Genomic DNA, 56,057 nt, shown 5'->3' with positions numbered 1-56,057 from the left:
CAACTGGGGCACCGAGACCGGCGCCGGCGAGATCGCCGTCTGCTCCACCGGTCTGATCGGTGACCGGCTGCCCATGGACAAGTTGATCCCCGCCGTCACCGAGATCGTGCACGAGATGGGCGGCGGCCTGTCCGGCGGCGCCGAGGCCGCGCGCGCCATCATGACCACCGACACGGTGCCGAAGGAGACCGCCTTCCACCACCGGGACAAGTGGAACGTCGGCGGTATGGCCAAGGGCGCGGGCATGCTCGCGCCGTCGCTGGCCACCATGCTGGTGGTGCTCACCACCGACGCTGCCGCCACCCCGGACCAGCTGGACGAGGCGCTGCGCAACGCCACCCGCTACACCTTCGACCGCCTCGACGTGGACGGCTCCTGCTCCACCAACGACACCGTGCTGCTGCTGGCCAACGGCGCGTCCGGAGTCGTCCCGAGCCAGGCCGACCTGAACGCGGCCGTGCTCGGGGTCTGCGACGACCTCGCCGAGCAGCTCATGTCCGACGCCGAGGGCGTCACCAAGCGCGTGCACATCACCGTGAAGGGTGCGGTCAGCGAGGAAGAGGCGCTGATCGGCGCGCGGGCCCTGGCTCGCGACAGCCTGGTCAAGACCGCCTTCTTCGGCTCCGACCCGAACTGGGGCCGGGTGCTGGCCTCGATCGGCATCGCGCCCATCGAACTGGATCCGAACCGGGTCTCGGTGTCGTTCAACGGATCCCCGGTGTGCATCGACGGCGCGGGCGCGCCCGGCGCGCGCGAGGTGGACCTGTCCGGCCCCGACATCCAGGTGCTGGTGGAACTGAACCTCGGCGACGGTGAGGCCACCGTCCGCACCACCGACCTGTCGCACGGTTACGTCGAAGAGAACTCGGCCTACAGCTCATGAGCGATGTGGTGAAACAGCTTTCGGCCCTCGACAAGGCGCACGTCCTCGCCGACGCGCTGCCGTGGCTGCAGAAGTTCCGCGACAAGATCGTGGTCGTGAAGTACGGCGGCAACGCCATGATCGACGGCGACCTCAAGCGCGCCTTCGCCGCCGACATGGCGTTCCTGCGCACGGTCGGCGTGCACCCGGTGGTGGTGCACGGCGGCGGGCCGCAGATCAGCGCCATGCTGAAGAAGCTCGGCATGACCGGCGAATTCCGCGGAGGCTTCCGGGTCACGACGCCCGAGGTCATGGACGTGGTCCGGATGGTGCTGTTCGGGCAGGTGGGCCGGGAACTGGTGGGGCTCATCAACGCCCACGGCCCGTACGCGGTCGGTATCTCCGGTGAGGACGCGCACCTGTTCACCGCCACCCGCCGCACCGTGCAGGTCGACGGCGAGGCCACCGATATCGGGCTGGTCGGCGACGTCACCTCCGTGGAACCCTCGGCCGTGCTGGATCTGATCGCGGCGGGCCGGATTCCGGTGGTGTCCACCATCGCCCCCGACGCCGACGGCGTGGTGCACAACATCAACGCCGACACCGCCGCGGCCGCGCTCGCCGAGGGCATCGGCGCGGAGAAGCTCGTCATCCTCACCGATGTCGAGGGCCTGTACACGAATTGGCCCGACCGGTCCTCGCTGACCAGCCGCATCGACACCGACGAACTGGCCAAGTTGCTGCCGTCGCTGGACGAGGGCATGGTCCCGAAGATGGAAGCCTGCCTGCGCGCCGTCGAGGGCGGCGTCCCGACCGCGCACGTGATCGACGGGCGCGTCGCGCACTCGGTCCTGCTGGAACTGTTCACCGGGGAGGGCATCGGCACGATGGTCACCCCCGCACAGGAGATCTCATGAGTACAGCCGACATTCAGCAGCGGTGGCAGACCGCCCTGATGAACAACTACGGCACCCCGAAGGTCGCGCTGGTGCGCGGCGCGGGCGCGGTGGTGTACGACGCCGACGGCAAGCGCTACCTCGATTTCCTGGGCGGCATCGCGGTCAACAGCCTCGGGCACGCGCACCCGGCCATCCTGAACGCGGTCACCCAGCAGCTCGGCACCTTGGGCCACGTCTCCAATCTGTATGCCTCCGAACCGGTCATCGAGCTCGCCGAGCGGCTGCTCGCGCACTTCGGCGACGGCCACGGCAAGGCGTTCTTCTGCAACTCCGGCACCGAGGCCAACGAGGCCGCGTTCAAGATGGCGCGACTGACCGGACGCACCAAGATCGTCGCCTGCGAGGAGGCGTTCCACGGCCGCACCATGGGCGCGCTCGCGCTCACCGGCCAGTCGTCCAAGCGGGAGCCGTTCGAGCCCATGCCCGCCGGCGTCGTGCACGTGCCCTACGGTGACGCGCTCGCGCTGGCCGCGGCCGTCGACCAGGACACCGCCGCGGTGTTCATCGAACCCATCATGGGTGAGAGCGGCGTCGTGGTGCCCCCCGCCGACTACCTGGCCAAGGCCCGCGCCATCACCAAGGACCAAGGCGCGCTGCTGATCCTGGACGAGGTGCAGACCGGTATCGGCCGCACCGGCGCGTTCTACGCCCACCAGGCCGCGGGCATCGTGCCCGACGTCATCACCCTGGCCAAGGGGCTCGGCGGCGGCCTGCCGATCGGCGCGGTGCTGGCCCAGGGCCCGGCCGCGGATCTGCTGCAGCCGGGCATGCACGGCACCACCTTCGGCGGCAACCCGGTGTGCGCGGCGGCCGCGCTGGCCGTGTTGCGGACCATCGACGAAGAGGGTTTGCTCTCGCACGTGGAGAAGGTCGGCAAGATCCTCGTCGACGGCATCGAGCACCTCGGGCATCCGCTGGTGGATCACGTGCGCGGCGCGGGCCTGCTCATCGGCATCCAGCTGACCGACGACGTCTCCGCCGAGGTCGATCTCGCCGCCCGTGAGGCCGGCTACCTGCTGAATCCCGCCAAGCCCAATGTGATCCGGCTCGCCCCGCCCCTGGTGCTCACCGAGACCCAGGCCGAGAACTTCCTGTCCGACCTGCCCGGCATCCTCGATGCCGCCCAGGCCCAGAAGGAGTCCAAGTGACCATCCGGCATTTCCTGCGCGACGACGACGTCACCCCCGCCGAACAGACCGAGATCCTCTCCCTGGCAGCGGAATTGAAGGCCGCGCCACTGGCCCGCAAGCCCCTGGAAGGCCCGCGCGGCGTCGCGGTCATGTTCGAGAAGAACTCCACCCGGACCCGCTTCTCCTTCGAGATGGGCATCGCCCAGCTCGGCGGCCACGCCGTCGTGGTGGACGGCCGCGACACCCAGCTGGGCCGCGAGGAGACCCTCGCCGACACCGGCCGGGTGCTCTCCCGCTACGTCGACGCCATCGTGTGGCGTACTTTCGAACAGGCCCGTCTGGACGAGATGGCCGGAGCCGCAACGGTTCCCGTCGTCAACGCGCTGTCCAACGAGTTCCATCCGTGCCAGGTGCTGGCCGACCTGCAGACCCTGCGCGAGCGCAAGGGCGACGATCTGACCGGCCGCAACCTCACCTTCCTGGGCGACGGCGCGAACAATATGGCGCACTCGCTCATGCTGGGCGGCGTCACCGCGGGCATGAACGTCACCATCGCCGCCCCCGAGGGTTTCGAACCCTTCGGCTGGATCGTCGACGCCGCCCAGAAGCGGGCCGCCGAGACCGGCGCGACCATCACCATCACCCACGACCCGCTGGCCGCCGTCGACGGCGCCGACGCCCTGGTCACCGACACCTGGACCTCCATGGGCCAGGAGAACGACGGCCGCGACCGCGTCGCCCCGTTCCGTCCCTTCCAGGTCAACGCCGAGCTGCTGGCCCGCGCGGCCGCGGATGTGACGGTCCTGCACTGTCTTCCGGCCCACCGCGGCGAGGAGATCACCGACGAGGTCCTCGACGGCCCGCACAGCGCGGTCTGGGACGAGGCCGAGAACCGCCTGCACGCCCAGAAGGCCCTGCTGGTCTGGCTGCTGGAACGATTCGCGCGAGGCGACAGGTGAGCAGCGGCGAACGACGCACGGCCGCACCGGCTTCGGGTAAGTCCGGTGCGGCCGTCGCACGCACGCGCGCGGGCCGGCAGGCCCGCATCGTCGCCATCCTGGCCCAGCACGAGGTCCGCAGCCAGTCCGAACTGGCCGCCCTGCTCTCCGCCGAGGGCATCGACACCACCCAGGCCACCCTCTCCCGCGACCTCGACGAACTCGGCGCGGTGAAGCTGCGCGCCGCCGACGGCGGCGCGGGCGTCTACGTGGTCCCCGAGGACGGCAGCCCCGTTCGCGGCGTGACCGGCGGCACCGAACGCCTCTCGAAACTCCTGGGCGACCTGCTGGTCTCCACTGACGCCAGCGGCAATATCGCGGTCCTGCGCACCCCGCCCGGCGCGGCGCACTTCCTGGCCAGCGCCCTCGACCGCGCGGCGCTGCCCGAGGTGGTCGGCACCATCGCCGGCGACGACACCATTGCCGTCATCGCCCGCGAACCCATGACCGGTGCGGAACTGGCCGCCAAGATCGAACAGCTGGCCTGAGCGTTCACCCCGCCCGAGTGTTCACTCGGCCTTGTGCGCCACCGCGAAGACGCGGCGGAACGGCAGCCACGTCGTGCCGTCGGGGTTGCGGGGGTAGGCGTCGCGCAGGATCGGGGCGAGGTCGGCGCGGAACTGCTGCCACTCCCGGTCGTCGAGGGTGTCGCGGACCGGACGCAGGGCCGTGCCCGTGACCCAGTGCAGGACCGGGTCTTCGCCGGTCAGGGGCTGGAGGTAGGTGGTTTCCCAGGCGTCGACCGCGCATCCGGCGGCGGCCAGGACCGAGGCGTACCCGGCGGGGTCCGGAACCGCCTGGCGGTCGGGAATGCCTGCCGCCGACAGGCGTTCGCGCCAGCGCGGGGAGGAGGCGACCTCGCGGATCGCGACATGGGAAGGGGCGTCGAAGTTCCCGGGCACCTGGAGGGCGAGCCAGGCGCCGCCGGGCAGGACGTCGATCCATTTCGGCAGCAGGGCAAGGTGATCCGGGACCCACTGCAGGACCGCGTTGGTGACGACCACGTCGGTGTCGGGGGCGGGGTGCCAGTCGCGGACATCGGCGACCGTGGCGTCGATGCCGAGTTCGCGTGCGGCGGCAACCATGTCGGGGGAGGAGTCGAACGCTTCGAGTGCCGCGTCCGGCCAGCGCTTCGTGAGGGCGGCGGTGAGATTGCCGGGGCCGCAGCCCACGTCGGCCACGCGCCGGGGCCGGTCGGCTCGTACACGGTTGACCAGATCGAAGAACGGTCGCGCGCGCAGATCGTCGAAGGCGAGGTAGGTCTCCGGGTCCCACATGGGGTCCTCCGATCGTCGAATTTCCCAAACCGTACGTCCGTACTGTATTCCTGTTCTGGTGTCGAGGCAAGGCTCTCGGCGGCGATGGGCGCGGCGATCGGCGCAGGCGGGGACCCCGGTTATGAATGGGATTGCATCGTCATGCATAATCATTTGCAGGACGACGGAGCGCACCATGGGACCGGGTAGGGACCGCGGGCGGCGCACCGGTCGAGGGCCTAAACGGACTACTGAGGAGCACACGGACTATGACCAAGCGCGTCGTACTCGCCTACTCCGGCGGACTGGACACATCGGTCGCCATCAGCTGGATCGGTAAGGAGACCGGCGCCGAGGTCGTCGCCGTCGCCATCGATCTCGGCCAGGGCGGCGAGGACATGAACGACGTGCGCCAGCGCGCGCTGGACTGCGGCGCGGTCGAGTCCATCGTCGTGGACGCCCGCGACGAGTTCGCCAACGAGTACTGCCTGCCCACCGTGCAGGCCAACGCCCTGTACATGGGCCGCTACCCGCTGGTCTCGGCCATCTCCCGGCCGCTGATCGTCAAGCACCTCGTCGAGGCCGCCGAGTACCACGGCGCCGACACCGTCTCGCACGGCTGCACCGGCAAGGGCAACGACCAGGTCCGCTTCGAGGTCGGCATCGGCGCGCTCGCCCCCGACCTGAAGGTCATCGCCCCGGTCCGCGACTACGCCTGGACCCGTGAGAAGGCCATCGAGTTCGCCGGTGAGAACAAGCTCCCGATCAACGTGAGCAAGAAGTCGCCGTTCTCCATCGACCAGAACCTGTGGGGCCGCGCGGTCGAGACCGGCTTCCTCGAGGACCTGTGGAACGCCCCGACCAAGGACGTCTACGACTACACCGTGGACCCGACCGTCAACTTCGAGGCGCCCGACGAGCTCATCATCACCTTCGACAAGGGTGTCCCGGTCGCCATCGACGGCCGCCCGGTCACCATGCTCGAGGCCATCACCGAGCTGAACCAGCGCGCCGGCCGTCAGGGCGTGGGCCGTCTGGACATGGTCGAGGACCGTCTCGTCGGCATCAAGAGCCGTGAGATCTACGAGGCCCCCGGCGCCATCGCGCTGATCGCGGCCCACCAGGAGATGGAAGCCGTCACCATCGAGCGCGAGCTGGGCCGCTACAAGCGCCAGGTCGAGCAGCGCTGGGGCGAGCTGGTGTACGACGGCCTGTGGTACTCCCCGCTCAAGCGCGCCCTCGACGCGTTCGTGCAGGACACCCAGCAGCACGTCTCCGGCGAGATCCGCATGGTGCTGCACGGCGGCAGCGTGGTCGTCAACGGCCGTCGCTCCGACGAGTCGCTCTACGACTTCAACCTGGCCACCTACGACGAGGGCGACACCTTCGACCAGTCGCTGGCCAAGGGCTTCGTCCAGATCCACGGTCTGTCCTCCAAGGTCGCGGCCCGACGGGACCTCAACAGCAAGTAGTAGCGTCGATCCGGGCAGTGCACGCACCCGGCCGAAGGAGACGCGCCCATGCGAACCGATGACGATAGTTGGGACATCACGGAGAGCGTGGGCGCGACCGCCCTCGGCGTCGCCGCCCTGCGCGCCCACGAGAGCGGACGCGAGGACGCGCTGTTCCAGGATCCGTACGCCGCGAAACTGGTGAGCGCCGTCGGCTCCGACGGCTGGAACAACCTCATGGCCGGGATGCGGAACCTCGGCGACGGTGAGCAGGGCGGCGAGGACACCGACCTGAGCAACTGGTCGATGGGCAGTGTCCTGATCGCTCGCACGATCTACTTCGACGAGTACTTCGCCGCCGTCCAGCGCGCCGGGATCCGGCAGATCGTGATCCTGGCCGCCGGGCTCGACGCCCGCGCCTACCGGCTCGAATGGCCCGAGGGCACCCGCATCTTCGAACTGGATCAGCCGAAGGTGCTGGCGTTCAAGGCACGAGCGCTGGCCGACGACGAACCCGCCGCCGACCGCAGGGAAGTGGCTATCGACCTGCGGCATGACTGGCCGAAGGCCCTGCTGGACAAGGGTTTCGAACCCGGCGAGCCGACCGCCTGGCTGGCGGAGGGGCTGCTGCGGTACCTGCCCGGCCACGCCCAGGACAACCTGCTCGAGCAGGTGGCCGAACTCAGCGCGCCCGGCAGCCGGGTGGCGTTGAACCTCGGCACCGACAAGGACATGGCCGACCAGTTCCGGGAGCGGCGCGCCAAGGTGATGGCCGACGCCGGCGTGAAGATCGACCTGGAAAACCTGTTCTACCCGTGGGAGGACCGCAAGGACCCCCGCACCTGGTTCGCCATGCACCAGTGGCTGGTGACCGAGGGCGACCCGGTCACCGTGCTCGAGGACCGCGGCCGTACCGTCCCGGAGACGGCCAAGGCCGGTATGGGCCACCACATTCTGATGACCGCACTCCGACCCCGAGGAGACGACACGCTATGAGCCAGGGCGGCAGCACCAATGCAGGCGCGCTGTGGGGTGGACGCTTCGCGTCCGGTCCCGCCGCGGCGATGGCGGCGCTGAGCAAGTCGACCCACTTCGACTGGGCGCTCGCGCCGTACGACATCCGCGCCTCCAAGGCGCACGCGCGTGTGCTGCACAAAGCCGGGCTGCTCTCGGCGCCGGATCTGGAGGGCATGCTGGCCGGACTGGATCAGCTGGCGGCCGATGTGGCGTCGGGCGCGTTCGGGCCGCTGGAATCGGACGAGGATGTGCACGGCGCGCTCGAGCGCGGCCTGATCGACCGGGTCGGCGCCGAGCTCGGCGGGCGGCTGCGCGCGGGCCGCTCCCGCAACGACCAGGTGGCCACGCTGTTCCGCATGTGGCTGCGGGACGCGGTGCGGCACATCGCCGCCGGCGTGCTCGACGTGGTCGACGCCATCGTCGCGCAGGCCGCCGCGCACCCCGACGCCGTCATGCCCGGCAAGACCCACCTGCAGGCCGCCCAGCCGGTGCTGCTGGCCCACCACCTGCTCGCGCACGCGCATCCGCTGCTGCGCGACATCGACCGGATCCGCGATTTCGACAAGCGGGCCGCGGTGTCGCCCTACGGTTCCGGCGCGCTGGCGGGCTCCTCGCTGGGCCTGGACCCGGAAGCCATCGCCGCCGAACTGAACTTCGACTCCTCGGCCGCGAACTCCATCGACGCCACCTCCTCGCGCGACTTCGCCGCCGAGGCCGCGTTCGTGCTGTCCATGATCGCCGTCGACCTCAGCCGCATGGCCGAAGAGGTGATCATCTGGAGCACACCGGAATTCGGCTACATCACCCTCGCCGACGCCTGGTCCACGGGCTCGTCGATCATGCCGCAGAAGAAGAACCCGGACGTCTCGGAGCTGACCCGCGGCAAGGCCGGTCGCCTCATCGGCAACCTGACCGGTTTGCTGGCCACCCTGAAGGCGCAGCCGCTGGCCTACAACCGTGACCTGCAGGAAGACAAGGAACCGGTCTTCGACTCGGTCGCCCAGCTGGAGCTGCTGCTGCCCGCCATCGCGGGCCTGGTCTCCACCCTGACCTTCCACACCGACCGCATGGCCGAGCTGGCCCCGGCGGGCTTCACCCTCGCCACCGACATCGCCGAATGGCTGGTCCGCCAGGGCGTTCCATTCCGCGTCGCGCACGAGGCCGCGGGCGGCTGCGTCCGCGCCGCGGAGGCGCGCGGCGTCGGACTGGACGAGCTGACCGACGCGGAGTTCGCGGCCGTCGACCCGGCCCTGACCCCCGGTGTGCGTGAGGTGCTGACGGTGCAGGGCTCCATCGCCTCCCGCAACGCGCGCGGCGGCACCGCCGGAACCCAGGTCGCCAAGCAGCTCGAAGAGGTGCGCGGCACGGCCGCCACCCAGCGCGCCTGGCTGGGCTGACTCACCGACGACAACGGCCCGTGGGGGTTCCTGCTCCGGAACCCCCACGGGCCGTTCGTCATCCGCGACGGTAATTCATGTGTTTCGCGGCGGGCACGGACGCGCGACCGGAGTCGTGCACCTTGCCGTCGCGATTGTGTTGTTTCCGCGCGCCTTTGCCGCGCCGTTCGGCGCGCGAGAGCCGAGGCTCCTCGGGAGCGTCGACAGGGATGTCGGGCGACGCGGGGACAGCGGGCGACGCCGGAATTGCAAGCGACGCCGGGATTGCCGGCGACGCGGGAATTGCATCCGGCGCGGGAGTTGCATGCGGCGCGGGAGTTGCAGGCAGCGAGAAGTGCTCGGGCACAAGTCCTCCTAGAAATATGCGTGACCGACTAACCGGATCGGATGCCGGTCGGAATCGGGAAAGCCACGGGCGGTCGAGACGGCAGACCGCCGGGCGTCAGACGCGAATCGCGCTCAGGAGAACAGGAACAGCCACATGCCGAGCACTGTAACCACAGGCCCGCATCCGCCGCATCCCATTTAATTCCGCGTGTCCCGCAGGGCGAGGACGGCCGCGGTGATGCCCTTCCGGTCGTAGCTGCTGACCGGCATGGTCGCGCCGTGGGCGTGGCGGACGGTGCCCTCGGCGTCGACGAGCACCGTCCCCGACTGCCGCATCGAACCGAACATCCGGCGGGTCAGGCCGACCGACTCGTGCGGGTCGCCGGTCGAGCCGGTCAGGACGGCGAACGGTATGGCGTGCTTGGTCTTCCAGGCCAGAGCGGCGTCGCGATCCTCGGGGACCACGATCACGACCCGGATGTCCTCGTCGTCGAAGAAGTCGCGCCGCGCGATCAGATCACGGACGTGCCGGTTGCAGATCGGGCACGAGGTCGAGCGCATGAAATACAGCAGGGTGCCGCGCGCGTCGCGGCCGTCCGACAGCAGCCAGGGCTGTCCGGCGGTATCGATCAGGTCCAGGTTCGGCGCGGGGTGTTCGGTGGTGAGCATGGCGGGGCGTCCCTTCGCATGGGGTGGTACGACATGGCCGGATGGCGTGAGATGACCGGTGGTGCGACCGGCCCGGCGGTCAGCGACGGTCGTCGAGACCCTGGCGGACCGCGGCGCGGGCGCGGTGCAGCTGCGATTTCATTGCCGCGGTGCTCAATCCGAGCGCGTCGGCGGTCGCGCGGCCGGGATAGCCCAGTACATCGCGCATGATCAGCACCCGGCGCTGCACCTCGGGCAGAGCCGTGATCGCCTCGGCCAGCTGGTCGGCGTCCAGCCGCCGCAGCACCTCGTCCTCGGCGGAGAGGACGACATCGCCGGTCTCGGTCCGCGGCGCGTGGTCCAGGACTCGGCGCGCCCGGCGCAGGCACTCGTTGCGGACGATGCGGAACATCCACGACGCCAGCGCGGTGGTCGCGCGCAGCGTGCCGATCTTGCGGTACAGGATGATCAGCGCTTCCTGCGTGGCGTCCTCGGCATCGGTGTCGGAGGCGCACAGATGCTGCGCGAACCTGCGCACATGCGGATGCGCGCCGTACACGACGGCGGCGATCGCCTCGCGGTCACCGTTCTGGGCCGCCGTCACCAGCTGCTCACCGGCCCAGCCGCGCTCCACGTCCTGCTCTCTCACTTCGATTCGTACAGTCACCACCATAAGAGCGTCCCCGGCCGGAAAAGGATTCGAATCCGGCCGGGGAAAGTTCGCCCGTAGGTGTTTCCGAGCTCGGGGGTCTAGCTCAGTGCCTGCCGCATGAGTTCGGTGATGCGTGCCTCGGTGGCGGGCGTCATGCTCCGCAGCGCGTAGTTGACCGGCCACATCTCGCCGTCGTCCAGGTTGGCGGCATCGTTGAAGCCCAGGATGGCGTAGCGGTACTTGAACTTGGCGGCGGGCTGGAAGAAGAACACGATCTTGCCGTCGCGGGTGTAGGACGGCATGCCGTACCAGGTCTTCGCGCCGAGCTCGGGGGCGATGGACTTGACCAGGGCGTGCAGGCGTTCGGCGATCGCGCGGTCGGCGTCGTCCATCTCGGCGATCTTGGCCAGCACGTCCTGCTCGCCGTCGGCCTTGGCGGAGCGGGAGTTGCGGCGGCGGGCGGCGGTCTTCAGTTCCTCGGCATGGGCTTTCATGGCGGCGCGCTCGTCGGCGCTGAAACCGACGGTGGTCTTCTGGGCGGGGTTCTCGGTGGCCATGGCTGGATTCCTTTGCGGGAGTGGGGGAGAGGCGGGAGAGGATCGGGGGCGACGGGGAGGGTCAGCGGTCCTGGATGAGGCCCAGGACATTGCCGTCGGGGTCGGTCACGGTGGCGACCAGGCGGCCGCCGCCGACCTCGCAGGCGGCCTGCTGCACCGTCGCCCCGGCCGCGGTGAGCGCCGCGATCTTGGCCTCGATATCGGCGACATGCCAGTAGGAGACGGGGGATTCCGGGCTCTGCGGGCTGCCCGCCGGGACCAGGCCGATGTGCTGGCCCTCGGCCTCGAAGCCCACGTAGTAGGGGGAGTCGGTCTGCGGCTCGAGGCCCAGCAGAGCGGCGTACACGGTCTTGGCGGCGGCCAGGTCGGCGACGGGGTGCAGCACGGTCTTGATGCCCTGGGTGGTCATTGTTTCTCCTGGTGAGAGGGTGTTCGTTCGGTGTGCTTCCAGCTTCGCCTCCGGGACCCCTCGGTCACATCCGTGGCGACCACGGAATCCACCACGGAGAGCGACACCGAGCCCGTCCGTACCGCCGCGGCCGATCCCATGCGGCAGACTGGGTTCATGGCTGTGACGTTGGAAATCTCCACCCGCGAAGCCGAGGTGCTGGCCCTGGTGGGCGAGCACCTCAGCAATGCCGAGATCGGTGCGCGACTGTTCATCTCGGTGCGCACGGTGGAGAGCCACGTCTCCTCGCTGCTGCGCAAACTCGACGTGCCCGACCGCCGGGCCCTGGCCCAGCACGCGGCCGCCACTCGCACCGCGAGCCCGCAGACCGCGCCCGTGCTGCCGAAACCGTTGACCTCGTTCATCGGCCGCACCCGCGAACGCGCCGAACTCGCCGAACTGCTCCGGACACAACGTCAGGTGACCGCGGTCGGACCGGGTGGCGTCGGCAAGACCCGGTTGGCTCTCGCCGTCGCCGCCGAGGTGGCCGCCGATTTCGCCGACGGCGTGTGGTTCGTCGACCTGGTCCCGCTCGCCAGCCCCGACACCTGCGTGGTCGCCGGCACCGTCGCCATGGCCCTCGGCATCGGCGAACAGCCCGGCCGCCCCTTCGACCGCGCCGTGCTGGCCGCGCTCGCCGACCGCAATGCCCTACTGGTCCTGGACAATTGCGAACACGTCCGCGACGGCGTGGCCCCCTTCATCGAAGAGCTGCTGGCCACCTGCCCCGGCATGCGCGTGCTCGCCACCAGCCGCGCCCGCCTGCTGGTGCCGTTCGAACACGCCTACACGGTGCCGCCCATGTCGCTTGCCGGAGAGGGTGATTCGGACGCCGTCGCCCTGTTCATGGACCGCGCGGCAGCCGGCGGCTGGCCGCCCAACCACGCGCTGCGCGACCAGGTCGCCGCGTTCTGCGGGCGCCTCGACGGCGTGGCCCTGGCCATCGAACTGGCCGCCGCCCGCTGGACCTCCCTCGGATTGGACGGCCTCACCGCCGGTTTGGACGACCAGCTGCGCATGCTGTCGGGCGGCGCCCGCGCCGACGACCGGCACCGCTCGGTCCGCGCCGCCCTCGACTGGAGCCACGCCCTGCTCGAACCCGAGGATCGCACCCTGCTGCGCCGGATCTCGGTGTTCATGGCCGCCTTCCCCGTCGAGGCGGCCGCCGCGGCCGCGGACGTCGACAAGGGCACGGTCGCTGCCGGTTTGGCGCGGCTGGCCGAGCAGAGCCTGCTCGTCGTCACCGATACCCCGACCGGCACCCGGTTCCGCGCCCTGGAGACCATCCGCCAGTACGGCCTCGAACAGCTCGACGCCGCCGGTGAGATCGACGCCGCCCGCGCCGCCCACCTGCGCTGGTGCGCGTCGGAGGCCACCGAGCTCGATTCCGTCCGCGACGGCTGGCGGCCCCGATTCGATATCGCCGCGGACGATTTCCGCGCCGCCCTCGGCTGGGCCTTCGAACGCCCGGATCAGCGGGCCGACGCGTTCGAACTGGCCCGAGGCTTCGCCCACCTGCTGTTCGCCCGCCACCACACCGGCGAATCCCAATGGCGCCACGAACAAGCCGCCTACCTCAGCGACGATCCCGCCGTCGCCGCCGACCTGCTCCGCCAGTCGGCCGCCGCGGCGGGCTGCGGCGGCAACGGCGACGACATGTACCGCCTGCACCGCTCCGCCGCCGAATTCGCCCAGCGCGCCGGTGATCCCGCCGCCGCGGCCATCGACCTGGCCACCGCGGCCTCGGATGCCTACCGCTTCTGGGGCAAGTTCGTGCAGCTCCCCTCCCGGCAGGACGCGGCGGCGCTCATCACCGAGGCCCGGCAGCTGGCCGACACCGCTGCGGGCGGGGATGACGCCCGGGTGGCGGCGGCCCGGTCCGCCATCGCCTCGGCTGAGGCGACAGTCTTCGCCAATCCGTTCAACGCGCCGCAGGGCACCGCCGAAGCGACTGCCGCCGAAGCGATGTCGCAGGTCGAGCAGGCCGTCGAACTGGCCCACGCCACCCGCGACCTGTTCGCCGAATCCGCCGCTCTGGACGCTCTCGCCGCCGCCCAGAGCGCCGCCGGGGACGTCCGGGCCGCCGCCGCCACTGCCCGCAAGCGAATCCGGCTGCTGTCCACCACTCCCGACAACCCGGTGGGCACCCACGAGCTGATGGACGCGCTCGGCCAGGCCGCCGAATTCGGCCTCGGCGCAGGCGATCTCGCCGGTGCCCGCCGCTGGGGACGGCAACTGGCCGAGCACCCCATGCTTGCCGAGGTCGGCCACACCGCCACCAGCCGTCTCCTGGTCGCCGACGCCCTGGCCGGCAATGTCGACGATGTCCTCACCCACGGCGCCCGCTTCCTCGAGGCCTGGCACCGCGAGGATCGCCCCGCCCGCTCCGCCCTCGGCGCCGCCGTCGCCGGCGTCCGAATGATCCACGGCCTGCGCGACGACTTCGACGCCGAACGCGAATGGACCGGCGTCCTCCAGCAACTCGGCACCCCACCCGCCGACGCCGACGGCTACCAGGCCGTCTTCGACGCCCTCCTGATGCTCCACCACGGCCAGCCCGAAGACGCCCTCGAACGCACCGAACTCACTCCGGCCGAGGCGACCACCCGCGTCCCGGGCGCCTGGCTCCCCTGGTACCTCGCCCTGCACGCCGAGGCCGCGGTACTGGCCGGAAATGGCGATGCGTCAGAGGACTTCGATCAGGCGCGCCTCACCGCCGCCGGAAACCCGGTCGCCGCGGCCATCATCGACCGGGCCGAGGCGCTGCTGACCAAGGATCGGGACCGATTGCTGTCCACCGCGGCCACTTTCGACGCCACGGGCTGCCGGTATCAGGCGGCGCGAACCAGGATTCTGGCCGGTGGCGCAGAGGCGGCCGACGGGGCCGCCGTGCTCACCACACTGGGCGTGACCCCGATGACCGCGCTGGTGCACCTCTAGCGGCTCAGCAGTGCGGGGTCGCGGCCTGCCTCCGACAACGAGGTAATCCTGCACTTCGCGCGGCCCGCGCTCTGCTTCGCGGCGGTGTCGAACGCTCCGGCCAGTGCACCGGCGCGGGCCCGGCCCAGGATCGGTCGGCGGTCTGGGGGGACACGCGGTTCTGCGGTCGATCGAACAGTGCCGATGCTCAAATCTCGGGACGCGCTACTTGCCTGAATATAACATCTATGTTATGAATTGGGGAGAGGTGGAACTGGAGTCCGAAGTTTGCGACTGGTTCGACACGCTCGGCCAGGACGATCAGGAAACTGTGATCTTCTACGTCGACCTATTGACGGAGCGTGGTGCATTACTGGGAGTGCCGTACACGCGGCAGCTGTGTGGCAAGTTACGTGAACTGCGGTTCTATCTCTCGCGCGACGCGGTCCGGATCACCTACTGGATCGCGTCGGGCAGGCGCATCATCTTGCTGACGGTGTTCCGGAAGCACCGAATGCGTGAGACGGCCGAAGTGGAGCGGGCGGTGCGAGCGATGGATCGCTGTGCCGCCGAGGCTCATACCGTGGAGGAGGAGAATTCCATGGGCGAACGCAAGAATTGGGCCGAAGTTCGGGCCGAGGTCATGAATCGGCCGGGGGCGGGAAGCGCCTACGACGCTGCGAAGATTCGATTCGAGCTCGGTGCCGCGGTTCGGCAACGTCGGGAGGAGCTGGGGCTTACTCAATCCGAGCTGGCGGATCGGGCGGGATTGAAGCAGCCCGCGGTTGCGAGGTTCGAGGCCGGGGGGACCATGCCGACGATTCCGATGCTCGAGCGATTTGCCGAAGCGTTGGAGTTGCGGCTCAGTGTCGAGTTCCATCGGTTGCCGGAAGCGGGGTGAGGGCTCGCTATTGTTCGGGCCATGACCTTGTTGTTGCTGGCGTTGGCGATCGTGTGTGAGGTGACGGCGACGGTGTCGCTGAAGATCTCCGAGGGGTTCAGCAAGGTGGTGCCGTCGGTCATCGTGGTGATCGGGTACGGGGCTGCGTTCTACTTTCTGTCGCAGGCGTTGAAGCGGGGGATGGCCATCGGGGTGGCGTATGGGATCTGGTCGGCGGTGGGGGTGGTGGCGGTGGCGACCATCGGTGCGCTGTTCTTGGACGAGCGGATCACGGCGGTGCAGATCGGGGGGATCGTGTTGGTCATCGCGGGGGTGCTGGCATTGGAACTCGGTGGGGCGCACTGAGGTTCGGCGGCTACCTCAGTCCTGGACGCGGACCTCGTAGCCCGCGTCGGCGAGGGTGGTGAGGACCTCGTCGCGGTGGGCGGGGCCGCGGGTTTCCAGGGTGAGGAGGACCTCGACCTCGTCGATGCCGAGCCAGGCGCCGGTGCGAGAGTGGGCGACGTCGAGGACGCTCGCGCCGGTGCGGCTCAGCTCGGACAGGAGGCGGGACAGGCTGCCGGGGCGGTCGGAGATGGTGATGCGGGCGGCCAGGTAGCGGCCCGCGGCGCTGAGGCCGTGGCCGATGACGCGGGTCAGCAGCAGGGGGTCGATATTGCCGCCGGAGAGGATGGCGCAGACCGGGCCGTCGAGGGCGAGTTCCTCTGCGCTGCAGGCCATCAGGGCGGCGACACCGGCCGCGCCCGCGGGCTCGACGATCAGCTTCGCTCGTTCCATGCACAGCAGCAGGGCCCGGGACAGGGCGTCCTCGTCGACGGTTACGATGGTGGGCGCGGAGTCGAGGACGTGTTCGAAGGGGACCTCGCCGGGCAGGCCCACCGCGATGCCGTCGGCCATGGTGGACATCTGTTCCAGGGCAATCGGTTTCCCCGCGGCCAGGGACGCCGGCCAGGCGGCGGCCTCGGCGGCCTGAACCCCGATCACCCGGACCTGCGGGCGCAATCGTTGCAGGGCCGCCGCGACACCCGCGAGCAGGCCGCCGCCACCGGTGGGAACCAGCACGGTGCCGACATCCGGGAGCTGCTCGAGGATTTCGAGCCCCACCGTCGCCTGCCCGGCCACGATATCGAGATGATCGAACGGATGGACCAGCGTCGCCCCGGTGCGATCGGCGAATTCCTTTGCCGCGAACAGGCATTGGTCGACGGTGTCGCCCACCTGGTACACGGTCGCGCCGTACGCCCGGGTGGCCACCAGCTTCGGCAGGGCCGCGCCGACCGGCATGAACACCGTGGAGTCGAGGCCCAGCGAGGTCGCCGCCCAGGCCACCCCCTGCGCGTGATTGCCCGCGCTGGCCGCCACCACACCGCGCTCCCGCTCGGCGGGCGACAGATTCGCGATCCGGTTGTAGGCGCCGCGCGGCTTGAACGAGCCGGTGCGCTGCAGGTTCTCGCACTTCAGCCACACCGGGTGCCCGACCAGCTCCGCCAGCACCCGCGAACCGACCACGGGCGTCCGGCGGATCACCGGTTCGAGCAGGGTCGCCGCCGCCTCGATCCGCGCCATGAGCTCCATGCGCGCCATGTTGCCAGGAATTCACCTCACCCGCGGGGTGGCGCGACGCGGTGGATAATCGCGAATTCCGCACCTTGTGCCCGAGAAATGTGAAGCACGTGTGAACGGGCTGGTCGGAAAAGATATACGGATCACGCAATGACCCGGAAACCGAAAAGCAATCCATGGGGAACGGCTCGTTCCTACCTTGAGCACACTCATCGGCTTTCGGATCGGATGCAACCCCATGACCGACATCGTCACTCCCGCATCGGCGGGTGCGGAATCAGCGGCGCCGCCGCCCGCTCCAGACTACGACCTCAGGCTCACCAATGACGATCTCGCCCCCCTGAAGAAACAGACCTGGGGCTCGTACCACATCTTCGCCTTCTGGATGTCGGATGTGCACAGCGTCGGCGGATACGTCACCGCCGGCAGCCTTTTCGCGCTCGGCCTGGCGGGTTGGCAGGTGCTGGTCGCCCTGCTCATCGGCATCACGATCGTATATTTCCTGTGCAACCTGGTGGCCGCGCCCAGCCAGCGCGCGGGCGTCCCCTACCCGGTCGTGTGCCGCAGCGCCTTCGGCGTGAAGGGCGCCAATATCCCGGCCATCATCCGCGGCCTGATCGCGGTGGCCTGGTACGGGATTCAGACCTACCTGGCCTCGGCCGCGCTGATCGTGGTGGCGGTCAAGCTCTTCCCGAGCCTGGCCCCCTACGCCAAGTCCGGCGACTACGGCTTCCTCGGCCTGTCGCTGCTCGGCTGGGGCGCCTACCTGGTGCTGTGGATCGTGCAGGCCGCGGTGTTCTGGCAGGGCATGGAGTCCATCCGCAAGTTCATCGACTTCTGCGGTCCCGCCGTGTATGTCGTCATGTTCTTCCTGTGCGGCTATCTGATCTACAAGGCCGGCTGGGGCGCGATCGACCTGCAGCTGGGCGCGGTGAAGTACCACGGCTGGGACGCCCTGCCGGTGCTGCTGGGCGCGATCGCGCTGGTGGTGTCCTACTTCTGCGGGCCCATGCTGAACTTCGGCGACTTCTCCCGCTACAGCAAGTCCATGGCGGCGGTGAAACGCGGCAACCTGCTCGGGCTGCCGGTCAACTTCCTGGCCTTCTCGCTGCTCGTGGTGATCACCGCTTCGCTGACCATCCCGGTGTACGGCGAGCTCATCACCGATCCGGTCGAGACCGTCTCGCGCATCGACTCCACCTTCGCGATCGTGCTGGGCGCGCTCACCTTCACCATCGCCACGGTCGGCATCAATATCGTCGCGAACTTCATCTCCCCCGCCTTCGACTTCTCGCACGTGAGCCCGCAGAAGATCTCCTGGCGGATGGGCGGCATGATCGCGGCGGTCGGGTCGGTGCTGATCACGCCGTGGAACCTGTACAACAACCCGGACGTGATCCACTACACCCTGGAAGTGCTGGGCGCGTTCATCGGACCGCTGTTCGGCGTGCTCATCGCCGACTACTACCTGGTGCGCAAGAAGACCATCGTGGTCGACGAGCTGTTCACCATGGCCGAGACCGGCAAGTACTGGTACCGCAAGGGATTCAACCCGGTCGCGGTGATCGCCACTGTGATCGGCGCCATCGCGGCGGTGTTCCCGGTGCTGGCCAAGAACGTGTACGGCATGCACACCGCGGCCCAGTACAGCTGGTTCATCGGCTGCGGGTTGGCGCTGGTCATCTACTACGGGCTGGCCACGCGCACGAAGCTGATGGTCGCGGCCTGAGGGAAACTCTTCTCCCTCACCGAAATCCCTGGCAGCGGTGCCGGTCGCTGCCAGGGATTTGCTGTATCGGTTATAAGGGGTGCGGTTTTGGTGTGGTGCAGGTTACATAATCCGCACGGATTCGCGTATTAAAGCGCACACCAAGATAATCTGCTTTTCGGAATCGGAATTAGCTACGGTGGATCTCATGCAGCTCTCCCGGTTCACCGATCTCGGCCTACGGTCGCTCATGCGGCTGGCGGTCAGTAGTGGGGCCGAGGAACGCGTCACCGTCAAACTCATTGCGCGACAGGTGAACGCCTCCGAGAACTACGTCGCCAAGGCCGTCTCCAAACTCGCTGAACTCGGTTATGTCGAGTCGCAGCGGGGGCGCACCGGCGGGATCTTCCTGACCGAGGCTGGCCGAACCACCACTATAGGCACCATTGTCCGTCACCTCGAAGGCGACGACGAAGTCATCGACTGCGTCGGCGACAATCCGTGCCCGCTCGCGAATGCCTGCCGATTGCGGGGTGTCCTCCGGGCCGCGCAGAACGCATTCTATGCCGAGCTCGATCGGTACCTGCTGTCCGATCTGGTGGATCAGCGCACCGTGGAGTTGCTGCATATGCCGGTATTCCCGGCAGTCGCACTCATCGATACCTAGGAGACCTCATGAGGCTCGCGCCGGATTCCACACTGCACAACGCCGTCGACCTGGAACCCGAGCATGCCGAGGTGATTCGCGCGACCCTGCCGCTGGTGGCCGCGCACATCGACCGGATCACCGCGCTGTTCTACACCAAGATGTTCGCCGCCCATCCAGAACTGCTGCGCGACCGCTTCAATCGCGGCAATCAGCACGACGGAGCGCAGCAGAAGGCGCTCGCCGCCTCCATCGCCACCTTCGCCACCCACCTCGTGGACCCGAATCTGCCCCATCCGCGGGAACTGCTGGCCCGCATCGGCCACAAGCACGCTTCGCTCGGCGTCACCGAACCCGAGTACCGCATCGTGCACGAGCACCTGTTCGCCGCCATCGTCGAAGTGCTGGGCGCGGACGTGGTGACCGCGGAGATCGCCGCGGCCTGGGATCGCGTGTACTGGCTGATGGCGCGGACCCTCATCGATTTCGAACGCGAACTCTACGACGCGGCCGGGGTCGAGCCCGGCGACGTGTTCCGCGCTACCCGCGTGGTGCAGCGCATCGACGACCCCTCGGGTGTGACCACCTTCGTGGTCGAGTCCTCCGACCCGGCGGCCCCGCTGCCCGGATTCGCGCCGGGACAGTACATCTCGGTCGGCGCGCGGCTGCCCGACGGTGCGCGTCAGCTGCGCCAGTACAGCCTGGTCAACCGCGGGGGCGACGGCCGGCTCGCGTTCACGGTGCGCAAGGTGCTCGCCGAGGCGGGCACGCCCGCCGGTGAGGTCTCGACCTGGCTGCACGACACCGTCGTGGTGGGCGATGCCCTCGAGATCACGCTGCCCTTCGGCGATCTCACGATCGACACCGAGGCCACCACACCGGTCGTGCTGATCTCCGCGGGCATCGGCGTGACTCCGATGGTCGGAATCCTGGAATACCTGGCGGCCGAAGCTCGTACCCGCCGAACCGTCATCCTGCACGCCGACCGCTCCACCACCGCGCACCCGCTGCGCGAGACGATCGCCGATCTGGCCACCCAGCTGGCGGACGTCGATCTCCGCGCCTGGTACGAAGCCGACGGCCACGGCTTGCTCGATGTGACCCGGATCGATCTCCCCGAGGACGCGGACTACTACCTGTGTGGCGGCACCGGCTTCCTGCAACATGTCCGCGCCCAGCTCGAATCCATCGGAATCCCTTCCGACCGAGTGCATTTCGAGCTCTTCGCGCCCAACGACTGGCTGCTCGACGGGGAGCGCGAGCCCGCCCTGGCCTGACACCCACCGACCGGGCGCCGCTCGGGTCGCATCGCACCGTGGTGGTGCGGCCCGGCGGCGGGGATGCCGCCGGGCGGCGACGTCGGTCGGCGCCCGGCCTTCAGCCGCGTGCGGCGATGACCTTCAGTACTCCGCTCAGCCAGGGGGTGTAGCGGGCGGGCTCGTTCGCCACATCCTCGGCCAGGGTGTCCGGCCGGATCCACGCGGTATCGGCCACCTCGTCCGGATTCGGGTGCGGGACGGCCTCGTCCAGCCGCCCGATCACCACGTGGTCGTACTCGAACTCGACGCGGCCGGTGTTCGGGTCGGTGGCCTGGTAGGTGAACGCGCCCACCTCGGACAGTTCCGCGGTGACGCCGAGCTCCTCGTGCAGCCGCTTGGCCGCCGCCTCCAGCACCGGCTGCCCGGGTTCGGGATGCCCGCAGCAGGTATTGGTCCACAGCAGCGGGAAGCGGGTCTTCACCGCGGCCCGCTGCTGCAACAGCACCCGCCCACCGGCGTCGAACAGCAGCACCGAGAACGCTCGGTGCAGCTGTCCGGGCGCGGTGTGCGCCGCCGCCACCGACAGTGATCCGCGCGCGTCGCCCTGCTCGTCGACGAGTTCGACGAGCAGGGTCTCACGGTCGGCCACCGGGGTGGCGTCGGATGCCGCCACCGGGGTGGTGCCGGATGCGTCAAGGGTGCCGGTCACCTGCCCACCTTATCGGCGACGATCATCAGGTACTGGAAGCTGCCCTCCTTGTACGAGGTCAGGAAGGGTTTCTCGACTCCGGTCGCGAGCTCGGAGTGGGTGCGCAGCTCCCAGTACGGGATGGTGTCCGGGGTGAGGTCCCTGACCGCGACCGGGACCAGGTTGTTGGCCGCCAGCGCCTTGAAGTACTGGCTGCGCGGGTGGATGTTGCAGCCGTAGTGGGCGTCGATCCAGCTCACCGAGGAGGACCGGGCGCCGAACACGTCATTGGAGCAGCCGGTGATGCAGACGTAGCGCCCGCCCGGCTCGAGCAGCCGGGAGAACTCGGCGAACAACTCGAACAGGTCCACGTACATGGTGGTCTCGTTGGTCCAGATGCCGCGCTTGGAGCCGGACTCGAACCCGGTGTCGAGCATGTTCTTGAAGTGGAACCGGACCTTGTCCGAGACGCCGCGCTCGCGGGCCTGGTCGTTGGCGAAGCCCACCTGGTACTCGGAGATGGTGACGCCGTCCATCCGGCAGCCGAAACGCTGGTTGGCCATGAAGCTGGTGCCGCCGCGGCCGGATCCGCCGTCCATCAGCGCGTCGCCGGGGCGGACGTCGCCGAGCTGGTCGAGCAGTAAGTCGGCCTGGGCCGTCTCGAGCCGGTGCAGCTCCGTGACCAGGCGTTCCTGACGGGTCTCCTCCGGACCCTCGAGGACCGACAGATCGGGTTCGCCGATGCCGTAGTGGTGGTGATAGAGCCCGTCCACCTCGCCGAGTTTGGTGTTGACCCGGTCGTCGTTGGGGTTGTTGTTCCAGTACGACGCGACCGATTTCTGATACTCGGTCTTCAGCACGGCGTCGGCCTGGGGGTGGAGCGCGGTCATGGCAGGTCATCCTCTCGAATGGGTGATATGACACTGGAAGTACTGCGCGAACGGACACACCGGAGTGCGGGACGGGAACACCGGATCGCGTGGAATGCGAAGCGGCTCAGGGATTATCGTTGTAGCGGCGACTGTCCGCGTGCCAGGCGCGGTTGCCGCCCATCCAGGACCACAACCCGGTCAGGAAGCGGCGCAGTTCGGGGGACCCGGTGGCGGCGAGCGCGCCCGCCTCGGCCTCGAAGCGGTGCACCAGTTCGTCGTGGACCTCGGCGGTGCGCTGCACGGCCTCGCGGCGGGAACAGTTCTCCTCGGCGGCCAGTACGGTCGGGAGGTTGAATTCCCGTCCGCCCGAGAGATCCTCGCGAGCCATCGAGTAGAGATCGTTGACCATCTGGCTGGCCAGTGCGGCGGTGGTGACCACCCGCCGCACCCGCGGATCGGCGTACTCCGCGGCCGGTAACTCGTACCCGCCGACCGCGTCCAGCGGGGCCATACAGGGCAGGAAGCTGTGCGGTTGCCGGTTCAGCAGGTATTCCCACACCGGCGGCGTCCGCCCGGCCGCCCGCCAGCCCGCCTCGGCGCCGAGCGCGATGAACCAGCCCGCGATCTCGGTGCGCAACCGGGCCACCTGGGCCGGGGTGGCGAACCGCGACAGGTGCTCGAAGGAGGTGCGGAAAGCGCGCAGGATGGGATCGGCGCGCATCGCCTCCTCCACCTTGACCTGGTAGCGGGGTGGCAGGTGCACCGGATCCATGGCGGCGGCGGCCAATTCGAGCCGGGGACCCAGCTCGGCCTCCGCGCTGGACTTGGTGCCGTCCGGCGCGATGTCGCCGGCGTCCTCCTCGCAGTAGTAGTCGTCGACCGACCACTCCGAGACCGCGCATTTGGCGACCGCCAGCAGTCGGTCCGCATCGTCGCAGTCCGGATGCGCGAGCATGATCAACCGGCCGAAGTCGGCCTTGCGTAGATCGTCGAGCCGGCCCTCGTAGAGTCCGATCTCCTCGGCCCACGCGATGATTCCGACGTTCACCGCCTCCGCGAGCGCGGGGTTGTCCCGCACCGGCGGCGGACAGTAGAGCGTGGGAATCATCGACCCGCGCGGTCGGCCCCGATGGGTGGAGGCCGTCCCGATGCCGGTCGGTCCGTGCGAGAACTGGCGGGGGTCAACAGAACTCGGAACCGCACCGGAGACCGGGATGACCGGTGCGGCGGGCGGAGTGGCCGGGGGCGCGGGAATCCGCCCGGAACCCAGGGGCCGGGGGATGGGACCCCGCGACCGGGCCGGGGAGATCGGCGGACGCGGCGTCGGCACCGCGCCGCCGGCAGGCGACGGCGGACGCGATGCCTGTCCCGCGAGCTCCGTGATCACCCGGGGGGTGGGTAGGTTCACGCGGAGACTCGGGGCCCCGAGGCCCGAGGGGCCGAGCAGCCGTCGGGGGGAGAGCTCCTCGGGCGCGCCGAGGCCGGGATCGGCGCGGCCGAGGGATCGATCACCCTGGGCCGCCGCGGCTTCGGCGGCGGCGACCAGGGTCTCGGGTGCGGTGGTGTCGAGATTGGTCAGCAGAGCGGCGACGGCCACCGCCACCTCATGGGTGGCGGGCGGGGCCGCGGCGCGGGAGAGCACCGACATGGGTGGACACCTCGCTCAGTCGGACTGACGGGCGACCAGCACGTTGTCGAGAATGCCGAGCGCGTCGGGGACCAGGACGGCGGCCGAGTAGTAGCAGCTGACCAGGTAGGAGATGATCGACTGATCGTCGATGCCCTTGAATCGCACGTTCAGGCTGGGCTCGTACTCGTCCGGAATTCCGGTCTGGTGCAAGCCGATCACGCCCTGATCCTTCTCACCGGTCCGCATGGCGAGGATGGACGTGGTCTGGGTGTCGGAGACCGGGATCTTGCCGCACGGGAAGATCGGCACCCCGCGCCAGGCCGGCACGCGATGGCCGTCGACCTCCACCGGGTCCGGATACAGTCCGCGCTTGGAACATTCGCGGCCGAACGCGGCAATCGCCTTGGGGTGGGCCAGGAACAGCTTGGTGCTGCGGCGCATGGACAGCAGGTCGTCCATGTCGTCCGGGGTGGGCGCACCGGATTCGGTGTAGATGCGCTGCTTGAGGTCACAGTTGTTGAGCAGACCGAAGTCCGGATTGTTGACCAGGTCGTATTCGCGGCGCTCGTAGAGGGCCTCGATGGTCAGGCGCAACTGCTGTTCGATCTGATCCATCGGATCATTGAACAGGTCGGCGACGCGGGTGTGCACGCGCAGCACCGACTGGCCCAGGCTCAGCTCGTACTGGCGGGGCTGGTCGTCGTAGTCGACGTAGGTGCCCTCGAGCATCGGCTCGCCGGAATGGCCGGAGGAGATGAGGATCTCGGCCTCGCCGTACTTGTTCTGCGGCAGCGCGGGCGCGGTGGCCACGGCGGAAAGATGTTCCGCCAGTGCCGGAATGTTCTCGGTGAGCTGCTCCACGGTGGAGCGGGCCAGCACCAGCATGGTGGTCGGGGTGACCGTCTTGATGGTGACCGGCCAGATGCCGTCGCCGCTGGTGAGGGTCTCGTCGCCGAAGAAGTCGCCGCCGCCGAGCATGCCGAGCTTGGTGGTCTCGCCGTATTCGCCGGCGCCGATCTTGGACAGCTTGCCGTGCACGATGAGCAGCACCTGGTCCATGGGGTTGCCGAATTCGGCGACCACGGTGCCGGCGGGCAGATCCCGCTGCTCGAAGCGCCCGGCCACGGCGGCCAGCACCTCCTCGTCGTCGAATCCGCGCAGCTGTGGCAGCTCCTGCAGCTCGAGCGGGATGACCCGGGCGTGCGGGCCGTTGATGATGTACTCCACCTCGCCGTTGCCGACGGTGTGGGTGAGGCGGCGGTTGACCCGGTAGACGCCACCCTTCACCTGGGTCCACGGCAGGGAGCGGGTCAGCCAGCGGGAGCTGATGCCCTGCATCTGCGGTTCGGATTTGGTGGTGTGGGCCAGCTGGCTGGCCGCGGCGGTGCTGAGGGACTTGCGTTGGCCGTTAGTGAGCTCGATGGGCAATTCGATGGTCATGCTGCGGTCCTCACCTAGAAGGGCCACCGCGGTAAGAGGGCGGTGGAGTCCACGGCAGAGCAGCAGGCCCGGACGGGGCCTGCGGAAATTAGACAAGTGAGTGAATTGACAAGCGCGACACTGCGTTCCAGCGATACCGATGGTAGAGCTCTGTCCGGTGCGGCGGACCGAAAAGGCAAAACATGATGCCTGGAATGTTGCTGTATCCCGTAAACCCCGAACGCCCGGTTTGGTTAGCCACGAATAGCTCGCATGGTGCTGGTCACAGCGCCAGCGCAGTAGGCTGGGGGTATGGCAAGCTCATCGGGACGCGTCGGGGCGGGTGACGCTGGTCAAGGCCAGGAAATGTCTGGGAGAGAAGCCGTGAAATTCAATACGAGGTCCGTCGTGGGTCCGATCGAGCGACTGGTCGCGACCGCGCAGAACGGGCTGGAGGTGATCCGGTTCGGGGGGCTGGTTCACGAGATCGAATCGTCACCGTACGAAGTGGTGGAGCGGAAGCGGATGTACCGCCTGCGGCACTACTTCCCCGATGACGCCGGGGCCGAGCGCCCCGTGGTGGTGCTGGTGCCGCCCATCATGGTGACCGCCGAGATCTGGGACGTGAATGCCGCCGATGGGGCGGTCGGCATTCTGCACCAGGGCGGAATCGATTGCTGGGTGGTCGATTTCGGCTCGCCCGCCACCGAGGAGGGCGGCTGGGACCGCGACCTCGCCGACCACGTGCTGGCGGTCTCGAGCGCGATCGACACCGTCACGGAGATCACCGGGCGCGCCGTCCATCTCATGGGCTACTCGCAGGGCGGCATGTTCGCGTATCAGACCGCGGCCTACCGCTACGGCAAGGGCATCGAGTCCATCGTGACCTTCGGCAGCCCGGTCGACGCCGTGGCCGGAATGCCGTTCGGCCTGCCGCACGGCCTGGCCGCCGACGCCGCGGACTTCCTCACCGACCACGTGCTGAACCGGCTGCCCATCACCGATTCCATGGTGCGCCTGGGCTTCCAGGCCCTGGACCCGGTCAAGACGGTGCGTTCCCGGCTGGACTTCCTGCGCCAGCTGCACAACCGCGAGGCGCTGCTGCCCAAGGAGCGTCAACGCCGCTTCCTCGAAGTCGACGGCTGGCTCGGCTACCCGGGCCCGGCGCTCACCGACCTGCTGCAGCAGTTCGTCAAGCACAATCGAATGATGCTGGGCGGCTTCGTGATCCGCGACCAGCTCATCTCGCTGGCCGAGATCAAGTGCCCGATCCTGGCCTTCGTCGGCGAGGTCGACGACATCGGCCAGCCCGCCGCCGTGCGCGGCATCGTGCGCGCCGCCCCGAACGCCGAGGTGTACGAGACCAGCATTGTGGCAGGGCATTTCGGACTGGTGTCGGGATCCACCGCCACCAAACAGACCTGGCCCGTGGTCCGCGACTGGGTCAACCACGTCAGCGGGCGCGGCGACCTGCCCGAGCAGGTCGAGCGGATGAGCACCGAGGTGGTCCGCGGCGGCCCGCGCACCGGGCTGACCCGGGTGGTGCACGCCCTGGGCACCCTGGCCGAGGCCGGGACCAGCGTCGGCAAGACCATCGAGGGCGTGGCCGGGCAGACCCTGCGCGGCACCATCGAGCTCACCAGCGAGGCCGCCCGCGCGCTGCCCCGGCTGACCCGGCTGGGCATGATCCAGCCGCACACCCGGATCTCGCTGGGCCGCCTGCTCGCCGAGCAGGCCCGCCGCGCGCCCGGCCGGGACCTGTTCCTGTTCGACGACCGCGTGCACACCCAGGAGGCGGTCAACCAGCGCATCGACAATGTGGTGCGCGGACTGATCTCGGTCGGCGTGCGCCCCGCGACCCGGGTCGGCGTGGTCATGGAGACCCGGCCCAGCGCCCTGGCCGCCATTGCCGCCCTCTCGCGCCTGGGCGCGGTGGCGGTGCTGCTCGCGCCGGGCAGTGAACTGTCCAAGATCGCCGAGCTGACCGGAACCAAGCTGCTCATCGCCGACCCGGAGAACCTGGCCAGCGCCGCGGCCACCGGGCACCGGGTGCTGGTGCTGGGCGGCGGCGACACCCGCGACCTGGACGTCCCGCTCGGCGCCGACGTGGTCGACATGGAACAGATCGACCCCGACACGGTGGAGCTGCCCGCCTGGTACCGCCCGAATCCGGGCCTGGCCCGGGAGCTGGCCTTCATCCTGGTCACCGGCACCGGCGACAAGTTCGACGTCAAGTACGTGACCAACCACCGCTGGGCGCTGTCGGCCTTCGGCACCGCCTCGGCCGCCGACCTGGGCCGGCACGACACCGTGTACTGCCTTGCGCCGCTGCACCATTCGTCCGGATTGCTGGTGAGTCTGGGCGGCGCGGTCGCCGGCGGCAGCCGCATCGCGCTGGCCCGTTCGCTCGAGCCCGCCCGGTTCGCGGAGGAGGTGCACCACTACGGGGTCACCGTGGTCACCTACACCTGGACCATGCTGCGCGACATCCTCGACACCGACACCTTCGTCGCCGGGCACCCGCACCCGATCCGCCTGTTCATCGGCTCGGGCATGCCCGCGGGCCTGTGGCGGCGCACCGAGGAGCGCTTCACCCCCGCCAAGGTGGTCGAGTTCTACGCCTCCATCGAGGGCGACGTGGTGCTGGCCAACGTGGCCGGGGCGAAGATCGGTTCCAAGGGCCGGCCGGTGCCGGGCACCGCGAAGGTGGAGCTCATCGCCTACGACCCGCTGACCGACGAGATCCTGACCGAGGACAGCGGTTTCGCCCGGCGCTGCGCCGACAACGAGGTGGGCCTGCTGATCGGCACGGTGACCGACGCCGTCGACCTGTCCGCGGGCGGCCTGCGCGGGGTGTTCACCCCTGGCGACGCCTGGATGCCGACCGAGAACCTCTTCCGCCGCGACAGCGACGGCGACTACTGGCTGATGGACCGCCGCGACACGGTGATCCCCACCCCGCGCGGTCCGGTCTACACCCAGCCGATCGTGGACGTCCTCAACGACATCACCGCGGTCGACATGGAGGTGGCCTTCGCCATCCCGGCACGCGACCGGGTGCTGGCCGTGGCAGCGGTGAGCGTCCGCAAGGGCTTCACCCTGGCCCCCAAGGACGTCACCGAGGCGGTCCGGGCCCTGGCTCCCGAACAGCGCCCCGACATCGTCTACGTCGTCGACGACATCCCCCGCAGCTCCACCTTCCGCCCCTCCACCCGCGCGGTGCAGGCCGCGGGCCGGGCCGAGCCCGACGACCGGACCTGGTGGTACAACCGCACCGCCGACGCCTACGAGGTGCTCACTCCGGAACTGGCGGCGCGCCTGTTCGCCTGACCGATGTCCGGAAAGCGCCCCGGCTCCTGTACCGGGGCGCTTTTCCGTGTGTCCGGCCCTTCGTGGTCACCGTGCTGGACGTCGTCCTGAAAGTCCGCGCACCGTAACGAGATTCGACGATCCTCACGGGTGAGCGGAGTCAGCGCCCGCTCGACTAGGGCGGTGTCGCAGTGTTCGGCGATCCGGTCGCCCGCCGACCCACTGTTCTCGCCTACCGTCGTGCCACCACCACTCCGATCACCCCATGATCGAGGCCCCGCGCGACTCCGCCGCCGGCCTGGCCGCCGAGGTGCGCACCCGCCTGCGGGGGTGACCCCGAAACGGTGAACGCCCCCGGAGGGCGGAGCCTCCGGGGGCGTTCAGCCGATGGGGCGGGTTACTGCGCGCTCAGGCTGCTCTGCGAGGTGCAGGAGGCGCTGCCGGTGCCGAGCAGCTTCGACACGATGCTCTGCTCGGAGACGTTGACGTCGGTCGACTGGCTGCTGATCAGCTCCTGCTTGGCGGTGATCGTGTGCTTGCCCGCGGTCTTCGGGGTCCAGTTGATGGTGGCCTGGTTCGCGGCCAGGACGACGCTGGACTTGCCGAACTCGACGCCGTTGTCGAGGAAGGTGACGGTGAACAGGCTGCCGCCGATCGTGGTGTTCGCAGTGACCAGGTACGAGCACCCGACCACCGGGTTCTGGCTCGCGACGATCACATTGTTGATGAGCGCGTTGGCGTTGGGTGCCGCCAGCACCGCGACGGCGGCCATGGCGCCGAAAGCGCCCACACCGTAACCAGCTCGCATCTTGCCCATGTGTGTCTACCTCTCAATCCGGTCGGCCAGACGCGCCGACTGGATGTGAAAGGTATCTGCTCCACACCCCCGGTGAGTGATTTCGAGAGAAATTCTCTCAGTAAATTTTCAGCTCACAGTTGGTCATATGCCCAGGTTAGGACCGTGACTTGCGGTACCAGATATGTGTTCCGCTCGCCCCGAGGGCTAGACGGCGAAGCTCGTGACGCCCTCGACGACCCGGGTCAGCTGAGCCTCGGTCAAGCCCGGCCACAGCGGCAGCCGGACCAGGGTGGCGGAGAACTCGGCGCTGCGCACACACGGGTTCGGTGTGCGGCCCAGCTTCAAACCGGCGGGGGAGGAGTCCAGGGGCACGTAGTGGAACGGGGCCACGATGCCCAGACCCGACAGATGCGCGATGAGCGCGTCCCGGCGCTCCTCGGTCGGGACCCGCAGGTAGTACAGGTGCGCCGTGTGCTCCCGGTCCGACGGCACCGACATCAACCGAATGTCGTTGCGGGCGGCCCACTCCGGCAGCGTCGCCGCGTAGTGGTCCCACACCCGGTGCCGGTTGCGCTGGATAGCGTCGAACTCCGCCAGCTGCGCGTCCAGCACCGCCGCGTTCAATTCGCTGGGCAGATACGAGGATCCGATGTCCTGCCACGAGTACTTGTCCACCGCGCCGCGCAGGAACCGAGCCCGGTCGGTGCCCTTCTCGCGAATGATCTCCGCACGCGCCATGAGGATCTCGTCGGTGAGCAGCACCGCGCCGCCCTCACCGCAGTGCACGTTCTTGGTGTCGTGGAACGACAGCGCGCCCACCGTGCCGATGCTGCCCAGCGGACGGCCGCGGTAGGAGCCGCCCAGACCGTGCGCGTTGTCCTCGATGATGGCGAAACCGTGCGCGTCCGCCAGCCGTTGCAGCCCTTCCATATCCGCGGCCACACCGCCGTAGTGGATGACCACCACGGCCTTGGTGCGCGGGGTGACCGCCGCCGCCACCGACTCCGGGTCCAGGCTGCCGGTCGCGAGATCGATGTCGGCGAACACCACGGTGGAGCCGCGCAACGCCATCGAGGTGGCGGTCGAGGTGAATGCGAAGCTCGGGACGATCACCTCGTCCTCGGGCCCGAGTTCCAGCAGCAGCCCGGCCATTTCGAGCGCGTGCGTGCACGAGGTGGTCAGCAGCGCGTGCGGCGCGCCGGTGATGTCGCGCAGCTTCGCGGTCGCCGCGGCGGTGAACGGACCGTCGCCGTGGCTGTGATCCGACGTCAGCACGGCTTCCACATTCGGCAGCTCGCGCGCGGCGCGGAACGGGCGGCTGAAGATGATGCGGTCACTGCTCACGCGCGGGGATCCCCCTCGATACCGTCGAAACGAGTTGCGGTGTGGCGGATTCCGGCGCCCACGCCCTGCTCCGGGCGCGGTGTCGGCGAATCCACTGTCAGATACAGGGGCTTACCGACCAGCACATGCAGTGCCACCCCGAGGTATTCGGCGATCAGGCCCAGCGAGAACAGCACCGCGCCCGAGCACAGCAGCAGCACCGTCATCAGCGACGCCCAGCCTTCCGGGTCCCGGCCGCTGTTGGTGAGCGCGTGGTAGACCACCCAGCCCGCCATGCCGAGCCCGCCCAGCGCGAGCGTCACGCCCAGCATGCTGACCAGGCGCAGGCCGCGAGTGCCGCTGCACAGCACCATCTTCCAGAACAGCGAGAACAGGCGGCGGTAGTTGTATCCGGACTCGTCGCGGCCCTCGGCGCGCAGCTGCACCGGCACCTGCGCCACCTCGCCCACCACCCAGGTGAGCGCCACGTCCAGGTACACGCCGTTGGAGGCCACCCGGGCCAGCTGCCGCGCGATGTCGCCGCGGATCAGCCGGTAGCTCTCGAAGCGGGTCGAGTCGGGGAAGGCGAACAGGGTCGCCAGCACCAGCTTCGCCCCGCGCGAGGTGATGTTGCGCAGGAAGCCGTGCGGGCGGGTGTTGACCGGCTTGGAGTAGACCAGATCGGCGCGCTCGGTGAGGGCGGCGTCGAGGAAGTCGGCGATGAACGCCGGATCGTGCTGACCGTCCTCGTCCATGGTGACCGTCCAGTCGCCCTGGGCGGCGGCCATGCCCGCGATGGTGGCGGCGTCCTGACCGTAGTTACGGCTCAGCCACACCACCCGCACCTGCGGGTAGGTATCGGCGAGCTCGCGCAGCACCACATCGGAGCGGTCGGGGCCGTGATCGTGCACCAGCACGATCTCCTCGACCCGGAAGCTCGCGCCGCGCGGCGTGGTCACCGGCTCGCCGAGCTTGTCCAGTTCACTGACCAGCGAGGCGATGGTGTCCTCACCGCGGTACACGGGCACCACGACGGAGACCGCGTGCACCCGCGCCGGGCGCTCGCCGGAGGTCACGCTGGGGTCGCTCGCGTAGGTGCGGGCGGACGGAATCGGCATCAGCTGAATGTACTTTCGATGACGGAGTGCGCCGGAACTCCACACCGGAAACCGGAGCCCGAGCCGTCGTGAACTCTAACACGCTGCTCGGCGCGGCATTCGGCGCGAAGTGTCGACATCCGCCCATCATTCCCCATCCCTGCCGGACGCGACGGATCGGCGTAAGCGGCATGGACGCCCGCCCGCTCGAGGCGCTGTCGGGGCACCGGCGTAAGTGCCATCGACAGCACCGCCCTGTAGGGTCTGGAACTCGTGGTGGACAGCTCAGTTTCCCAGGCGGTCGGGGCCGCCGAATCCGGGCCGGACGACGGCGACGCGGCGCGCCGCGCGACCCGGCGTGAGGTGTATCGCTGGGGCGGGGTGACCGTCCTCGGCGTGATCCTCGGTTACCTGGCCGTGGTGCTGGCCAACCCCCGCCACTTCTTCACCGACGACACCGAATCCCAGTACACCGGACTGTGGGTGTTCTTCGGCCGCGCCTTCCGCGACGGCCACTTCCCGCTGCTGCAGCCCCAGCAGTGGATGACCGGCAACTACACCAATGAGGAAGCGGGACTGTTCAACCCGCCGCAGCTGCTGATCGACCTGATCGCGCCCTCGGTGCCGAACCTGGCCCTCTACGCCACCATCGTGAAGGCGATCTACGCGATTATCACCGGGCTCGGCGTGTACCGCGTCTGCCTGGCGTACGGCGCGCGCCCGCAGTGGGCCGCGGTCGCCGGCGTGGCCATGCCGTTCACCGGCTTCTTCCTGTTCTTCGACGAGGCCAGCTGGTTCACCGCCATGGCGGGCACCGCGTGGATGATCCACGCCTGGGCCTCCTCGGAGCGCTACCTGCGCGGCGAGGGCGGTCCGATCCCGGTCTTCGTCTACCTGTACCTGGCCATCTCGGTGCAGTACGTGTTCCCCGCGGTCGAGGCCGTGCTCATGCTCCTCGCGGTGGCCGTCGGCTTCCTGGTGTGCCGGGGACCGCGCACCTGGCCGCAGTGGCGCGCCGCGTTCGGGCCGCTGCTGCGCCTGGCCGCCGCCGCGGGCTGCGCGGGCGCGGCGGGCCTGCTGACCTTCCTGCCGTCGATGCTGTCGGCGCAGGTGAGCTGGCGCGGCAATTCGCAGATCAATAACGACCAGTTCCTGACCGTGCCGTGGTCGGAGTCGCTGAACGCGAGCCTGCCCACCACCATGCCCGCGTTCAATTCGTGGTGGGGTTATGTGCAGCCGCTGCCCATGACCTACATCGCCTGGTTCCTGATCCCGGCGCTGGCCTTCGTGGACTGGAAGGCGGCGCAGAAGCACTGGAAGCAGTTCGTCGCCATCGCCCTGTTCGCCTTGATGGCGCTGATGTGGACGGCCGGGCCCGGCACCGTCGGCCCGCTGCGCTGGCCCGCCCGCGTGCTGCCCATGCTGGCGCTCGGGCTGCTGGTGCTGGTGTGCGTGCTGCTGGGCCGCTTCGCCACGCTGAAGGACCGCAGCAACCGGATCATCGCGGCGCTGGTGCTGGTGCTGGCGCTGTGGGTGCGCACCTTCTCCGCCGACCCGCACCGGGTGCTGTGGCATCTGGGCTCGGCCGCCGTGGTGATCGCGCTCGGATTCGGCGTGGTGTGGCTGGGCCGCGCCCGCGGCGCGTCCGGGGCCACCGCGCTGGTGATCGCGGCCATGGTGCCGATCGCGTGGTTCCAGGTGTGGTGGGTGCAGCCCACCCCGATGTCGTGGAACCTGCCCGCGAATCGCACCGAGGCCATGGCCGCGTTCCCGAAGTTCTCCGGCGGCACCACCATTCAGCTCTCCGATCGCGGCAGGCTGCAGCCCGCCGACAAGAGCCTCGAGGGGGCGTACGGGTCGCTGGTGTGGGGCAACTACGCCAAGGACCTGGAACAGGACTACGTCAACGGCTACACCCCCAACGGGCACTTCTACTTCGGCGAGATGCTGTGCATGAAGTGGGATTCCAGCGTCTGCCCCGAGGCTTACCACCGCCTGTTCAGCCCCGAGCCGACCACCGGCCGAATCCTGGCCGACCTCATGCTCATCGACCGGGTGGTGCTGCAGAAGGCCATGCTCCCCGACGCCGGTGACCAGCCCGCCCCCGAGGGCTGGCATTTCGTGGACGTCCCCGGCCACGAGAAGTACATCTGGGTGCTCGAACGCGACAACGGCCCGATCTCCACGGTCAACGGCCGCGTCGGCGACGCCCACGATGTCACCGCCACCTCGATCGAGGACACCGACACCACCAGCCGGGTGCGCGTGTCCTCGGAGACCGGCGGTCGCGTCACCTTCGCCCGCCTGGGCTGGCCCGGCTACCGGGTCACCCTCGACGGCAAGACCATCCCGTTCCACACCGTGTCGAAAGTCTTCGTCGCCGTGGACATTCCGGCCGGCACCGAGAACGCCGAACTGGAACTGAGCTGGCGGCCGCCGGGCTGGAAGATCGGAATCGCCAGCGCCGGAGCCGGACTCGTCGGCCTGGGCCTGCTGCAGTGGCTCTACGTCCGTTCCCGCCGCCGTGGCGTGGAGGCGCCCGCCGCCGAACAGCTCGACGACGAGCAGGATCGCGAACTGGTGGGTTCGCCGAAGTGACCGACGCGCGGCGCCGGCCGACCGACGACACGGCGGTAACCGGCGGCCACTCGCCCGGCGCCGATGCGAGCGCGCCCGGGCACGGCGAGAACGCGCCGGCCGGTCCGCTGCTGCGCCTGGTTCGCCGCCAGGAGGTGGCCTTCGCGCTGGTCGGCGGGTTCAACACGCTGATGGGCATGGTGCTCACCATCGTCTGGCTGACCGTCCTCGGCGACGCGGTGTCCAAGGATGTGGCCGCGGCCCTGTCGGTGGCGCTGGCCTACGCGGTCGGCATGGTGATCGCCTTCGCCCTGCACCGCACCCTGGTGTTCCGGGTGCGCGGCCACGTGCTGCGCGACTTCGTGGCCTTCGTCGGCGTGAACGCGGTCGGCATGGTGCTGAACATGGTGCTGCTGCAGGCGGCCGTCTCGCTGCTGCACGCCCCGGCCGAACCGGCCGCGGTCGTGGTCATGGGCCTGGTCGCGGTGGCCAGCTTCTTCGGCCACCGCCACATCAGCTTCCGCCGCCCCGCCGATTCCGTCGCCGCGACGCCCGACCGGTAGGTTGTCGGACATGTCGGAGGAAATCCTGGACCCCACCCTGCTGACCCTGCTGGCCTGCCCGCAGGACAAGGGCCCCCTGCAGCTGGTCCACACCGCCACCGGTGACACCGTGCTCTACAACCCGCGCCTGCGCCGCGCCTACCCGGTCGACAACGGCATCCCGGTCCTGCTCGTGGACGAGGCCCGCGATGTCTCCGACGACGAGCACACCTTGTTCCTGGGCCAGGACTGATCCCGGCCGCGGGCCGAGTTCGCTCAGCCCGCGGTGAGCCCGTCGAGGTCCCCGGTGAAGTAGCGCTGCAGCGTGGGACCGATGGCGCCGGCCAGCTGCTCGATCGGCATCGAGGCGATCGGTTCCAGCCGCAGGATCTTGCGGGTCACCAGCAGCCCCGCCAGCTGCGAGGCCGCCAGGACCGCGCGTTGCGCGCCGGTACCGGGCGGCGAATCCACGCGCGGGCGAATCTCTTTCAGCACCACCTCCAGCAGGAAGGTGCGCGCCAGCGTGGGATCGTCGCTGGCGAGCATGCTGCGGAAGGCGGCGACGGCGGGCATGCCGATGGGGGAGTCCCAGATGCCGACCACCGTGCGGATCATGTGCTCGCCCAGCTGCTCCACGGGGACCAGGGCGAATCCGGCCAGGATCTCCTGCGGGTCGATCGGCAATTGCAGTGCCGCCGCGAACAATTGGTGCTTGGTGCCGAAGTAGTGGTGCACCAGCGCCGGATCCACGGCGGCGGCGGTCGCGATCGACCGGATGGAGGCCTTGTCGAAGCCGACCTCGGCGAACCGCACCCGGGCGGCGTCGAGAATCGCCTCCCGGGTGCCGGAGTTGCCGGGACGGCGGCCGCTGCGCGTGCCGGAGCTACCCGTCACGCGGTCCGCCGACGTAGGGTCGCGGCCGCCAGAACCAGTGCCACCGCGGCGAACACGGCCACGATCAGAATGTCGCGCCACATCTGGCCCGTCGCCCCGGTATGCGTCGACACCTGCTCGAGCGCGTCGACGGCGTAGCTGAGCGGCAGCACATTGCTGATCGCCTCCAGCCAGCTCGGCAGCTGACCGCGCGGCACCAGCAGCCCGCACAGGAAGAACTGCGGCAGCACGATCACCGGCATGAACTGCACGGCCTGGAACTCGGTGCGGGCGAACGCGCTCGCCAGCAGGCCCAGAGCGACGCCGAGCACCGCGTCGATGACCGCGATCAGCACCACCAGGGCGGGACTGCCCGCCGCGTTCAGACCCAGCAGCCAGAACGCCACCAGGCACGCCACCCCGGCCTGCGCGGCCGCCGCGATGGAGAACGCGGTGCCGTACCCGGCCAGCAGATCCAGCTTGGACAGCGGGGTGGTCATCAGCCGTTCGAGGGTGCCCGAGACCCGTTCGCGCTGCATGGCGATGGCGGTGATCAGGAACATGACCACGAACGGCAGGATGCCGAGCATGGTGATGCCGATCCGGTCGAACAGCCGGGGCGCGCCGGGCATCATCGGATAGTTCTTGTACACGAAGTACAGCAGCGTCATGAGCAGCGCGGGCACCAGCACGATCATGGCGACCGTGCGGTGATCGGCGCGCAACTGTCGCAGAATGCGCACCGTGGTGGCGGTGTAGCAGCCCAGCGGGCGCGGGCCCGCGGGGCGCGAAAGGGTCGCGGTCACAGCTCTTCTCCCATCCGGATCAGCTTGAGGAAGGCGTTCTCCAGACTGGATTCGCCGGTGTCGGAACGCAATTCGGCGGGGGTGAGCTGGGCCAGCAGCCGGCCCTCACGCATGAGCAGCAGCCGGTCGCAGTGCTCGGCCTCGTCCATGACGTGACTGGACACCAGCAGGGTCCGGCCCTGCTTGGCGAGCGCGTCGAACTGCTCCCACAGATCCGCGCGCAGCACCGGATCCAGGCCGACGGTCGGCTCGTCGAGCACCAGCAGCTCCGGATCGGCCACCAGCGCGCACGCCAGGGACACCCGGGTGCGCTGCCCGCCCGACAGCTCGCTGCCGCGATGGCCGGAGTGACTGCTCAAGCCGACCGCGGCCAGGGCGGTCGCGACCTCGGCCCGCGAGGCGCCGTACAGCGCGCCGAAGTACGCCACATTGTCGGCGACGGTGAGGTCGTCGTAGATGCTGGGCGCCTGGGTCACGTACCCGACCCGCCGCCGCAGCGCGCGTGATCCGGCGTCGTCGCCGAGCACCCGCACGGTGCCGGATTCGATGATCTGCGTGCCGACGATGCTGCGCATGAGTGTCGTCTTGCCGCACCCCGACGGGCCCAGGAGCCCGGTGATGCTGCCCTTCGGGACGGTCAGGGAGATGTTCTGCAGCACCTGATGCCCGCCGCGGCGCACTTCCAGGTGCTCGATGGCGATGGCGTCGGTGGTTGTCGCTGGTGCCGTCACGGTCACCCTCAATTCATCGAGTGTTGAATTCACTACGTGATGAATTGTGCGCCGGTCGGCGACGCGAGGCAAGACCCCCGCGGGCCGGCCCGCCGCGATCTGACCAAATCGTGACGAACCCGGCGACCTCGGCCGGTCCGGGCGCATTCCGGCGGCACTGCGGCCAGAATCGCCGCATGCGTGTACTCCTGACCGGCGCAGCCGGGTTCATCGGCTCGCACATCCACCGCGCGGCGCTCGCCGCCGGACATGAGGTCGTCGCGGTCGACCTCATGCTCGCCGCCGCCCACGGCCGCGACGCCGTCCCGCCGCCCGGCATCGTCCCGGCCGACGTCCGTGACCCGGATGCCCTGGCCGAGCTGCTGACCGGCGTCGACGCGGTCTGCCACCAGGCGGCCGTGGTCGGCGCGGGGGTGAGCGCGCAGGACGCGCCCGCCTTCGCCAGCCACAACGACCTCGGCACCGCGGTCCTGCTCGCCGCCATGGACCGGGCCCGCTGCCGCCATCTGGTGCTGGCCTCGTCCATGGTGGTCTACGGCGAGGGTCGCTACGTCGACTCCGCGGGCGACCCGGTCGACCCGGCCCCGCGCACCCGCGCCGACCTCGACGCCGGGCGCTTCGACCACCGCGGCCCCGACGGCCGCCCACTGTCCTGGGCGCCGATCGACGAGGACGCCCCGCTGCGGCCGCGCAGCCTCTACGCCGCCTCCAAGGTCGCGCAGGAGCATTACGCGACCGCCTGGGCCGCGGCCACCGGCGGCACCGTCACCGCGCTGCGCTACCACAATGTCTACGGCCCCGACATGCCCAGGGACACGCCGTATTCCGGTGTCGCCGCCATCTTCCGGTCGGCGCTCGAGGCGGGCGAGGCCCCGCGCGTCTTCGAGGACGGCACCCAGGCCCGCGATTTCGTGCACGTCCGCGATATCGCCGCCGCCAATGTGGCCGCCCTCGAACAGCCGCTGGCGGCGTTCGCCCCGCTCAATATCGCCTCGGGCATTCCCATCACGATCGGCGACGTGGCGGCCACCCTGGCCGCCGCGTGCGGGGGCAAACAGCCGGTGGTGACCGGCGAATACCGCTCCGGCGACGTCCGCCACATCGTGGCCGGACCCGAACGGGCCCGGCGCGCACTGGGTTTCACCGCCGCCGTCACCCCGACCGCGGGCCTGGCCGAATTCTCGTCCGCGCCGTTGCGTGCCGCCTGCGGGGAGGGAGCGCCCACCTGGCGGTGAATCCGCGTGTTGCGGTCACCAGTTCGTCAGGATCAGATGATTGACGATCAGCGCCCCCGCCGCCTGCACCACGAGCCAGAACCGTGCACTGTGGCGGGGGAGCAGTGCGGTCGCCGCCAGCGCCCACACGTCGAACGGCAGCCAGATCCGTTCGGTCTCGGCCTTGCTCAACCCGCTGATGTCGGCGATCAGGATCGCGGTGAGCCCGGCTCCCGCCATCAGCGCGGCGGGATCGACCTGAGTACGCCAGCGCGACAACCATTCCCGTAGCGGGCGTACCGCCTGGATCTCCAGCTCGACCAGGACCCGGGAGCCGGCCGCGGCGGTGGCCAGACCCACCGCGCACACCGTCGCGGCCAGATTGCCCCACACCCAGTACCCGTACGGTCGCTCGTGCGCGATGCCCTGGTAGTACCGCTGCACCACCAGGTGATAGCCGGTGAACCACCAGAACCCGGCGGCCGCGAAGGCCGCCACCACAGCTAGCGCTCCCGCGAGCGCCGGCAGCGTGGGCCGCGGCGACCGCGCCAGCAGTACCGCCGCGGCCGGAATCGCCATCAGCACAAGGCCGTAACTCAGGAAGACGGTGAACCCGAACAGCGCGCCCGACCCCAGCGCGGCCGCGATCCAGCCCCGCTCGAGCCGGGTGGCGAGCGCCAGCAGCGCCACCGCCCATGCCGCCACGCCCGCGAACAAGCCGTCGGCGGAGACCGCGATCCAGATCGCCGCGGGCATCAGGGCCAGAAACGGCGTCGCCGCGCGCGCCCGATACTCGGCGCCCAAGGCCCGCAAGGTGAACGGCACCGCGGCCGCCGTGCTCGTCCCCACCACCAGGCACACCAGGCCCGCCCACGCCCCGCCGCCCAGCCCGATCCGGTCCAGCAGCACGAACACCAGCAGCGCCCCCGGCGGATGCCCGGACACGTGCGTGGTCCACGAGTCGGGCTGGAAATCCAGGATGCGGCCGGAGAATCCGCGCACCATGGCCCCGATGTCGCGCACCCCGCCGACCTCGTGCAGGTATTCGTCGCGGGTGGTGAGCCGCCCCGCGAAGCCCCGCTGCCAGCCGTCGACCATGGCCAGCGCGAACGCCCACGCCGCCGCCGTCGCCCAGGTGACCAGCAGCAGCCGCCCGAACGACAGCCGCCGCGCCAGGTCCGGGCCGAACCGCACCACCGCCGCCGCGATGGCTACCGCCGGGACAGTGCCCCAGCCCAGATGCGGGAGCCAGCCGCCGAAGAGCGGTGCGGCCCCGGCGTACAACGTGTCCCGCCAGGGTTTGCCCTCGATTCGCGGAATCAGGAAGGCGGCCAGGACGAGAACGAAGGCCGCGAGTGCGCCGTAGCCGTCGACGCGAGTGGAGACGTAGCGCGCGACCCTCGTCGCGGAAGCGTTCGCCATGCCGGAAACCATAGGCCCCGAAACCCGCCGGAACTGTCCGGATCGCCATTCTTGCTGCTCCCGTCATACTTTCGTCATGCGTGTCCCGTGGGTCGAACGCCCCGATTGGGCTTACCGTCGAGGCCATGACCGAGTTGGACTCCGAGCCCGGGGTCACGGTGGTGATCCCCTGCCGGGACGAGGCGGAAGCCCTGCCCGGCGTACTGTCGGCAATTCCCATCGGGTACCGGGTGATCGTGGTGGACAACGGCTCCACCGATGACACCGCGGCGGTGGCCCGCGCGGCGGGCGCGACCGTGGTGACCGAATCGATGCCCGGATACGGCAGCGCCGTCCACGCCGGCGTCGATGCCGCCCGCACCGAACTGGTCGCCGTCCTCGACGGCGACGGCTCCCTCGACCCCGGCGAACTACCCCGGCTGGTGGCCGAATTCGGCCCCGACGTCGACATGGTGGTGGGTCGCCGCCGCGCCGTGCCCGGCGCGCTGCCGGTGCACGCGCGAATCGGCAACTGGGCCTTCGCTTTCCGGCTGCGCCGCCGGTACGGCCTACCGGTGCACGACATCGCCGCCATGCGCGTCACCCGCCGCGACCGATTGCAGGCGCTCGGCCACCTGCACGCCCGGTCCGGATATCCGCTGGCGTTGCTCACCGGCGCGGCCCGTGCGGGCTGGCTGGTGCTGGAGCGCGACATCACCTATCGGCCGCGGACTCACGGCGAGTCCAAGGTCTCCGGTTCCTGGCGCGGCACCCTGCGGGCCGCCCGTGACTTCTGGAGTGTGCGATGACCACCGAGATAGACCACGCCCCGCTCGACGACACCGTTCCCGCCGCCCTGCTCGTCATGGCCAAATCACCCATCCCGGGCTTCGCCAAAACCCGCCTCACCCCGCAGTTCTCGCCGGTCGACGCCGCCTACCTGGCGGCCTGCGCCCTGCTCGACACCCTGGACGCGGTGCGCGAGAGCGGCATCCGCCACCCCGTCGTCGCCTGGACCGGTGACCTGGACCGGGCCGAGCGCTCGGTCGAACTGAACGCCGCCCTGCGCGAGGTGACGGTGATCCCGCAGCGCGGCGACAGCTTCGCCGAGCGCCTCGCCCACGCCCACGTCGATGCCGCCGAGTTCGGCGTCCCGGTGCTGCAGATCGGCATGGATACCCCGCAGGCCGACCCGGTCCTGCTCGCCCGCTCGGCCGCCCGGCTGGTCGCCACCGGTGACACCGTCCTCGGACCGGCCACCGACGGCGGCTGGTGGGCGCTGGGCCTGTCCGGGCCGCGCGCCGCGCACCTGCTCGCCGACATCCCCATGTCGACCGACCGGACCGGCGAACTCACCGCGACGGCCCTGCGGCACAGCGGATTACGGGTGCACGCGCTGCCCACGCTCACCGACGTCGACACCTATGCCGACGCCGTCTCGGTGGCGGCGGTGTCCCGGGGCCGCTTCGCCCGCGCCGTCACCGAGCTGGTGACCACGAAAATGCCTGTCCCACTCTGATATTCAGTTCTCGAAAGGAGCCCGCGGTGTCGCCGAGCCAGCCCACCGAAACCGCGGACGCCGGTCCCGACCCGATCGAGCGGCCCGAACTACTACTGCCGGAAAGGCTCGCCCGCCGGTGGAGTCCGGGCCGCTCGACGGCTGTGGCCGCGCGAACCGGCCTGGCACTCGGAGCCGGAATCACCATCCTGTTCGGGACGGGGCTGATCAGCCACCTGATCCAGCATCCGCCCGACTGGTTCTGGTGGCCCGCCCACCCGGTGTGGCTGTATCGGCTCACCCAGGGCGCCCACGTCACGGTCGGGGTCATGATGATCCCGCTGCTGCTGGTGAAGCTGTGGTCGGTGTATCCGCGCTTCTTCATCAAACCGTCGCTGCGGCGCGGACTGCCGGAGGCGCTCGAGCGGTTTTCGGTGGCGGTGCTGATCGGCGCGGTGCTGTTCCAGATCGTGACGGGCCTGTTCAATACCGCGCAGTACTACCCGTGGAAGTTCTTCTTCACCACCACGCATCACGCCATGGCCTACGTCGCCTTCGGGGCCGTCGCCGTACATCTGGCGGTCAAGCTTCCTGTCGTGCGCCAGGCGCTGTCGAAACCTGTCGACGAGACCCTCGATGAGGAAGTGCGCCAAGGTATTTCGCGCCGAACAGTGTTGGCGGCGGCCGGGCTGGGCGCGGTGGCGGCGGGCATGGCGGTGGTCGGTCAGTCGATTCCGTTCCTGCGCTGGGCGTCGCTGCTGGCTCCGCGCAGCGGCGAAGGACCGCAGGGAATTCCGATCAATAGAACGGCAGCGGCGGCGGCTGTCACCGAGACGGCCCGCTCGCCGCGGTATGTCCTGACCGTCACGGTCGGTGGCCGGGAACGCGTCTTCTCCCGCGCCGAGCTCGAAGCCCTGCCGCAATACGACAGCGCGCTACCCATCGCCTGCGTCGAGGGCTGGAGCGCCCAGGGTCGCTGGTCCGGCGTACGCCTGCGCGACCTGCTGGCCCGGGCCGGCGAATACGGCGGCGGCGATGTGCGTTTCGTGTCGCTGGAGACCACCGGCATCTACGGCTCCTCCGTGCTGCCGCACACCCACGTCGTGGATGCCGCCACCCTGATCGCGCTGCGTCTCAACGGCGAGGATCTGGCCCTGGACCACGGCTACCCCTGCCGTCTCATCGCCCCGAACCGGCCGGGCGTACTGCAGACCAAATGGCTGAAGACCATCGAGGAAATCGCATGACGGCCATTCGAATCCTGCTGGGCGCGTTCGGAGTCGGCTGTGCCGCCTACGGGGTGGACCTGCTGCTGACGATGAGCGCCACCGACCTGCGATCGATCGCGCTGTGGTTCGTCGGCGCGATCCTGGCCGAGAACCTGATCTTCGGCCCGGTCGCCGCTCTCGCGGGCACCCTCGGCCACTGCGTGCTCCCCGCCCGCTGGTGGCCCGTCTTCACCGTCGGCGCGTTCGTCAGCCTCGCCCTGATCCTGCTCGCCATCCCGGTCCTCGGCCGCGAGGGCGCGGTCCCCGGCAACGACACCGTGCTGGACCGGAATTACACCGTCGGCCTGCTGATCTCGCTGACCGTGGTCTGGGCGGTGGCCGCCGCCTGCCTGCTCACCGCCGCCCGGCGGACTCCAGCAGCGGCAGCCGGATCTCGAATCGCGCCCCCTCCGGACGGTTCCGCGCCGTGATGTCCCCGTGGTGCGCGGCTACCAGCCCGGCCGCGATGGCCAGCCCCATCCCGCTGCTGCTGCCCAACTCGGCCGCGCCGGGGGAGCGGGCGGAACTGCCGCGATAGGCGACCTCGAAGATGCGCGGCAGATCGGTCTCGGAAACGCCCGGCCCGGTGTCGTCGACCCGCGCCCACGCCTGCCCGTCGGCCGCGCCCGCCGACATGTCGATGCGCCCGCCCGGCGGAGTGTGCGCGATGGCATTGGCCACCAGATTGGTCAGCACCCGGCCCAGCGCCCGCTCACTGCCCGCCACCAGTACCTTGTCAGCAGGCTGGGTGGCGGACAACGTGATTCCGGCGCGGGCTGCGGTCGGCCGATTGGTCGCCAGCACCTCGTCGATCACCTCGCGCAGATCCACGGGTTCCAGGTGCAGTTGCAGCGCCCCGGCGTTGATCTTCGACATCTCGAACAGGTCGTCCACCATGGCCGAGAGCCGATTCGTCTCGCGCACGATCTGATCCGCGTACCGGCGCACCTCTTCCGGCCGCGTCACCACCCCGTCCTCGAGCGCCTCACCCATGGCGCGGATCCCCGCCAGCGGCGTCCGCAGATCGTGGCTGACCCAGGCCACCAGCTCGCGCCGCGACCGTTCGGCGGCGCGCTCCTGCTCCAGCATCTCGCGCTCCCACACCGTGGCGCGGGCCTGCGCGCGGCCCAGCAGGATCGCCGCGGGCACCGTCACCGCGGTGACCACCGCCAGCACCACGGCCGTGCGCTCGAATTCGGCGCCGAACATCAGACCGCTCACCGCGACGATGCCGCACAGGGTGGCCAGCGTCGGAATCAGCACCAGCACGGCCATACTCGTGGTCATGGCGCGACCGCGGGTGTAGCGCAGCAGCAGCGCGCCGATCGCCACCACCGGCAGCGTGCCCGCCAGCGCGTACCCGATCAGGCCGGGCGTGTCAGTCGGCATCGCTGGCCTCCGCGCCGAGATCGGCTCGGCCCCAAGCGTATCCGCGGCCCCACACCGTCTCGATGCGATGCGCGGAACCCAGCTTGGCCCGCAACCGCTTGACGTGCACGGTGACCGTCGACAGATCCCCGAAATTCCAGCCCCACACCTCGGCCAGCAGTTCCTGACGGCTGAACACCCGCCGCTGATGCGCGAGCAGGAAAGCCAGCAGATCGAATTCGCGTGCGGTCAGCTCGACCGGCGAACCGCCCGCCGTCACCGTCCGCGCCGCCCGAACCAGCTCCACCGCGTCGCCGCGCAACACCTCCTCGGCCACCGGCTGCGGACGCGTCCGCCGCAGCACCGACGCCACCCGCAATGCCAGCTCCCGGGGACTGAACGGCTTGGTCACGTAATCATCGGCCCCCGCCTGCAATCCGATCACCCGGTCGTCCTCCTCCCCGAGCGCCGTCAACAGAATGATCGGCAGCTCCGGACGCGCCCCCGCCCGCACCGCCCGCGTCAACTCGATCCCGTCCGGCCCCGGCATCATCACATCGAGCACCGCCAGATCGACGTCGTCGCGTGCCAATGCCGCCGCGGTCGCCGTCCCGTCCGCGGTCTCCACCACCTCGAGCCCATCCCGCTCCAGATACCGCCGCACCACCTCGCGCACCACGGGATCGTCGTCCGCCACCAGAATCCGCATCGCCTCACAACTCCCGATCGACCTGCCACCCCGACTCCACCCTAGGTGGCCGCCCCGGCAAAACCACCTGGTCGCGGCCATGTCACCGCGCACGTCATGGATTCGTCACCCGTGTAGCCACGGTGCCGGACCCGCCGACCACGTCGGCCCCCGAGTCCGAAGCCGCGCCGCTCGAGGAGCAGGGACTGGGCCGGCGCCACCGCGACGAGGGCGGTCTGTCGCAATCGGGCTCGCGGCGGTCGGGTGTGGCGCGGCAAAAGCGGCGGGGGAGGCGGGGCGGCTCTACGATCTGCACGTGACCAGCGAAATGTCCGGTTCGGCGCGCGAGCTCGAGGCCGAAGGGGGACAGGTCCGGGCCTCGACCCTGGAACTGTTCTTCGACCTCGTGTTCGTCTTCACCATCACCCAGCTCACGCACGCCTTCACCCATCACCCGGGCTGGCCCGAACTCGGGCACGTGGCACTGATGTTCGCCCTGATCTGGTGGATGTACAGCGGGTACGTGTTCCTCACCAACGAGGTCGCGCCGAACAGCTCCTCCCGGCGCACCTTCCTGCTGCTGGGCATGTTCGGATTCTTCGTCATCGCCATCGCCGTCCCGAGCGCGTTCGGCGGCTCCGGCCTGGCGTTCGGGCTCGGATACCTGCTGGTGAACACCGTGCACAGCTTCATGTTCGCGACCTCGGGCGGTGCGGGAGCCAGCTCGGCGATGTGGCGGCTGGCGCCGCTGAACGGCCTGTCCGCGCTGCTGGTGCTGGCGGGCGGCATCACCCACGGTGGCCTGCGGACCGTGCTCTGGTCGGCCGCCGTCGTGATCCAGGTGGTGTCGCCGTATCTGATCCGCGCCGAGGGATTCGCGGTGCGCCCCAGCCACTTCTGCGAACGCCACGGCCTGGTCGTGATCATCGCGCTCGGCGAATCCGTCATCGCCATCGGCGCGAACCTGACCGGCATGGACCTCACCGTCGGCCTCGTCGCGACCGCCGGCCTCGGCCTCACCCTCGGCTATGTGCTGTGGTGGGCCTACTTCGGCTTCGACGACGAACGCGGCGAACACGCCCTGCGCGCGCTGCCCGGCCCCGCCCGCATCCGCCCGGCCGTCTACGCCTACGGCTATTCGCTGTTCGTGCTGATCCTCGGCATCATCCTGACCGCGGCGGGCATCTCGATGACCATCGCGCACGGCAACGAACCCGCGAGTACCGCGGCGGCCCTGGCCCTTTCGGGTGGCGTCGCGGTCTTCTTCGTCGGCCAGGCCCTGTTCCGGCTGGCGCTGCGCATTCCGCGGGCCTGGCTGCGGCTGGTCGGGGCGGTCGCGGTGCTGGCCACCACGCCACTGGGCATCGTCTGGGTGGCGTGGGGCCAGCTGGTGCTGCTGATGGTCGTCGCCTACGGCTTCGTCATCGCCGACGACGTGCTGCGCCTCCGCTCCGGCGAGCGCAGCGCCTACATTCCGACCGTGGACGCGGTCGGCTTCCGGATGCACCGCGGCAACGGGCGCTGACGCTCACCGCCGCGGCGACCGGCTCAATCCCGCTGCGGCACAGCGCAACCGTCGGGCCCGCAGGCGTCGCCGTCCGCGACCATGGCCAGCTCGGGCGCGTGATCGCTCCAGGCCTGCTCCAGCGCCTGCGCGAACACCTCCGGCGGCTGCGCGCCCGACACCCCGTACTTGCGATCCAGCACGAAGAACGGCACCCCGCGGGCCCCGAGCCGTGCCGCCTCGGCCTCGTCGGCGCGCACCGCGTCCGCGTAGGCCTCGGGATCGGTGAGCACCGCCCGCACCGCCGACTCGTCGAATCCGGCCGAGGCCGCCACCTCGACCAGCCGCTCGGTGTCACCGAACAGCGCCCGCTCCTCGGCGAAGTTGGCCGCGTACAAGGCGTCCAGCATCTGCTCCTGGCGGCCCTGTTCCAGCGCGAAATGCAGCAGCCGGTGCATGTCGAAGCTGTTGCCGAAATCGCGGCCCGAGGTGACATAGGTCAGCCCGGCCGCCTCGGCCTGCGCCCCGAGACCGCGCTCGTTGGCGGCAGCCTGCGCCTCGCTGATGCCGTACTTCTCGGCGATGTGCGGGATGACCGCGTCGCTGTGATCCTTGGGCAGTGTCGGGTCCAGCTCGAAGGATCGGTGCACCACGGTCACGGCGTCCTTGTGCGGAAAGGCGTCGAGCGCCTCCTCGAATCGCCGCTTGCCCAGGTAGCAGAACGGGCAGTTGATATCGGTCCAGATCTCGACCTGTACGGCCATCACACCTCACTCCGACGCTGTTGTCGCAGGCCGGGGGCCCGGCCATCCCCTGTCCCAACCGGTCATCCGACCCGGATGTTCCGTGGTGACCCACGTCACATCGCCTGATTGTCACGTTCCCGAGGGCTGTCCTGTCCCATAGCCGACCCAGCAGGAACGACCCCCGGAGCCGATCATGAACGCCACCACCACAACCCACGAGATCGTCATCCTCGGCGCGGGCTACACCGGCATGATGGCCGCCGCCCGCCTCGCCCGCCGCACCCGCAAGCTCGAGGTCCGCATCACCCTGGTGAACCCCTCGGACCGCTTCACCGAGCGCCTGCGCATGCACCAGATCGCCGCCGGGCAGGAACTGGCCGACCACCGCATCCCCGACGTGCTGGCCGGATCGGGCGTGGCCTTCCGCCGCGCCGCCGCCGTCGCCCTCGATCCCGCCGCCCGCGTCGTCACCCTCGACGACGGCGCGGAACTGCGCTACGACACCCTGATCTACGCGCTGGGCAGCCGCACCGACACCTCGACCGTCCCCGGCGCCGACCACCACGCCTGGACCCTCGACGACCCGCGCCGCGCCCGCCGCTTCTCGCGGCGCCTCACCGAGATCGCCGCGACCGCCGGCACCGTCACCGTGGTCGGCGGCGGCCTGACCGGCATCGAGGCCGCCACCGAGATCGCCGAGGCCCACCCCGGCCTGACCGTCACCCTGATCAGCGCCGCCGAACCCGGGAACATGATGGGCGACAAGGCCCGCGCCCACCTGAACCGCGCCCTCGACCGTCTCGGCATCGTCCGCCACACCGGCGTCCAGGTCGCCAAAGTGCTGCCCGACGCCGTCCGCCTGACCACCGGTGAACTCCTCGCCTCGGACCTGACGCTGTGGACCGCGGGTGTGCGCGTGTCGCCGCTGGCCGAGCAGGCCGGAATCGCCGTCGACGACCGCGGCCTGATCCTGACCGACACCACCCTGCGCTCGGTCTCGCACCCCGACATCCTGCCCATCGGCGACGCCGCCGCGATCCGCATGCCCTTCGGTGTCCTGCACGGCACCTGCCAGAGCGGCATCCCCACCGGCGCGTACACCGCCGACGCCGTCGCCCGCCGCCTGCGCGGAAAGACCGTGAAGCCCTTCCGTTTCGGCTACCTGCACCAGCCGGTCAGCCTGGGCCGCCGCGACGCTGTCATCCAGTTCACCAACGCCGATGACACCCCGCGCCGCTGGTACCTGAAGGGCCGCGCCGCCGTCGCGTACAAGGAGATGGTCAGCGCCAGCCCGGTGCCCAGCTACAAGCTGAGCAAGCACATGACTGTCAGCGCGCAACTCAGCAATGGCGGCAGTGCGACCCGCGGCCTGGCATGAGGTAGGCATGTGCCCATGCAGGACGATCCGATCGACCCCTTCGTCGCCCACCGACGGCTGCTGTTCGGCACCGCGTATCAGATGCTCGGCACCGTGACCGACGCCGAGGACGTCCTGCAGGACGCGTGGATCAAATGGCATGAGGTGGACCGGGATTCGGTCACCCACCCCAAGGCCTACCTGGTCCGTACCGTCACCAACCTGGCCCTCAACCGCCTCACCTCCGCCCGGGCCACCCGTGAGACCTACGTCGGCCCGTGGCTGCCCGAACCCCTGCTCACGAACACCGCTGACGCCGCCGAGGAGACCGAGATGGCCGACACGGTCTCCACCGCCATGCTCGTCGTCCTCGAAACCCTCGGTCCCGTCGAACGCGCGGTCTTCGTGCTGCGCGAGGTGTTCGGCTACTCGCACGCCGAGATCGCGGGCTTCCTGGACCGCCCCGAGGCCACCGTCCGGCAGATCTCCCACCGCGCCCGCTCCCACGTCCATGCGCGCCGGCCGCGTTTCGACACCGATCCCGCCACCCGCACCGACATCACCGACAGGTTCCTCGCCGCCGCCCACGGCGGCGATGTCAATGCCCTCATGGAACTACTCGCCCCCGACGTCACCCTCTGGAACGACGGCGGCGGCAAGGTCACCGCCGCCCGCCGTCCGCTGTACGGCCCCGACCACGTGGCCCGCTGGATCCTGGGAGTGCTGGCCAAACCGGTCCTCACCGGCGTGCGCCTCGAATCCGCCCAGCTCAATGGCGAACTCGGCGTCCTGGTCCTGCTCGGCGATTTCCGCGTCGGCGCCCTCACCTACGACATCCGCGACGGTCACATCGAAAACCTCCGATTCCAGGTCAATCCCGACAAACTCGCCGGCATCCAGCCGCCGAGCGCCACCGAATAGGCCGTCCAATCGGTCGGCGACTCGAGAACCCGGCCTCGGGGCGGCGGCGGACCCGTACTATTCGGCGCTCGTCGGGGGGAATCCGCCTCCCGTGTCGAAACTGCTCTTCTGTAAGGGATTCCGTAGTGAACGGCTGGACAACGCGCCGCGCGGCGCGCCATCTTCTGCCCTGGGCCGCCGCGGCCTTCATCGGTGCGAGCACCGCGCTCGCCGGACCGGCGGTCGCCGCGCCGGTACTCCACACCGCCTGCACCGCAAGCGAATACGAGAACTCAGACGGCGCCTGCGTGCACCGCCCGGAACAGTCGGCCACCGTCCCCGACGGGGCCACCGCCCGCTGTAAGGACGGCACCTACAGCTTCAGCCAGCACCGCCGCGGCACCTGCTCGGGTCACCGCGGCGTCGCCGAATGGCTGTAGCCACGCGGCACTGACCCGGGCAACTCGCTCGACGCTCGCTCGGTCGTCCCGGCACCGCGCCCGGGACGACCGTGCGGAAGAATGATCCGCCGTGAGTCCCGAAGAGCTTGCCGTCGAACCGCTGCGTGCGGCGCGGCGACTGCTCGGCGGGGTCCTGCGATCCGGTCCGGTGGCCCTGCGCATCGTGGAGGTCGAGGCCTACGGCGGGGATCCCGCCGGGCCCTGGCACGATCCGGCGGCGCACTCGGGGCGGGGCCGGACTCCGCGCAACGCGGTCATGTTCGGGCCGCCCGGGGTGCTGTACGTCTACTTCAGTTACGGCATGCACACCTGCGTCAATGTGGTCAGCGGGCCCGACGGCACCGCCAGCGCGGTGCTCATCCGGGCGGGCGAGATCATCGAAGGGCACGACGTCGCACGCGGTCGCCGCCCCGCCGCCAAGACCGACGCCGATCTGGCCCGCGGGCCCGGCAATGTCGGCAGCGCCCTGGGAATCGGGCTGGACGACTACGGAACTCACCTGTTCGATCCGGACGCCCCGATCCGGCTGGAACTCGGACCCGAAATCACCGATTCCGCCGCCGTTTCGGTGGGACCCCGGGTCGGTGTCAGCCTGGCCGCCGACCGCCCGTGGCGACTGTGGCTGCCGGACTCCCCGGCGGTGTCGGCCTACCGGCGCAGTCCGCGCGCCCCCAAACTGGACCGATCCGACTGGACCGCGCTCTCGGGCCGAGCCCGTATCGGTGGGACGGCCCGGAGGACTACGGTGGATTGATCGACAGCTCACCCCTAGGTGGAAGCCCCATGTTCGAACGGTTCACTGATGCGTCCCGACGCGCCATCGTGCTCGCCCAGGAAGAAGCCCAGGTACTCGGGCACGACTGGATCGGCACCGAGCACCTGCTGCTCGGCGTCATCGCCGGCGACGACCCGATCGCCGCCCGCGTACTCGGCGACCTCGGCCTCGACGTCTCCAGCGTGCGCGAACGCATCCGGCAGGCGGTCGGCGAACACGAGCAGAAACCGCCCAGCGGGCACGTGCCCTTCACCCCGCGCTCCAAGAAGGTCCTCGAAGGATCACTGCGCGAGGCGATGCGGCTGCGGCACAACTACATCGGGCCCGAGCACATCCTGCTCGCCCTGATCGAGGAGGGCGACGGCATCGCCCCGCAGATCCTGATCAGCCTCGGCGCCGAACCCGCCGACATCCGCACCCGCGTCTCCCGCGTCGCCGACGGGCCCCTCGCCGGTCCCGCCCAGGCCCCCGAATCCGATCTGCGCCGGCGCATCGCGGATCTGGAGGCCCGGGTCACCGAACTGGAGCGCTTACTGGGCGCCCAGGCCAGATGAGGACCGTGCCGCCTAGATGAGCACCGCGCTGCGCGACCCGGCCGCGGCCACCAAGGCCGCGATCGTCGCGCGCGCCGCCGTCTCACCGGAACCGAACGCCCAGGCCGGGCCGTCGGAGGTCCGGTACTCCAGGTAGGTGACGGCCGGAGCCGACCCCGCCCGGTCCACGGTCTGGTGGGTCATGGACATCACTTCGACCGAATAGCCGTGGCGGCCCAGCAGTTCCGCCGCCTCCTCGACCGTCGCGTCGGCGGGCATGCCGGGCGTCGTCGCCACGATCGCGCCCGCGTAGGCGGTCTCGAACAGCTCCCACAGCGTCCGCGCCGACACCTCCGTCCCGGTCCGATCGGTGTGGCGCTGGACGTGGCGGGCGAAATCGATCTGCAGGCGGCGCGGCAACTCCAGCCCGTACTCCGACTCCAGCAGATACGCGATCCCGCCCTTGCCGGACTGCGAATTCACCCGGATCACCGCATCGTAGGAACGGCCCACATCCGCCGGATCGATCGGCAGATACGGTACCTCCCAAGCGATTTCACGCTCCGGGGCGCCCAGTCGTGCCGCCCGCTCCCGGTGTTCGGCGAAGCCCTTCCGGATCGCGTCCTGATGGGTGCCCGAATACGCGGTGTACACCAGATCCCCGGCGTAGGGATGCCGGTCGTGGACCGGCAGCCCGGTGCAGTACTCGACGGTCCGGCGCACCTCGTCGATATCGGAGAAGTCGATCATCGGATTCACGCCCTGCGCGTGCAGATTCAACGCCAGCGTCCCCAGATCCACATTGCCGGTGCGCTCGCCATTGCCGAACACGCACCCCTCCACCCGCTGCGCCCCGGCCAGCACCGCCAACTCCGCGCACGCGATGCCGGTGCCGCGATCGTTGTGCGGATGCACCGACAGGATCACCGCCTCGCGCCGCGCCAGATTCCGGTGCATGTACTCGATCTGGTCGGCGTACACGTTCGGCGTCGCGACCTCGACGGTCGCGGGCAGGTTCAACGTCACCGGCCGCTCGGGCGTGGCGTCCCACAGCGTGGTCATGCGGTCGCAGACGTCGAGCACGAAGTCCGGCTCGGTCAGCATGAATACCTCGGGGGAGAACTGGAACCGGACATTCGGCATTTCCCCGGCCAGTTCCAGGACGTCGCGCCCACCGGTGGTGATCAGCTCGGCCAGTTCGTTACGGGTCTTGCCCAGCACCACGTTCCGCCAGGTCGGCGCGGTGGCGGTGTACAGGTGGATCACCACGTCATTGGGGATGCCGCGCACCGATTCGACGGTCCGCTCGATCAGATCGCGGCGCGCGGGGGTGAAGACGACGATGGTGACGTCGCCGGGAGCCAGTCGCTCGCTGCCGATCAGCCGCACGAAGTCGAAGTCGGTCTGCGAGGCGCTGGGATACCCGACCTCGATCTCCTTGTAGCCCATGGCCACCAGCAGTTCGAAGAACCGGCGCTTGCGGACGGGATCCATCGGCTCGGCCAGGGCCTGATTGCCGTCGCGCAGATCCACCGGCACCCACAGCGGGGCTTCGGTGATCCGGTTGGACGGCCAGTCGCGTTCGATCAGTGGTACCGAAACACGCTGGTACACATCGCGATACCGATGCGACGGCATGGCGGAGGGCTGCTGACGATTCCAGATCGGGGGAGTGCGCACGGGGCAATCGCTTTCGCGTCGGAGGAGGTGACCGGCGCAGCACCGCGAGCCCGCTGACGGGGTGCCGGTCGATCAGACCCCGTCGCGGCAGCGAAGGAGAAGCAGGGCACCGGTCAGCATGTGGACTAGACTAGAGGGAAACAACTCCTCAGACAAGTAGAGAGGACGGCGACACGTGGCGCAGGTCCAGAGGCATCCACTCGCCGCACAAGCCGCCGAGGTGCTGCTCACCCGGATCCGTGCGGGGGAGTGGCAGCTGGGCCACAAACTGCCCGGCGAGACCACCCTCGCCGCCCAGCTCGGCGTCGGCCGCTCCACCCTGCGCGAGGCCATCCGCGAACTCGCCGGGCGCGGCGTACTCGAAAGCCGCCAGGGGGCGGGCGTTTTCGTCACCGCCCTGGACACCGCCGAGGACTGGGACACCGTGCTGCGCCGCAGCGACATCGTCACCGTCATCGAGGCCCGCATCGCCATCGAGGCTGAGGGCGCCGCCCTGGCCGCTCGCCGCCGCACCCCCGCCGACCTGCGCGCCATGCTGCGCGCCCTGGCCGCCCGTGCCGAAAGCGGCGACACCGTCGAGGGATTGGTCGACGCCGACACCGCCTTTCACCGCACCGTGGTGGCCGCCGCCCACAACGACATCCTGCTCGAGCTGTTCAACGCCTTCGTCCCGCGCTCACGCCACGCCATGATCGACATGCTGCGTATCCGCCCCATGCGCACACCCGAGCGCGATCAGGACGCGCACGAACACCTCTACGACGCGATCCGCGCCCGCGACCCCGAGGCGGCCGCCACCGCCAGCCGAGTGCACCTCAGCGCCCTCGAGGCAGCCTTCGACACCTAGCCCGACCTGCGCGGAAAAGAAATTTTCGGGACCGCGATGAGTTTTCGCGACGGCCCCCGTCCTATCCAGCAAGCGGTTCGAAACCGAACCGACAAGCCCCGGAAGGACATTCGACATGACCACCATCGCCGCCACTCCGACCATCGCCGTCGCCGCCCCGACCAAGCTCCGCAACCGCGTGCTGTGGACCCTGCAGATCGTCCTCGGCCTGTTCTTCATCATCGCCTCCGGCCTGCCGAAGTTCGTGGGCCAGGCCGACGCCGTGCGCATCTACAACGAGATCGGCTGGGGCGACTGGTTCCGCTACCTCACCGGCCTGGTCGAGGTCTCCGGCGGCCTGGGCCTGATGATCCCCCGCCTGTCCGGCCCGGCCGCCGCGGGCCTGTCCATCACCATGGTGTGCGCCGCCGCCACCCAGGCCTTCCTGCTCGGCGCGCCGGGCCTGGCTATCTTCCCGCTGGTCCTGGTCGCCGTCTTCGCCTGGATCGCCTACGAGCGCCGCGCCTCCTTCGCCACCTTCACCGACCTGGTGAAGTGACCGGACTACCGCAGGCCCCCGGCCCGTCGCCTCGGCGACGGGCCTGTGGGCGTCTCCGGTAGTTCCACCCGCCGACGCGGCGGATCGGTCCGGGCTTGTACCGATCCGCCGCGACGGCTCAACCCTGTGCAACCGCCATATTCACGTGCGGAAAGATAGAGGTCGTGAGCGGCGACATCATTGATGAACTGACCTGGCGCGGACTGATCGCGCAGTCCACCGATCTGGACGCCCTGCGCGCGGCCACGGCCAACGGCCCGATCACCCTCTACGCCGGGTTCGACCCGACCGCGGCCAGCCTGCACGCCGGCCACCTGGTCCCGCTGCTGGCGCTCAAGCGCTTCCAGCGCGCGGGCCACCGCCCGGTGGTGCTGGCCGGCGGCGCGACCGGTCTGATCGGCGATCCCCGCGACGTCGGCGAGCGCACCATGAACTCCACCGACACCGTGGCCGAGTGGGCGGGCCGCATCCGCGCCCAGCTGGAACGCTTCGTCGATCTGGACGGCGGCGACAACGCGGCGATCATCGCCAACAACATGGACTGGACCGGACCGCTCAGCACGGTCTCGTTCCTGCGCGACATCGGCAAGCACTTCTCGGTGAACGTCATGCTGGCCCGTGACACGGTCAAGCGCCGCCTGGAGTCGGACGGCATGTCCTACACCGAGTTCAGCTACATGCTGTTGCAGGCCAACGACTTCCTGCAGCTGCGCCGCGAGTACGGCTGCACGCTGCAGGTCGGCGGCTCCGATCAGTGGGGCAACATCATCGCGGGCGTCGAGCTCAACCGCCGCGTCGACGGCGAGCACGTGCACGCGCTCACCGTCCCGCTGGTCACCTCGGCCGACGGCAAGAAGTTCGGCAAGTCCACCGGTGGCGGCAGCCTGTGGCTGGACCCGGAGATGACCAGCCCGTACGCCTGGTACCAGTACTTCGTGAACACCGCCGACGCCGACGTGGTCCGCTACCTGCGCTGGTTCACCTTCCTGTCCCGCGAGGAGCTCGACGAACTGGAGAAGGCCACCGCCGAGCGGCCCTTCGCCCGGGAAGCACAGAAGCGCCTGGCCGCGGAGATGACCACCCTGGTGCACGGTGAGGAGAACACCCGCGCGGTGCAGCTCGCCAGCCAGGCCCTGTTCGGCCGCGGCGACCTGCGCGAACTCGACGAGTCCACACTGTCGGCGGCGCTCGCCGAATCCGCGGTGGACGGCAAGCTCGCCGAGTCCACCCCCACCTCGACCATCGTCGATCTGCTGGTCGACTCCGGTCTGTGCGAGGGCCGCAGCGCGGCCCGGCGCGCGGTCAACGAGGGTGGCGCGTCGGTCAACAACGAGAAGATCGCCGACCCCGAGTGGATCCCCGCCGAGGCCGACTACCTGCACGAACGCTGGCTGGTGCTGCGTCGAGGCAAGAAGAACTTCGCCGGCGTGCGCCGCGCGGGTCACTGAGGCGTGAGCCGCGCGGGCCACTGATAGGGCAACAAGATCGAAATGACCTGAGTCACAAGCCGGTGGCTCAGGCCCCCGATTCGCCCGGTCCGCAGCCGTTTCACCTGCGCAAACGCCTCGGTGACCAGCGGATTTGACCTTGCGTTATCCGCCGCGTAACTTAATCCAGGTCAGAGCGACACGGACACCGACCGGGACCGAAACGCCCAGCTCAGAGGCTGGAAATCGGGAACGGAAACGAGGTTGGACGAGGAGCGCCGGACATGAACACCTTCCAGTCGGAAAACTAGTTCTTGACATCTGTCGGGTTCTGCGACTAGGCTGGAAAAGTTGCCTCGATAGGGAATCTGATCAACTTTGGATTCACCGTCGTGTGCGTGTGTTCTTTGAGAACTCAATAGTGTGTCGATGAATGTCAGTGCCAAATTTTGAAATTTGGTTCCGGCCTCACACCCCCCGTGTGTTGG

Annotated in this window: 53 protein-coding genes (1 of these 53 running past the window's edge); 32 read left to right on the top strand and 21 right to left on the bottom strand. The window is 69.7% G+C overall.

Annotation, left to right across the window (positions count from 1 at the left end):
- The 5 genes in view from argJ to ACFYTS_RS35445 are tightly spaced (each overlapping or abutting the next) and all read left to right on the top strand, a layout consistent with a single transcriptional unit that may run on beyond the window.
- Positions 1 to 883, top strand: the 3' portion of a protein-coding gene (gene argJ, locus ACFYTS_RS35465) for a bifunctional glutamate N-acetyltransferase/amino-acid acetyltransferase ArgJ (protein WP_387309606.1). The gene continues 320 nt to the left of window position 1, outside the view; the window shows 883 of its 1,203 coding nt (coding positions 321-1,203); its start codon lies off the left edge, out of view; the stop codon is at positions 881 to 883.
- Positions 880 to 1,779 carry an acetylglutamate kinase gene (argB, locus tag ACFYTS_RS35460; protein ID WP_387309601.1) on the top strand — a complete coding sequence of 300 codons (900 nt, stop codon included), beginning with the start codon at positions 880 to 882 and terminating at the stop codon, positions 1,777 to 1,779. The genes argJ and argB overlap by 4 nt, the downstream gene beginning before the upstream one ends.
- On the top strand, positions 1,776 to 2,969 hold the full coding sequence (locus ACFYTS_RS35455; RefSeq protein ID WP_387309600.1) for an acetylornithine transaminase: 1,194 nt from the start codon (positions 1,776 to 1,778) through the stop codon (positions 2,967 to 2,969). The genes argB and ACFYTS_RS35455 overlap by 4 nt, the downstream gene beginning before the upstream one ends.
- Positions 2,966 to 3,910, top strand: coding sequence for an ornithine carbamoyltransferase (argF, locus tag ACFYTS_RS35450; protein ID WP_387309599.1), 945 nt, complete (start codon positions 2,966 to 2,968; stop codon positions 3,908 to 3,910). Before ACFYTS_RS35455 ends, argF begins: the two co-directional genes overlap by 4 nt.
- Positions 3,907 to 4,437, top strand: coding sequence for an arginine repressor (locus ACFYTS_RS35445; RefSeq protein ID WP_387309598.1), 531 nt, complete (start codon positions 3,907 to 3,909; stop codon positions 4,435 to 4,437). Before argF ends, ACFYTS_RS35445 begins: the two co-directional genes overlap by 4 nt.
- A gap of 21 nt (positions 4,438 to 4,458) precedes the next feature.
- On the opposite strand, the gene ACFYTS_RS35440 is transcribed toward ACFYTS_RS35445, so the two are convergent.
- Positions 4,459 to 5,226: a trans-aconitate 2-methyltransferase gene (locus tag ACFYTS_RS35440; protein ID WP_387309597.1), complete on the bottom strand. Its 768-nt coding sequence runs from the start codon at positions 5,224 to 5,226 to the stop codon at positions 4,459 to 4,461.
- 248 nt (positions 5,227 to 5,474) lie between these two features.
- Here ACFYTS_RS35440 and ACFYTS_RS35435 point away from each other — a divergent pair, with 248 nt between their 5' ends.
- Genes ACFYTS_RS35435 through argH form a run of 3 tightly spaced genes read left to right on the top strand, consistent with a single transcriptional unit; the run spans position 5,475 to position 9,070 of the window.
- A complete protein-coding gene (locus tag ACFYTS_RS35435) occupies positions 5,475 to 6,677 on the top strand; it encodes an argininosuccinate synthase (RefSeq protein WP_357097064.1) in 1,203 nt (400 codons plus the stop codon).
- 48 nt (positions 6,678 to 6,725) lie between these two features.
- Positions 6,726 to 7,652, top strand: a complete 927-nt coding sequence (locus ACFYTS_RS35430; protein ID WP_387309596.1) for an SAM-dependent methyltransferase — start codon at positions 6,726 to 6,728, stop codon at positions 7,650 to 7,652.
- Positions 7,649 to 9,070 carry an argininosuccinate lyase gene (argH, locus tag ACFYTS_RS35425; protein WP_387309595.1) on the top strand — a complete coding sequence of 474 codons (1,422 nt, stop codon included), beginning with the start codon at positions 7,649 to 7,651 and terminating at the stop codon, positions 9,068 to 9,070. Before ACFYTS_RS35430 ends, argH begins: the two co-directional genes overlap by 4 nt.
- Positions 9,071 to 9,595: 525 nt before the next feature.
- Here the strand turns inward: argH and ACFYTS_RS35420 are convergent.
- The 4 genes from ACFYTS_RS35420 to ACFYTS_RS35405 form a co-directional block, all read right to left on the bottom strand.
- Positions 9,596 to 10,066 (bottom strand): peroxiredoxin family protein, encoded by a 471-nt coding sequence (locus ACFYTS_RS35420; protein ID WP_387309594.1) that lies wholly within the window; start codon positions 10,064 to 10,066, stop codon positions 9,596 to 9,598.
- A 79-nt stretch (positions 10,067 to 10,145) separates the two neighbouring features.
- Positions 10,146 to 10,694, bottom strand: coding sequence for an RNA polymerase sigma factor (locus ACFYTS_RS35415; protein ID WP_387309593.1), 549 nt, complete (start codon positions 10,692 to 10,694; stop codon positions 10,146 to 10,148).
- A 101-nt stretch (positions 10,695 to 10,795) separates the two neighbouring features.
- Positions 10,796 to 11,254 carry a DUF1801 domain-containing protein gene (locus ACFYTS_RS35410; protein ID WP_357288483.1) on the bottom strand — a complete coding sequence of 153 codons (459 nt, stop codon included), beginning with the start codon at positions 11,252 to 11,254 and terminating at the stop codon, positions 10,796 to 10,798.
- A gap of 61 nt (positions 11,255 to 11,315) precedes the next feature.
- Complete coding sequence (locus ACFYTS_RS35405; protein ID WP_387309592.1) at positions 11,316 to 11,663, bottom strand: VOC family protein; 348 nt, start codon at positions 11,661 to 11,663, stop codon at positions 11,316 to 11,318.
- 156 nt (positions 11,664 to 11,819) lie between these two features.
- On the opposite strand from ACFYTS_RS35405, the gene ACFYTS_RS35400 reads away from it, so the two are divergent.
- From ACFYTS_RS35400 to ACFYTS_RS35390, 3 genes are all read left to right on the top strand, one after another.
- A complete protein-coding gene (locus ACFYTS_RS35400) occupies positions 11,820 to 14,642 on the top strand; it encodes an ATP-binding protein (RefSeq protein WP_387309591.1) in 2,823 nt (940 codons plus the stop codon).
- Between the two features lie 232 nt (positions 14,643 to 14,874).
- Positions 14,875 to 15,522 carry a helix-turn-helix domain-containing protein gene (locus ACFYTS_RS35395; protein WP_387309590.1) on the top strand — a complete coding sequence of 216 codons (648 nt, stop codon included), beginning with the start codon at positions 14,875 to 14,877 and terminating at the stop codon, positions 15,520 to 15,522.
- 21 nt (positions 15,523 to 15,543) lie between these two features.
- A complete protein-coding gene (locus ACFYTS_RS35390) occupies positions 15,544 to 15,867 on the top strand; it encodes a multidrug efflux SMR transporter (protein ID WP_357288495.1) in 324 nt (107 codons plus the stop codon).
- Positions 15,868 to 15,882: 15 nt separating this feature from the next.
- Here the strand turns inward: ACFYTS_RS35390 and ilvA are convergent, their stop codons facing one another.
- A complete protein-coding gene (gene ilvA / locus ACFYTS_RS35385; RefSeq protein ID WP_387309589.1) occupies positions 15,883 to 17,106 on the bottom strand; it encodes a threonine ammonia-lyase in 1,224 nt (407 codons plus the stop codon).
- Between the two features lie 217 nt (positions 17,107 to 17,323).
- Here ilvA and ACFYTS_RS35380 point away from each other — a divergent pair, with 217 nt between their 5' ends.
- The 3 genes from ACFYTS_RS35380 (at position 17,324) to ACFYTS_RS35370 (ending at position 20,716) form a co-directional block, all read left to right on the top strand.
- Positions 17,324 to 18,814: an NCS1 family nucleobase:cation symporter-1 gene (locus tag ACFYTS_RS35380; RefSeq protein ID WP_387309588.1), complete on the top strand. Its 1,491-nt coding sequence runs from the start codon at positions 17,324 to 17,326 to the stop codon at positions 18,812 to 18,814.
- A gap of 187 nt (positions 18,815 to 19,001) precedes the next feature.
- Positions 19,002 to 19,460, top strand: a complete 459-nt coding sequence (locus ACFYTS_RS35375; RefSeq protein ID WP_357288504.1) for an Rrf2 family transcriptional regulator — start codon at positions 19,002 to 19,004, stop codon at positions 19,458 to 19,460.
- Between the two features lie 8 nt (positions 19,461 to 19,468).
- A complete protein-coding gene (locus tag ACFYTS_RS35370) occupies positions 19,469 to 20,716 on the top strand; it encodes a globin domain-containing protein (protein ID WP_387309587.1) in 1,248 nt (415 codons plus the stop codon).
- A gap of 100 nt (positions 20,717 to 20,816) precedes the next feature.
- Here the strand turns inward: ACFYTS_RS35370 and idi are convergent, their stop codons facing one another.
- The 4 genes from idi to ACFYTS_RS35350 form a co-directional block, all read right to left on the bottom strand.
- Complete coding sequence (idi, locus tag ACFYTS_RS35365) at positions 20,817 to 21,407, bottom strand: isopentenyl-diphosphate Delta-isomerase (protein ID WP_387309586.1); 591 nt, start codon at positions 21,405 to 21,407, stop codon at positions 20,817 to 20,819.
- Positions 21,404 to 22,276, bottom strand: coding sequence for a geranyl diphosphate 2-C-methyltransferase (locus ACFYTS_RS35360; protein WP_387309585.1), 873 nt, complete (start codon positions 22,274 to 22,276; stop codon positions 21,404 to 21,406). The genes idi and ACFYTS_RS35360 overlap by 4 nt, the downstream gene beginning before the upstream one ends.
- A gap of 106 nt (positions 22,277 to 22,382) precedes the next feature.
- The gene (locus ACFYTS_RS35355) at positions 22,383 to 23,906 is read right to left on the bottom strand and encodes a family 2 encapsulin nanocompartment cargo protein terpene cyclase (RefSeq protein ID WP_387309584.1); all 1,524 of its coding nucleotides are present in this window, start codon (positions 23,904 to 23,906) and stop codon (positions 22,383 to 22,385) included.
- A 15-nt stretch (positions 23,907 to 23,921) separates the two neighbouring features.
- The gene (locus tag ACFYTS_RS35350) at positions 23,922 to 25,328 is read right to left on the bottom strand and encodes a family 2B encapsulin nanocompartment shell protein (protein WP_357288519.1); all 1,407 of its coding nucleotides are present in this window, start codon (positions 25,326 to 25,328) and stop codon (positions 23,922 to 23,924) included.
- Positions 25,329 to 25,673: 345 nt separating this feature from the next.
- Between ACFYTS_RS35350 and ACFYTS_RS35345 the strand changes: the two genes are divergently transcribed.
- Positions 25,674 to 28,637, top strand: a complete 2,964-nt coding sequence (locus ACFYTS_RS35345; protein ID WP_357288522.1) for an AMP-binding protein — start codon at positions 25,674 to 25,676, stop codon at positions 28,635 to 28,637.
- Between the two features lie 376 nt (positions 28,638 to 29,013).
- On the opposite strand, the gene ACFYTS_RS35340 is transcribed toward ACFYTS_RS35345, so the two are convergent.
- From ACFYTS_RS35340 to ACFYTS_RS35330, 3 genes are all read right to left on the bottom strand, one after another.
- Entirely contained in the window at positions 29,014 to 29,433 is a 420-nt protein-coding gene (locus tag ACFYTS_RS35340) for an Ig-like domain-containing protein (protein ID WP_357288525.1), read from the bottom strand.
- A 186-nt stretch (positions 29,434 to 29,619) separates the two neighbouring features.
- Positions 29,620 to 30,759: a dTDP-4-amino-4,6-dideoxygalactose transaminase gene (gene rffA, locus ACFYTS_RS35335; protein ID WP_387309583.1), complete on the bottom strand. Its 1,140-nt coding sequence runs from the start codon at positions 30,757 to 30,759 to the stop codon at positions 29,620 to 29,622.
- A complete protein-coding gene (locus ACFYTS_RS35330; protein WP_357288595.1) occupies positions 30,756 to 31,787 on the bottom strand; it encodes a glycosyltransferase in 1,032 nt (343 codons plus the stop codon). The genes rffA and ACFYTS_RS35330 overlap by 4 nt, the downstream gene beginning before the upstream one ends.
- Positions 31,788 to 32,198: 411 nt before the next feature.
- Between ACFYTS_RS35330 and ACFYTS_RS35325 the strand changes: the two genes are divergently transcribed.
- From ACFYTS_RS35325 to ACFYTS_RS35315, 3 genes are read left to right on the top strand one after another with little or no spacing between them, the layout of a single operon-like run.
- Complete coding sequence (locus ACFYTS_RS35325; protein ID WP_387309605.1) at positions 32,199 to 34,433, top strand: hypothetical protein; 2,235 nt, start codon at positions 32,199 to 32,201, stop codon at positions 34,431 to 34,433.
- Complete coding sequence (locus ACFYTS_RS35320) at positions 34,430 to 34,975, top strand: GtrA family protein (protein WP_387309582.1); 546 nt, start codon at positions 34,430 to 34,432, stop codon at positions 34,973 to 34,975. The genes ACFYTS_RS35325 and ACFYTS_RS35320 overlap by 4 nt, the downstream gene beginning before the upstream one ends.
- Before the next feature lie 10 nt (positions 34,976 to 34,985).
- A complete protein-coding gene (locus ACFYTS_RS35315) occupies positions 34,986 to 35,207 on the top strand; it encodes a Trm112 family protein (RefSeq protein WP_357097016.1) in 222 nt (73 codons plus the stop codon).
- 23 nt (positions 35,208 to 35,230) lie between these two features.
- Here ACFYTS_RS35315 and ACFYTS_RS35310 read toward each other — a convergent pair whose 3' ends face one another.
- The 3 genes from ACFYTS_RS35310 to ACFYTS_RS35300 are packed head-to-tail and all read right to left on the bottom strand — an operon-like array spanning position 35,231 to position 37,364.
- Positions 35,231 to 35,848 carry a TetR family transcriptional regulator gene (locus ACFYTS_RS35310; RefSeq protein ID WP_357288534.1) on the bottom strand — a complete coding sequence of 206 codons (618 nt, stop codon included), beginning with the start codon at positions 35,846 to 35,848 and terminating at the stop codon, positions 35,231 to 35,233.
- Positions 35,845 to 36,633, bottom strand: coding sequence for an ABC transporter permease (locus ACFYTS_RS35305; protein WP_387309581.1), 789 nt, complete (start codon positions 36,631 to 36,633; stop codon positions 35,845 to 35,847). Before ACFYTS_RS35305 ends, ACFYTS_RS35310 begins: the two co-directional genes overlap by 4 nt.
- Positions 36,630 to 37,364, bottom strand: a complete 735-nt coding sequence (locus tag ACFYTS_RS35300) for an ABC transporter ATP-binding protein (RefSeq protein ID WP_357288539.1) — start codon at positions 37,362 to 37,364, stop codon at positions 36,630 to 36,632. Before ACFYTS_RS35300 ends, ACFYTS_RS35305 begins: the two co-directional genes overlap by 4 nt.
- A gap of 176 nt (positions 37,365 to 37,540) precedes the next feature.
- Between ACFYTS_RS35300 and ACFYTS_RS35295 the strand changes: the two genes are divergently transcribed.
- Positions 37,541 to 38,599 carry an NAD-dependent epimerase/dehydratase family protein gene (locus ACFYTS_RS35295; RefSeq protein WP_387309580.1) on the top strand — a complete coding sequence of 353 codons (1,059 nt, stop codon included), beginning with the start codon at positions 37,541 to 37,543 and terminating at the stop codon, positions 38,597 to 38,599.
- 15 nt (positions 38,600 to 38,614) lie between these two features.
- On the opposite strand, the gene ACFYTS_RS35290 is transcribed toward ACFYTS_RS35295, so the two are convergent.
- Entirely contained in the window at positions 38,615 to 40,000 is a 1,386-nt protein-coding gene (locus ACFYTS_RS35290) for a hypothetical protein (RefSeq protein WP_387309579.1), read from the bottom strand.
- Between the two features lie 125 nt (positions 40,001 to 40,125).
- On the opposite strand from ACFYTS_RS35290, the gene ACFYTS_RS35285 reads away from it, so the two are divergent.
- The 4 genes from ACFYTS_RS35285 to ACFYTS_RS35270 are packed head-to-tail and all read left to right on the top strand — an operon-like array spanning position 40,126 to position 43,176.
- The gene (locus ACFYTS_RS35285) at positions 40,126 to 40,788 is read left to right on the top strand and encodes a glycosyltransferase family 2 protein (RefSeq protein ID WP_357288548.1); all 663 of its coding nucleotides are present in this window, start codon (positions 40,126 to 40,128) and stop codon (positions 40,786 to 40,788) included.
- The gene (locus tag ACFYTS_RS35280; protein ID WP_357288551.1) at positions 40,785 to 41,498 is read left to right on the top strand and encodes a DUF2064 domain-containing protein; all 714 of its coding nucleotides are present in this window, start codon (positions 40,785 to 40,787) and stop codon (positions 41,496 to 41,498) included. Before ACFYTS_RS35285 ends, ACFYTS_RS35280 begins: the two co-directional genes overlap by 4 nt.
- Before the next feature lie 26 nt (positions 41,499 to 41,524).
- Complete coding sequence (locus ACFYTS_RS35275; protein WP_387309578.1) at positions 41,525 to 42,724, top strand: molybdopterin-dependent oxidoreductase; 1,200 nt, start codon at positions 41,525 to 41,527, stop codon at positions 42,722 to 42,724.
- Entirely contained in the window at positions 42,721 to 43,176 is a 456-nt protein-coding gene (locus ACFYTS_RS35270) for a hypothetical protein (RefSeq protein WP_387309577.1), read from the top strand. Before ACFYTS_RS35275 ends, ACFYTS_RS35270 begins: the two co-directional genes overlap by 4 nt.
- On the opposite strand, the gene ACFYTS_RS35265 is transcribed toward ACFYTS_RS35270, so the two are convergent.
- Positions 43,100 to 44,134: a sensor histidine kinase gene (locus tag ACFYTS_RS35265; protein WP_387309576.1), complete on the bottom strand. Its 1,035-nt coding sequence runs from the start codon at positions 44,132 to 44,134 to the stop codon at positions 43,100 to 43,102. The two genes, ACFYTS_RS35270 and ACFYTS_RS35265, sit on opposite strands and share 77 nt — an antisense overlap.
- Positions 44,124 to 44,822 carry a response regulator transcription factor gene (locus ACFYTS_RS35260; protein ID WP_387309575.1) on the bottom strand — a complete coding sequence of 233 codons (699 nt, stop codon included), beginning with the start codon at positions 44,820 to 44,822 and terminating at the stop codon, positions 44,124 to 44,126. Before ACFYTS_RS35260 ends, ACFYTS_RS35265 begins: the two co-directional genes overlap by 11 nt.
- Positions 44,823 to 45,117: 295 nt before the next feature.
- Here ACFYTS_RS35260 and ACFYTS_RS35255 point away from each other — a divergent pair, with 295 nt between their 5' ends.
- Positions 45,118 to 46,326, top strand: a complete 1,209-nt coding sequence (locus tag ACFYTS_RS35255) for a low temperature requirement protein A (RefSeq protein WP_387309574.1) — start codon at positions 45,118 to 45,120, stop codon at positions 46,324 to 46,326.
- Positions 46,327 to 46,349: 23 nt separating this feature from the next.
- Here the strand turns inward: ACFYTS_RS35255 and ACFYTS_RS35250 are convergent, their stop codons facing one another.
- On the bottom strand, positions 46,350 to 47,069 hold the full coding sequence (locus ACFYTS_RS35250) for a DsbA family oxidoreductase (protein WP_387309573.1): 720 nt from the start codon (positions 47,067 to 47,069) through the stop codon (positions 46,350 to 46,352).
- A 175-nt stretch (positions 47,070 to 47,244) separates the two neighbouring features.
- On the opposite strand from ACFYTS_RS35250, the gene ACFYTS_RS35245 reads away from it, so the two are divergent.
- The 5 genes from ACFYTS_RS35245 (at position 47,245) to ACFYTS_RS35225 (ending at position 51,098) form a co-directional block, all read left to right on the top strand.
- On the top strand, positions 47,245 to 48,429 hold the full coding sequence (locus tag ACFYTS_RS35245) for an NAD(P)/FAD-dependent oxidoreductase (RefSeq protein ID WP_387309572.1): 1,185 nt from the start codon (positions 47,245 to 47,247) through the stop codon (positions 48,427 to 48,429).
- Positions 48,430 to 48,444: 15 nt separating this feature from the next.
- Positions 48,445 to 49,329, top strand: coding sequence for an RNA polymerase sigma-70 factor (locus ACFYTS_RS35240; RefSeq protein ID WP_387309571.1), 885 nt, complete (start codon positions 48,445 to 48,447; stop codon positions 49,327 to 49,329).
- A 125-nt stretch (positions 49,330 to 49,454) separates the two neighbouring features.
- On the top strand, positions 49,455 to 49,748 hold the full coding sequence (locus ACFYTS_RS35235; RefSeq protein WP_357288576.1) for a DUF3761 domain-containing protein: 294 nt from the start codon (positions 49,455 to 49,457) through the stop codon (positions 49,746 to 49,748).
- A 91-nt stretch (positions 49,749 to 49,839) separates the two neighbouring features.
- Positions 49,840 to 50,523: a DNA-3-methyladenine glycosylase gene (locus ACFYTS_RS35230; RefSeq protein WP_357288579.1), complete on the top strand. Its 684-nt coding sequence runs from the start codon at positions 49,840 to 49,842 to the stop codon at positions 50,521 to 50,523.
- 29 nt (positions 50,524 to 50,552) lie between these two features.
- Positions 50,553 to 51,098, top strand: coding sequence for a Clp protease N-terminal domain-containing protein (locus ACFYTS_RS35225; RefSeq protein ID WP_357288582.1), 546 nt, complete (start codon positions 50,553 to 50,555; stop codon positions 51,096 to 51,098).
- Between the two features lie 12 nt (positions 51,099 to 51,110).
- Here ACFYTS_RS35225 and ACFYTS_RS35220 read toward each other — a convergent pair whose 3' ends face one another.
- Complete coding sequence (locus tag ACFYTS_RS35220) at positions 51,111 to 52,715, bottom strand: 2-isopropylmalate synthase (RefSeq protein ID WP_387309604.1); 1,605 nt, start codon at positions 52,713 to 52,715, stop codon at positions 51,111 to 51,113.
- Positions 52,716 to 52,932: 217 nt separating this feature from the next.
- Here ACFYTS_RS35220 and ACFYTS_RS35215 point away from each other — a divergent pair, with 217 nt between their 5' ends.
- From ACFYTS_RS35215 to tyrS, 3 genes are all read left to right on the top strand, one after another.
- Positions 52,933 to 53,604, top strand: coding sequence for a FadR/GntR family transcriptional regulator (locus tag ACFYTS_RS35215; protein WP_357288585.1), 672 nt, complete (start codon positions 52,933 to 52,935; stop codon positions 53,602 to 53,604).
- A 115-nt stretch (positions 53,605 to 53,719) separates the two neighbouring features.
- On the top strand, positions 53,720 to 54,142 hold the full coding sequence (locus ACFYTS_RS35210) for a DoxX family protein (protein ID WP_387309570.1): 423 nt from the start codon (positions 53,720 to 53,722) through the stop codon (positions 54,140 to 54,142).
- 164 nt (positions 54,143 to 54,306) lie between these two features.
- A complete protein-coding gene (gene tyrS, locus ACFYTS_RS35205; protein ID WP_387309569.1) occupies positions 54,307 to 55,590 on the top strand; it encodes a tyrosine--tRNA ligase in 1,284 nt (427 codons plus the stop codon).
- The last annotated feature ends 467 nt before the right edge of the window (positions 55,591 to 56,057 follow it).

Origin of the sequence: Nocardia sp. NPDC004151 (assembly GCF_042874235.1) — a bacterium.
In the GTDB taxonomy this organism is placed as follows: Bacteria; Actinomycetota; Actinomycetes; order Mycobacteriales; family Mycobacteriaceae; genus Nocardia.
The sequence above is the reverse complement of the archived record's forward strand: the minus strand, read 5'-3'. Positions and strand labels throughout refer to the sequence as shown.

Coding starts and splice junctions, on each gene's coding strand:
- argB (WP_387309601.1), top strand. CDS start 880: ATGAGCGATGTGGTGAAACAGCTTTCGGCCCTCGACAAGGCGCACGTC.
- ACFYTS_RS35455 (WP_387309600.1), top strand. CDS start 1,776: ATGAGTACAGCCGACATTCAGCAGCGGTGGCAGACCGCCCTGATGAAC.
- ACFYTS_RS35440 (WP_387309597.1), bottom strand. CDS start 5,226: ATGTGGGACCCGGAGACCTACCTCGCCTTCGACGATCTGCGCGCGCGA.
- ACFYTS_RS35435 (WP_357097064.1), top strand. CDS start 5,475: ATGACCAAGCGCGTCGTACTCGCCTACTCCGGCGGACTGGACACATCG.
- ACFYTS_RS35430 (WP_387309596.1), top strand. CDS start 6,726: ATGCGAACCGATGACGATAGTTGGGACATCACGGAGAGCGTGGGCGCG.
- argH (WP_387309595.1), top strand. CDS start 7,649: ATGAGCCAGGGCGGCAGCACCAATGCAGGCGCGCTGTGGGGTGGACGC.
- ACFYTS_RS35420 (WP_387309594.1), bottom strand. CDS start 10,066: ATGCTCACCACCGAACACCCCGCGCCGAACCTGGACCTGATCGATACC.
- ACFYTS_RS35410 (WP_357288483.1), bottom strand. CDS start 11,254: ATGGCCACCGAGAACCCCGCCCAGAAGACCACCGTCGGTTTCAGCGCC.
- ACFYTS_RS35405 (WP_387309592.1), bottom strand. CDS start 11,663: ATGACCACCCAGGGCATCAAGACCGTGCTGCACCCCGTCGCCGACCTG.
- ACFYTS_RS35400 (WP_387309591.1), top strand. CDS start 11,820: ATGGCTGTGACGTTGGAAATCTCCACCCGCGAAGCCGAGGTGCTGGCC.
- ACFYTS_RS35395 (WP_387309590.1), top strand. CDS start 14,875: ATGAATTGGGGAGAGGTGGAACTGGAGTCCGAAGTTTGCGACTGGTTC.
- ACFYTS_RS35390 (WP_357288495.1), top strand. CDS start 15,544: ATGACCTTGTTGTTGCTGGCGTTGGCGATCGTGTGTGAGGTGACGGCG.
- ilvA (WP_387309589.1), bottom strand. CDS start 17,106: ATGGCGCGCATGGAGCTCATGGCGCGGATCGAGGCGGCGGCGACCCTG.
- ACFYTS_RS35380 (WP_387309588.1), top strand. CDS start 17,324: ATGACCGACATCGTCACTCCCGCATCGGCGGGTGCGGAATCAGCGGCG.
- ACFYTS_RS35375 (WP_357288504.1), top strand. CDS start 19,002: ATGCAGCTCTCCCGGTTCACCGATCTCGGCCTACGGTCGCTCATGCGG.
- ACFYTS_RS35370 (WP_387309587.1), top strand. CDS start 19,469: ATGAGGCTCGCGCCGGATTCCACACTGCACAACGCCGTCGACCTGGAA.
- ACFYTS_RS35360 (WP_387309585.1), bottom strand. CDS start 22,276: ATGACCGCGCTCCACCCCCAGGCCGACGCCGTGCTGAAGACCGAGTAT.
- ACFYTS_RS35355 (WP_387309584.1), bottom strand. CDS start 23,906: ATGTCGGTGCTCTCCCGCGCCGCGGCCCCGCCCGCCACCCATGAGGTG.
- ACFYTS_RS35350 (WP_357288519.1), bottom strand. CDS start 25,328: ATGACCATCGAATTGCCCATCGAGCTCACTAACGGCCAACGCAAGTCC.
- ACFYTS_RS35345 (WP_357288522.1), top strand. CDS start 25,674: ATGTCTGGGAGAGAAGCCGTGAAATTCAATACGAGGTCCGTCGTGGGT.
- ACFYTS_RS35340 (WP_357288525.1), bottom strand. CDS start 29,433: ATGGGCAAGATGCGAGCTGGTTACGGTGTGGGCGCTTTCGGCGCCATG.
- ACFYTS_RS35315 (WP_357097016.1), top strand. CDS start 34,986: ATGTCGGAGGAAATCCTGGACCCCACCCTGCTGACCCTGCTGGCCTGC.
- ACFYTS_RS35295 (WP_387309580.1), top strand. CDS start 37,541: ATGCGTGTACTCCTGACCGGCGCAGCCGGGTTCATCGGCTCGCACATC.
- ACFYTS_RS35290 (WP_387309579.1), bottom strand. CDS start 40,000: ATGGCGAACGCTTCCGCGACGAGGGTCGCGCGCTACGTCTCCACTCGC.
- ACFYTS_RS35285 (WP_357288548.1), top strand. CDS start 40,126: ATGACCGAGTTGGACTCCGAGCCCGGGGTCACGGTGGTGATCCCCTGC.
- ACFYTS_RS35280 (WP_357288551.1), top strand. CDS start 40,785: ATGACCACCGAGATAGACCACGCCCCGCTCGACGACACCGTTCCCGCC.
- ACFYTS_RS35270 (WP_387309577.1), top strand. CDS start 42,721: ATGACGGCCATTCGAATCCTGCTGGGCGCGTTCGGAGTCGGCTGTGCC.
- ACFYTS_RS35265 (WP_387309576.1), bottom strand. CDS start 44,134: ATGCCGACTGACACGCCCGGCCTGATCGGGTACGCGCTGGCGGGCACG.
- ACFYTS_RS35260 (WP_387309575.1), bottom strand. CDS start 44,822: ATGCGGATTCTGGTGGCGGACGACGATCCCGTGGTGCGCGAGGTGGTG.
- ACFYTS_RS35250 (WP_387309573.1), bottom strand. CDS start 47,069: ATGGCCGTACAGGTCGAGATCTGGACCGATATCAACTGCCCGTTCTGC.
- ACFYTS_RS35245 (WP_387309572.1), top strand. CDS start 47,245: ATGAACGCCACCACCACAACCCACGAGATCGTCATCCTCGGCGCGGGC.
- ACFYTS_RS35240 (WP_387309571.1), top strand. CDS start 48,445: ATGCAGGACGATCCGATCGACCCCTTCGTCGCCCACCGACGGCTGCTG.
- ACFYTS_RS35225 (WP_357288582.1), top strand. CDS start 50,553: ATGTTCGAACGGTTCACTGATGCGTCCCGACGCGCCATCGTGCTCGCC.
- ACFYTS_RS35220 (WP_387309604.1), bottom strand. CDS start 52,715: ATGCCGTCGCATCGGTATCGCGATGTGTACCAGCGTGTTTCGGTACCA.
- ACFYTS_RS35210 (WP_387309570.1), top strand. CDS start 53,720: ATGACCACCATCGCCGCCACTCCGACCATCGCCGTCGCCGCCCCGACC.